A 57,671-nucleotide genomic window follows, 5' to 3' on the forward strand; every position below is an offset into this window, starting at 1 on the left:
TCGAGAGGTAGTGAGGGGCGATGGCCGGGGCGTCATCGGGCTTCGCCGAGCGCAGTTTGATTTCGCCGCGCGATGTGGGCTGCAGATTGCAGGCAGCAATGGTGATCGCCGGAAAGCGATGCAGTGGATCGCCGAATTTGTCGAGTGAAAGCGGCTGCACGTGGAACTGGATATTGGCGCGTTCGCGATGGGCGTCGGAGCGCGTGAAGATGCCAAGCTGCGATGGCGCCATCGTCAAAGGCCCGCGGCGGCGGAACAGGTAGTCGATGCCCATCCAGCCACGGCGGAACAGATTGTAGTAGGTCTCATTCAGTGTGCGCACGCCGGAGACCTTGTAGATCGCACGCTGCTGCAGGTGGTCCTGCAGGTTGCGACCGACGCCCTGACGGTCAAGCGTGACGTCGACGCCAGCGGCGGACAGCCACTCCGCGGGTCCGATGCCGGAGCGCTGTAACAGATGCGGTGAGCCGACCGCGCCAGCACACAGGATGACTTCGCCCTTGGCACGTGCCTCCATCTCCTGGCCGTTCTGGATGAAACGCACGCCGACCGCGCGGCCGTTTTCGACGATCAGGCGATCGACCATCACCTTGGTTTCAAGCCGCAGGTTCGGGCGGTGCAGTGCGGGCTTGAGAAAGCCGCGAGCCGACGACCAGCGCCGACCGCGCTTCTGGTTGACGTGAAAATAGCCGATGCCTTCGTTGTCGCCGGTGTTGAAATCGGCGGTCTTGCGAATGCCCATTTCGGCCGCAGCATTGCCGACGGCGTCGAGCACTTCCCACGACAGCCGTGGTTCTTCGATGCGCCAGCCGCCGCCTGCGCCGTGATGTTCGCTGGCCCCAAGGAAATGATCTTCCAATGTCTTGAACGCCGGGAGCACATCGTCATAGCCCCAGCCATTGAGGCCGAGCTGGCGCCAGTGATCGTAGTCGGCCGCCTGGCCGCGCATCGAGATCATGGCATTGATCGCGGAGGAGCCACCGATCACCTTGCCGCGCGGATAGGCCAGCGCGCGGCCATTGAGGCCGGGCTCCGGCTCGGTGCGAAACATCCAGTCGGAGCGGGGATTGCCGATGGCAAAGAGGTAGCCCACCGGAATGTGAAACCAGATCCAGTTGTCGTTGCCGCCGGCCTCCAGGATGAGGACGCGCTTGCTGGGATCTGCCGAAAGGCGATTGGCGACGATGCAACCGGCGGTACCCGCACCAACTACGATATAATCGAAATCACCCTCGAACCGTGTCGTCATCGTTTCCCTGCCGCATCCGTTTCACGGTCTCACCTGCCGTGCCGAAAGGGATTAACGAGGCGGCGGGCGTCTGTACAGCGTGTGATGGGGCCGGTGGGGTGGGCCGTTGGCACGCGACATGCTAGACAAGGATATCGCCGTTCCACCGCATCGAGACCTTGACCCATGCCCATCATCAATCGTGTCGCCGATCTGCAACCGGAAATCATGGCCTGGCGCCGTGACCTGCATGCCCATCCCGAGCTGATGTATGACGTGCACCGGACCGCGGGTTTCGTGGCGGAGCGGTTGAAGGAGTTCGGTTGCGACGAAGTTGTGACGGGCTTGGGACGGACCGGTGTTGTCGGCGTCATCAGGGGCCGCAAGCCGGCCTCGGGCGAGCACAAGGTCATCGGGCTGCGCGCCGACATGGACGCGCTGCCGATCGAGGAAGAGACCAATCTGCCTTACGCCTCGAAGACCCCCGGCAAGATGCATGCCTGCGGTCACGATGGTCACACGTCCATGCTGCTGGGCGCGGCGCAATATCTCGCCGAAACACGCAATTTCGCCGGCGATGCCGTCGTCATCTTCCAGCCGGCCGAAGAGGGCGGTGCGGGCGCGGCGGCGATGATCAAGGACGGCCTGATGGACCGTTTCAAGATCGATCAGGTCTATGGCATGCACAACAATCCCGGCATGCCGGTCGGCTCCTTCGCGCTGCGTCCGGGTCCGATCATGGCGGCGATGGACCGCATCTCGATCCAGATCGAGGGCAAGGGCGGCCATGCCGCCTATCCACACAAGACCATCGATTCCGTGCTGGTCGGCTCGCAGCTCGTGATGGCGCTGCAGACGATCGTTTCCCGTACCGTCAATCCCCTGGAATCCGCGGTGCTGTCGATCTGTGAATTCCATGCCGGGCATGCCAGCAACGTCATCCCGGCGACCGCTGAACTGCGCGGCACCGTGCGAACGTTGAACGCCGAAGTGCGCGATCTCATGGAGAAGCGCATGAACGAGGTGGTCAACGGCGTCGCGCTGCAGACCGGCGCGAAGATCGTGCTCGACTATGACCGCGGCTATCCCGTCGTGGTCAACCATCGCGCAGAGACCGACATGGCGGTGCGGGTCGCCAGCGAAATCTCCGGGGCCGAGAAGGTCAATATCGACATGCCGCCGGTGATGGGCGCCGAAGACTTCGCCTATATGCTGGAAGCGCGCCCCGGCGCCTTCATCTTCTGCGGTAACGGCGATAGCGCCGGGCTGCATCACCCCGCCTATAATTTCAACGACGATGCCATCGTCTACGGCACGTCCTATTGGGTGAAGCTGGTCGAGACCACCCTGGCGGCCTGACAGCGGGCGTCCACGCAACGATTTTTGATAGTTGCATCACGACCTCAGGAACAAGACACATCAGGTGACGTTGAGCCGCGGGAAACAACCCCTGGCTTAACGGAGTGCGCGTCATGGCGACCAAAGACAAAGACCTCAACGATCTCTTTCTCGATACGCTCAAGGATATCTACTTCGCCGAGAAGCAGATTCTGAAAGCCCTGCCGAAGATGGCCAAGGCCGCAACTTCAGACAAACTGCGCGCCGCTTTCGAAAAGCACCACGACGAGACCGAAGGCCAGGTCGAGCGGCTGGAACAAATCTTCGAACTGCTCGACAAGCCGGCCCGCGGCAAGACCTGCGACGCCATCATGGGCATCCTCGAAGAAGGCAAGGAAATCATGGACGAGTACAAGGGCACGAGTTCGCTCGATGCTGGCCTGCTTGCTGCGGCGCAGGCTGTCGAACACTATGAGATCTCGCGCTATGGCACCTTGAAGGCCTGGGCCACGGAACTCGGCATGAAGGACGCGGTGCGGCTGCTCGACGAGACGCTCAATCAGGAAAAGAAGACTGATGAGTCATTGTCAGTGCTGGCGAAATCGGCAGTCAATCTGGCCGCTGCCGCATAACTGAAAAGCGCCACCCGCTCATTGCGGGTGGCGCCTCTATTTTACTCTGCGGCCTGTGCGTAGTCTTCCATCGGCGGACACGAACAGACGAGGTTGCGATCACCATAGACGTTGTCGACGCGGCCGACCGGGCACCAGTATTTGTCGGTGCGTGAGGTCCCAGCCGGGAAGCAGCCTTCGGCGCGTGTATAAACGCGCTTCCAGTCGTCATCCGCGATATCGTGCACTGTATGCGGTGCATGACGCAGCGGCGACGCCTCGACGTTCCAGCGGCCACTCTCGATATCCGTGATCTCCTTGCGGATCGCGATCATCGCGTCACAGAACCGATCGAGTTCGAGTTTCGATTCCGATTCCGTCGGCTCGATCATCAGCGTTCCCACGACAGGAAAGCTCATGGTCGGCGCGTGGAAACCGTAGTCGATCAGGCGCTTGGCGATGTCGTCGACGGTGACGCCCGCGGACGTCTTGAATGCGCGCGGATCGATGATGCATTCATGCGCCACGCGTCCCTTTTCGTTGCGATACAGCACCGGGAAATGCGGATGCAGCCGTGTGGCAATGTAGTTCGCATTGAGGATCGCAAGCTCGGTGGCCGAGGTGAGACCCGCGCCGCCCATCATCAGGATGTAAATGTAGGAGATGGTCAGGATCGACGCCGAACCGTAGGGCGCGGCCGAGACCGGCCCCACCGGCACATCGCCGTTGGCCGAGGGATGACCGGGCAGGTAGGGCGCCAGATGCGCCTTGACGCCGATCGGGCCCATGCCGGGGCCGCCGCCGCCATGCGGGATGCAGAACGTCTTGTGCAGGTTGAGATGGCTCACGTCTGCGCCGTAGTCACCGGGCCGCGACAGGCCGACCTGCGCATTCATGTTGGCGCCGTCGAGATAGACCTGACCGCCATTGGCGTGGACGATCTCGCAGATCTCCCGAATATGCTCCTCGAACACGCCGTGGGTCGACGGATAGGTGATCATGATTGCCGCGAGATTGGCAGCGTGTTTCTCGGCCTTGATGCGCAGGTCGTTGACGTCCACGTCACCGCGCTTGTCGCAGGCGACGACAACCACATCCATATTGACCATGCTGGCCGAGGCAGGATTGGTGCCGTGTGCCGATGACGGGATCAGGCAGATATTGCGATGGCTGTCGCCGCGCGCCGCGTGATAGGCGCGGATGGCGAGCAGGCCGGCATATTCGCCCTGCGCGCCGGAATTGGGCTGCAGCGATACAGCGTCGTAGCCGGTGATGTCGCACAGCCACTTTTCCAGTGTTGCGAAAAGCTGGTGATAGCCGGCGGCCTGTTCGCGGGGCACGAATGGATGCAGCGAGCCCCAAGCGGGCCAGGTCAACGGCATCATCTCGGTGGTGGCGTTCAGCTTCATGGTGCAGGAGCCGAGCGGGATCATCGCGCGGTCGAGCGCCAGGTCGCGGTCCGAGAGCTTGCGCATATAGCGCAGCAGCTCGGTTTCCGAACGATGGCTGTGGAACACGGGATGCGTCAGGAACGCCGAGTTGCGCTTGAGCGAGGCGGGCAGGGCGTCGCTGACGACATGCTCGACGTCTGAATAGCCAAGTTTGCCACCGAAGGCGCGCCAGAGGGCTTCGACGGTTTCCGGCGTCGTGGTCTCGTCGAGCGCGATGCCGATCGTGCCGTCACCGATGCGCAGGTTGATCTTCTCGGCCTGGGCTGCGGCAATGATGCCGTCGCGCTTGTCGCCGACGGTCACCGTAATGGTGTCGAAGAACGCTTCGCTCTCCGGCGCGAAGCCGAGCTTCTTCAGGCCAGCGGCCAGCACCAGTGTGCGGCGATGGACCGTGCGGGCGATGTGTTTGAGGCCCTCGGGGCCATGATAGACCGCATACATCGAGGCAATGACGGCGAGCAGTACCTGCGCGGTGCAGATATTCGACGTCGCCTTCTCCCGGCGGATATGCTGTTCGCGGGTCTGCAGCGCGAGGCGATAGGCGGGTTCGCCGCGGGAATCGATGGAGAGGCCGACAAGGCGGCCCGGGATCGAGCGCTTGATCGCGTCGCGCACCGACATGTAGCCGGCATGCGGACCGCCATAGCCCATCGGCACGCCGAAGCGCTGCGCCGAGCCGATCGCGATGTCCGCGCCGAGTTCGCCCGGCGAGGCCAAAAGCGTCAGCGCCAGTAGGTCGGCGGCGACGACGGCGAGCGCGCCCTTCGCTTTAAGGGCGGCGATGGCCGGCTTGAAATCGCGCACGATGCCCGTCGTGCCGGGATATTGCAGGATCGCGCCGAACACATCGGCCTTGTCGAGGTCAGTGAGCGGATCGCCGATCTGAAGCTTCCAGCCGAGCGGCTCGGCGCGGGTGCGCAGCACCGCGAGGGTCTGCGGATGAACTTCATGATCGACGAAGAAGGTTTTGGTCTGAATGTTTGAGGCGCGCTCGGCCAGCGCCATGGCTTCCGCAGCAGCGGTCGCTTCATCGAGCAGCGATGCATTGGCGACGTCGAGACCGGTGAGATCGCAGATCATGGTCTGGAAGTTGAACAGCGCCTCGAGTCGGCCCTGACTGATCTCCGGCTGATACGGCGTATAGGCCGTGTACCAGGCCGGGTTCTCCAGGATGTTGCGCTGGATCACCGTCGGCAGAACCGTGCCGGAATAGCCCTGGCCGATCAGCGACGTTAACACCGCGTTCTTGGCCGCCATCTCGGTCATATGCGCCAGCGCCTCGGTTTCGCTGAGCGCGCGGCCGAGATCGAGCGGCGTCTTCTGGCGAATCGAGGCAGGGAGCGTCTCGCCCATCAGTGCGGACAGGCTTTTCGCGCCGACCGCTTCAAGCATCACACGAATATCGGCTTGCGAAGGGCCGATATGGCGGCGGACGAAATCGGTGGCGACGTCGCCGGAAGATTTGTTCAGGGTCATCTGTTGTTCCTCGAACGAATTTCAGAAGTCGTCATGCCCGGCATTCGCCGGGCATGACGACTAGGCGGTGTGGGCTTTGTAGGCGTCCGCGTCCATCAGGCCTTCGAGCTCGCTCTTGTCGGCGAGTTTGATCTTGAAGAACCATGCCTTGCCGTCGGCATCGGAATTCACCAGCGCAGGCTCGGCGGCGAGCGCGTCATTGATCTCGACGACCTCGCCGGTGATCGGCGCATAGACGTCGGAGGCGGCCTTGACCGATTCGACCACGGCGGCGGCTTCGGCCTTCTTCAGTGCGCGGCCGACTTTGGGCAGTTCGACGAACACGACGTCGCCGAGCTGTGACTGCGCGTAGTCGGTGATGCCGACAGTGACGACGTCGCCGTCAATCAGGAGCCATTCGTGGTCTTCGGTGTACAGGGTGGTCATGGATCAGTTCCTCAACGCTTGTAGCTGTGGGGGACGAAGGGCATGGGTGACACTTTCATCGGCATGCGCTGGCCGCGAAGCTCGGCATAGACGGTGGTGCCGTCGGCTGCCTGCGCGCTGGGCAGATAGCCCATTGCAATTGGCGCGCCGAGACTGGGGCCGAAACCGCCCGAGGTGACGCTGCCGATCGATTCGGTGGAGGTGGCGTCCGCAAACAGCAGCACACCTTCGCGCACGGGCGCGCGGCCTTCCGGCAGCAGGCCGATGCGCTTGCGCGGCGCGCCGCCATCGAGCTGCGCCAGGATCTTGTCGCTGCCGAGAAAACCGCCGGCGCGGGCGCCGCCGGTGCGGCGGCTCTTCTGGATCGACCAGTTCAACCCGCCTTCGATGGGCGTGGTCGTCGTGTCGATGTCATGGCCGTAGAGGCACAGCCCGGCTTCGAGACGCAGGCTGTCGCGGGCGCCGAGGCCGATCGGCAGAACGTCGGGACGATCGAGCAAGGAGGAGGTAAGGGCCTCGGCCTGATCGTTCGGGATCGAGATCTCGTAGCCGTCTTCGCCGGTGTAGCCGGAGCGCGAGACGAAACAGGCAATGCCGTTCACCTGATGCGGGCCCGCGTCCATGAACATCATCGCCGGCGCTTCCGGGCAGAATTTTGCCAGCACATCCGCGGCCTTTGGCCCTTGCAGGGCGATCAGTGCACGGTCGGGCAGGGCCTCGATGATGCAGGCGTCGGAGAGATGCGCGCGCAGATGCGCCTCGTCTTCATCCTTGCAGGCAGCGTTCACCACCAGAAACAGGTGATCGCCGAAATTCGCCACCATCAGGTCGTCGAGAATGCCGCCGGCCTCATTGGTGAACTGGGCATAACGCTGACGCCCCGGTGCCAGCGCCAGAATGTCCATCGGCACCAGCTTCTCGAGCGCCAAGGCCGCATCTTCGAGTTTGCCGGACTTCGCCCGCAAGGCGAGCTGGCCCATATGGGAAACATCGAACAGTCCCGCGGCCGCGCGGGTGTGGAGATGCTCCTTCAGCACGCCGGTGGCGAATTGCACTGGCATGTCATAACCGGCGAAGGGCACCATCTTGCCGCCACGGGCGATGTGGAGGGCGTGCAGCGGCGTTTGTTTTAAAGTTGAGGGTTTATCAGTCGCTAGCATGGTGACGGGTCCTCGCGGTTCCCCGGGACCATTCCCGGAGTGCCTGTACGAGCCCCATCTGTCGCTGTGCCTGAGAGTATTATCCCGTCGGCGGACGCCATCGGCCCATTTGGGCTCAAAGGCATCTCTTTCCAGATGCTAACCTGTCACGCGGTCCTTTTGCCTGAGAGTTTCCGGGGCGGTTGCTCCTTCGGCGCCGGCCCAAACGGGGGCCGGTCTCTCCCGACGTGACGTCTTTCAACGCCGGCACAAGAGCATGCGTTCCCTGAATCTGTCAACGCGGTTCCGGCACCTATCAACGGCCCTGTGCTGCTGCGGCAAGCCCCTGATCCGCTTGAATGATCCCTTGTCATCCCCTTGCACAGTTTCTGGACAGCCCTAGTGCCGTCGGTCTAAAAGCAACCGATTGTGGCATTGGCCGGCGGCAAATCTTCAAACAATTTGGCTGTGGGCGATTTTTAGGCGCCAAGTCTTGAACGTAACAAGTCTTGGGCGCAATGGGACTGATATGAGCGGCGTTAACGAGATCAGGTCGGCATTTCTGAATTACTTCGCGGCGAATGGTCACGACATCGTGTCGTCGTCGCCGCTGGTGCCGCGCAACGACCCCACGCTGATGTTCACCAATGCCGGCATGGTGCAGTTCAAGAACGTCTTTACCGGCGTCGAGAAGCGGCCCTATCAGCGCGCGACGACGTCGCAGAAATGCGTCCGCGCCGGCGGCAAGCATAACGACCTCGACAATGTCGGCTATACCGCGCGCCATCACACGTTCTTCGAGATGCTCGGCAACTTCTCGTTTGGCGATTATTTCAAGGAACGCGCGATCGAGCTGGCCTGGAACCTGATCACCAAGGAGTACGGCCTCGCCAAGGACCGCCTGCTGGTCACCGTCTATTCCGAGGACGATGAAGCCTTCGCGCTGTGGAAGAAGATCGGCCTGCCGGATTCCAAGATCATCCGCATCCCGACCTCGGACAATTTCTGGCAGATGGGTGATACCGGCCCGTGCGGTCCGTGTTCGGAAATCTTCTTCGACCATGGCGACAAGATTCCCGGTGGTCCTCCCGGCTCGCCAGATGAAGACGGCGACCGTTTCATCGAGATCTGGAATCTCGTTTTCATGCAGTTCGACCAGCTGGCGCCGGGCAACCGCATCTCGCTGCCGAAGCCGTCAATCGACACCGGCATGGGCCTCGAGCGCATCGCTGCGGTGCTGCAGGGCAAGCACGACAATTACGACATCGATCTGTTCGTCGCGCTGATCCGTGCCATCGCCGATCTCACCGGCGCCGATCCACAGGGGCCGATGAAGGCCTCGCTGCGCGTCATCGCCGACCATCTACGCGCCTCGTCGTTCCTGATTGCCGATGGCGTGCTGCCGTCGAATGAAGGCCGCGGCTATGTGCTGCGCCGGATCATGCGCCGCGCCATGCGTCACGGCCAGTTGCTCGGCGCCAAGGAGCCGCTGATGTGGCGCCTGGTGTGGGCGCTGGTGCGCGAGATGGGCCAGGCTTATCCTGAGTTGGTGCGCGCCGAGAGCCTGATCGAGGAAACGCTGCGGCTCGAAGAGACGCGCTTCCGCAAGACGCTGGACCGCGGCCTCGGCATTCTCGACGACAAGAGCGCGTCGCTGAAGAAGGGCGACATGTTCGACGGCGAGACTGCGTTCACGCTGTACGACACCTACGGTTTCCCGCTCGATCTGACCCAGGATGCGCTGCGCAACCGCGGCATCTCGGTCGATATCGCGTCCTTCACCGATGCGATGGAGAAGCAGAAACAGAAGGCCCGCGCGTCGCGCTTTTCCTCCGGCGAGACCGCGACTGAGGCCATCTGGTTCGAGTTGCGTGAAAAACTCGGTGCGACGGAATTTCTCGGCTACGAGACCGAGTCTGCGGAAGGTGCGGTTACGGCACTGGTGAAGGATGGCAAGGAAGTTGACAGCCTCAAGGCAGGTGACACCGGCGCCATCGTTCTCAACCAGACGCCGTTCTATGCAGAGTCCGGTGGCCAGGTCGGCGACACTGGTGTGATTACCGGCGAGGGCGTGACCTTCCGTGTCACAGAAACCCAGAAGCGCGCAGGCGATCTGTTCGTGCATGTCGGCACGCTCGAGCAGGGCACGCTGAAAGTCGGCGCTGCGCTGGCGCTCGACGTCGATCACACCCGTCGCTCGTCGATTCGCGCCAATCACTCGGCGACGCATCTGCTGCATGAAGCGCTGCGTCAGGTGCTCGGCGATCACATCGCGCAGCGCGGCTCGCTCGTGGCGCCGGACCGGCTGCGTTTCGATTTCGTGCATCAGAAGCCGATCACGGCCGACGAGCTCCGCCGGGTCGAAGACATCGCCAACAATGTCGTGCTGGAAAACGACGCAGTCACCACGCGCCTGATGGCGGTGGACGATGCGCGCGAGGCGGGCGCACGCGCACTGTTCGGTGAGAAATACGGCGACGAAGTTCGCGTTGTCTCCATGGGCAAGATGCCGCGCGATAGCGGCAGCAATGCGCTCGGCTGGTCGGTCGAACTTTGCGGCGGCACCCATGTGCGGCGCACTGGCGACATCGGCATGATCTCGGTCACCGGCGAAAGCGCAGTGTCTTCCGGCGTGCGCCGCATCGAGGCGCTGACCGGTAATCATGCGCGTCATCACGCCAACGAGACGATGCAGCTCGCCAAGACCGCTGCGAACGAGCTCCGCACGACGCTCGACGACATGCCAGCGCGCATCGCTGCGCTGATGGACGAGCGCAAGAAGCTGGAGCGTGAGCTCTCCGAGGCGAAGAAGACCATCGCCATGGGCGGCGGTGCTGCCGCTGGCGCATCGGCTGCGGCCGGCGCAGGCGCGGACGTCAAGACGGTCGGCGACGTCAAGCTTATGGCCAAGAGTGTGTCGGGCATCGAGATGAAGGATCTCAAGAGCCTCGCCGATGCCGGCAAGAAGCAGCTCGGCTCCGGCGTGGTCGCGATCATCAATGTCGGTGAAGACGGCAAGGCCGGCGTCGTGGTCGGTGTGACCGAGGATCTGACCAAGCGTTTCAGCGCTGTCGATCTGGTGAAGCTCGCCTCTGAAGCCTTGGGCGGCAAAGGCGGCGGTGGGCGGGCGGACATGGCGCAGGCCGGCGGTCCGGACGGCGCCAAGGCCGATGTGGCGCTGAAGGCGATCGAAGCGGCGATCGGCAACTAATCTCGTCATTCCGGTGTCGCGAACGCCGCCAGGCGGGCGCGAACCCGGAATCCCGTAGTGTTTTACTATGTCGAGATTCCCCGCCATTCCAACTGGAATGGCTGAGGTTCACGCTCTCAGCTTCGCTGAGATCGCGCCCCGGAATGGCAGTGTGGGTCACACAACCCCATCTCGCGATGACGTGACCGCTCGCGCCTGCGACCATGAGTAGCCCTCGTTAAGGGTGGCATCCCACGCGCCCATGCGGCAAAAAGCGGCATGGAGCATAACACCCCGCTGATTTCCACCGTCGTCGTCGGCCTCGTACTGGCATTCATCCTTGGCCTGATCGCACAGCGCATTCGCGTGTCGCCGCTGGTCGGCTATCTGCTCGCCGGCGTCTTCATGGGCCCATTTACGCCCGGCTATGTGGCGGACCAGAATATCGCCAATGAACTCGCGGAGATCGGCATTATCCTGCTGATGTTTGGCGTCGGCCTGCATTTCTCGCTGAAGGATCTGCTCTCGGTCAAGAATATCGCGATCCCCGGCGCCATCGTGCAAATCGCCGTGGCGACGCTGCTCGGCATCGGCCTTGGCGAGGCACTCGGCTGGTCGTTCGGTGGTGGCCTTGTGTTTGGCCTTGCGCTCTCCGTCGCATCGACGGTCGTGCTGCTCCGCGCGTTGCAGGAACGACGGCTGGTGGACAGCGAGCGCGGCCGCATCGCCATCGGCTGGCTGATCGTCGAGGACCTCGCGATGGTGCTGACGCTGGTGCTGCTTCCGGCGATCGCTGGCCTGCTTAAAGGCGAGGGCAATGGTGCCAGCATGTCGTCGCTGGCTATGCCGGTGCTGATCACGCTCGGTAAGGTCGCGGGCTTCGTCATCTTCATGCTGGTGGTAGGCCGCCGCGTCATCCCGATGTTGCTGCACTATGTGGCGCATACCGGGTCGCGCGAGTTGTTTCGTCTTGCGGTGTTCGCCATCTCGCTCGGCGTCGCCTTCGGCGCAGCCCTCGTCTTTGACGTGTCGTTCGCGCTCGGTGCGTTCTTTGCGGGCATGATCCTCAGCGAGTCCGAACTCAGCCAGCGCGCTGCCAATGAGACGCTGCCGCTACGCGACGCGTTTGCGGTGCTGTTCTTTGTCTCGGTCGGCATGCTGGTCGATCCGGCGATCATCCTGCGCGAACCGCTGCCGCTGCTCGCCACCGTCTTCATCATCCTGTTCGGCAAATCGGCGGCTGCCTTCGGCATCGTCCGGCTGTTCGGCTATCCGACCTCGACGGCGCTGACGATCTCCGCCTCGCTGGCGCAGATCGGCGAGTTCTCCTTCATTCTCGTCAGCCTCGGCGTGGGCCTCGGTCTGCTGCCGGATCGCGGTCGCGATCTCGTGCTCGCAGGCGCGATTATCTCGATCATGCTCAATCCGCTGTTCTTCGCGTTGCTCGATCGTTTGTTGGCTGACAAGGACGCGAAAGCAGCGGCAGCGAGCGAAGCCGCTGCTGCGGACAGCAAGGAGAAGGCGGTCCCGCGCGTCCCGTTGCCGGAGACCCAGCTCAAGGACCACGTCGTGCTGGTCGGCCATGGTCGTGTCGGCAGCGTGGTCAGCAGGGCGCTGCGCCTGAACAACACGCCGCTGCTGGTGATCGAGGACACGCCGGGTGTCGTCGAGCGCCTGCAGAGCCTCGGTGTCGAAGTGATCACCGGCAATGCCGCGGCGCCGGACATGTTGCAGGCTGCAAATGTGATGGGCGCCAGGGGATTGCTCGTCGCCATCCCGGACGCCTTCGAAGGCGGTCAGATCGTCGCCAAGGCCCGTGCGCTCAACCCTACGCTTCCAATCATCGCCCGCGCCCATTCCGAAGAAGAGATCGCGCATCTCAAGCATCACGGCGCCAATGTCGTGATCATGGGCGAGCAGGAAATCGCCAAGGCGATGCTGCTGCAGATCGGCGCGACGGCGGCCGTTTAGTCGCGCCGTTGCGATCAGGTCATCACACCGACCGCGTCATGCCGCCATCGACGCGAATGTTCTGGCCGGTGATATAGCCAGCGCCATCCGATGCGAGGAATGCGACCGTGGCTGCGATCTCGTCGCTCTTGCCATAGCGTTGCATCGGGACGCTCTGGCGCCGCTCTTCGGTAGCGGGCAGGCTGTCGATCCAGCCGGGCAGCACATTGTTCATCCGTACATTGTCGGCGGCAAAACTATCCGCGAACAATTTTGTGTAAGAGGCGAGACCGGCGCGGAACACGGCGGAAGTCGGAAACATCGCTGAGGGCTCGAATGCCCATGCGGTGGAGATGTTGATGATCGCGCCGGACTTCTGCTTCTGCATGATCGGCGTCACCAGTCGCGTTGGCCGGATCACGTTCATCAGGTAGACATCCATGCCGGTGTGCCACTGCTCGTCGGTGATATCGAGCAGCGGCGCACGCGGGCCGTGACCGGCGCTGTTTACCAGCGTGTCGATCCGGCCCCATTTCTCCAGCGTGTCGTCGACCAGTCGCTTCAAATCGTCGCTCGACTGGTTGGAGCCGGTGACGCCAATGCCGCCGAGTTCTTGCGCCAACGCTTCACCTTTCCCCGATGAAGACAGGATCGCGACCTTGAAGCCGTCGGCAGCAAGGCGGCGCGCAGATGCGGCGCCCATGCCGCTTCCACCGGCCGTGATGATGGCGACTTTGCTAGATGACATGAGGCGGTCTCCCTGAATGTTTTTCTGGTCTTCTCTGCTCTAGCGGCAAATCGTTCGGCGTAGAAACGCAAACCTCGCGCCTGGCTCTGTGCCTGCTCGGTATTCTCTACCGCGCCGGAGTGTCCGCCGGCGAAATGTCCTTAGCCTTTGCGCAGGAACACGTAGTCGGCCGAATAGGGCTCGCTCTGTAAAGTGCCGGCGCCGCTGCAGGTGCCGCCGAGCGTGCCGCCAACGGTGTTGATGCGCTGTACCGTGGTCACGCCGCTCAACATGCCGCTGCCGCGATGCGAGGCGGCTTCGAGGCGAAGCCACGGAATGTCCTTGGCAGCGGTGCCTGGTGCGTTGCCGGTCACCTTACCGACCACCGCGCTGCCATCGCTGTATTCCCAGTTCGGTCCGACATAGTGCCGCCCCACGGTCTTACCATCGGCCATCAGCGTGGCGATCGGCTCGCGGAACGTCCATGTCAGCTTTCCTGAAGCGTCGACCTTGCACTCATAGACCTGCGCGCCTTCAGCATGCAGCTTGGCGATCTGCGTCTCGCCGGGGGCTGCAATCGCATCCGGCACCTGCGCCAAAGCAGAGAATGCGCCCGCGACACTGAGCAAGAGCGTGACAATCGTGGTCAGGATCGGGCGTTTGAAAACATGTGGCGTATTGCAGGTCATGTGAACCCTCTCTTGCTCTGGTTGGTAGTTGCTCTGTCGTTTCGTCTTACGCAGCTCCAATCGTCCGCCGTAGAAACGCAAATCCCAGAGCCTGGCTCTGTGCTTGCTTGGTATTGTCCACGGCGCCGGAGTGTCCGCCCGCCACTGTCTCGTTGAACCAGACGGGATAGCCGAGCTCTTCGAGCTTCGCCGCCATCTTGCGGGCGTGGCCGGGATGGACGCGGTCGTCGGTGCGGTTGGTAGTGATGAAGATCGGCGGATAGGTCTTGCCGGGCGCGATCAGGTGATAGGGCGAGTATTTCTGCAGATAGACCCACTCGTCGGGAATTTCCGGATCACCATATTCGGCGATCCAGCTCGCGCCGGCGAGCAGCTTGGTATAGCGCGCCATATCGAGCAGCGGCACGCTGCACCAGATGGCGCCGAACAGTTCCGGATAGCGCGTCAGCATGTTGCCGACGAGCAGGCCGCCATTGCTGCCGCCGTGGCAGGCGAGTTTCTGCGCCGTCGTGATACCAGACGCTGCGAGATCTCGCGCTACAGTCGCGAAGTCATCATGGGCCACATGCTTGGTGATCTTGCGCGAAGCCAGATGCCACGCCGGGCCGAACTCACCACCACCGCGGATATTGGCGATGGCGTAGAGATGACCTTCTTCGAGCCACAACTTGCCGGCGATGCCCATATAGGCGGGTGTCAGCGATATCTCGAAGCCGCCATAGCCATAGAGAATCGTCGGCCGGGGCGGGGCGTCGGCAGAAAGATTCTTGCCGATCAGGAAGTAGGGAATCCTGGTGCCGTCCGCAGCTACCGCATGGCGTTGTTGCACCTCGATGCCCTCGGGATCGAAATTGCGCGGCGAGCTCTTCAGCGGCTCTGGCGCGCCGTGGCCGTTCCACAGCGCCGTCGTGGTCGGCCTGTCGAAGCCGGTGACGGTGAGCAGCATGTCGGTGCCGAGATTAGGATCGTCTTCGCCGCCGAAATTCTGCGCCGAGATCGTGGCGTTATCGGGCAATCCCGGAAGTGCCGTTTCGTGCCAGCCAGCTTCGCTCCGCTGCAGCAGAGCGAGGCGACCGCGGACGTTGTCGAGGATTTCCAGCACGATGCCGTGCCGGGTCTCCGACCATGATTGTAGCGCGCGGGTCGGTGTCGGCATGAAGACGATCTCGAAATCGCGTGCGCCAGACAGGAAGCGATCGAGGTCGATGACGGCGAGTGCGCCGGTCGGGATCGTCTGGTCGCCGACGGTCCAGTCCTGTTTCGGGCTGACCAGAAGATCATTGGCTTCGGCCGAGACCGAGATCTCCTCCGGCAGTTCGAGGCGCAGGCGCTTCCCGGCATGCGGGCCATGCTTGCGCTCGACTGATATATGCGAGCGCGTGAAATCCAGCGCGCGCCAGTACATCACGCCTTCATGGCTCGGTCGGCGGTTGACGCCGAACCAGGCGGCCACGTCCTGCTTCTCGACCTCGAAGACGGTTTCAGCCGCAGCCAACGGTGTGCCGCGCATCCATTTGCGTACGCTGCGGGTATAGCCGGCCTCGGTGCTGTCCTCGGGCGTCTGCGCGCTGCCGAGCAGCAGCGTGTCCTGATCGACCCAGCTCACCTGCGTCTTGGCTTTCGGGATGATGAAGCCGTCGGCAACGAAGCTCTTGCTGGGAATATCGAACTCACGCACTTCGATGGCGTCAGTGCCGTTGAACGACAGGCTGATCAACGCGCGCGTCTTGTCCGGGGAACGCGCAGCACCTGCGAAGGCCCAGGAGATGCCTTCCGCTTTGTTTAGCGCATCGATGTCGAGCAGCACGTCCCATTCAGGCGTATCGGTCTTGTAGCTCTCCAGCGTCGTGCGGCGCCAAAGCCCGCGCGGATGAGCGGCGTCTTTCCAGAAATTATAGAGATAGTCGCCAGACTTGCCGACGAAGGGAATGCGATCGTCGGCGTCGAGGATCTTCATGACCGCGTCGAAGTCGCGCTTGTAGCTATCGTTGCAGAGAAAGCCATCGGTCCGCGCATTCTGTGCCTCGACCCATGCCACGGCTTTCTCGCCCTCGATTTCTTCGAGCCAGACATATGGATCATTGCTGCCGTCGGCGGGATTTGGCGCAGTCATGGGTCACCTCGAAAACGGAACGTCTAAAAAAGAAAGTCCGGGGTGCCTGAGGCAACCCGGACTTTCGGATGGTGCAGTCAGGAGAGGGCGGAAATCAGGCCGCCAGTTCCTTGGTCAGGTTTTCCGCGACCTTGTCGAGGAAGCCCGTGGTCGAGAGCCAGCGCTGATCGGCGCCGACCAGCAGCGCCAGATCCTTGGTCATGTAGCCGGCCTCGACGGTGTCGACGCAGACCTTTTCGAGGGTCTTGGCGAACTTCGCCAGTTCGGCATTGTTGTCGAGCTTGGCGCGGTGGGCGAGGCCTTGGGTCCAGGCGAAGATCGACGCGATCGAGTTGGTCGAGGTTTCCTTGCCCTTCTGGTGCTCGCGGTAGTGACGGGTCACGGTGCCGTGGGCAGCTTCGGCTTCTACCACCGAACCATCCGGCGTCAGCAGTACCGAGGTCATCAGGCCGAGCGAACCGTAGCCCTGGGCCACGGTGTCGGACTGCACGTCCCCGTCGTAGTTCTTACAGGCCCAGACGTAACCGCCCGACCACTTCATCGCCGCGGCGACCATGTCATCGATCAGGCGATGCTCATAGGTGATCTTCGCGGCTTCGAACTTGGTCTTGAATTCGGCGTCGAAGATTTCCTGGAAGATGTCCTTGAAGCGACCGTCATAGACCTTGAGGATGGTGTTCTTGGTCGACAGATAGACCGGAACGCCGCGCGACAGGCCGTAGTTCAGCGATGCGCGGGCGAAGTCACGGATCGAGTCGTCGAGGTTGTACATGGCCAGTGCGACGCCGGCGCCGGGGGACTGGAACACTTCGCGCTCGATCACGGCGCCGTCTTCGCCGACGAACTTCATGGTCAGCGTGCCCTTGCCGGGGAACTTGAAGTCGGTGGCGCGGTACTGATCGCCGAAAGCGTGGCGGCCGATGATGATCGGCTTGGTCCAGCCGGGCACCAGGCGCGGCACGTTGCTGCAGATGATCGGTTCGCGGAAGATCACGCCGCCGAGGATGTTGCGGATGGTGCCGTTCGGCGACTTCCACATCTGCTTGAGGCCGAATTCCTTCACGCGCGCTTCATCGGGAGTGATGGTGGCGCACTTTACGCCGACGCCGTATTTCTTGATCGCATGGGCCGCGTCGATGGTGACCTGATCGTCGGTCTTGTCGCGGTATTCCATCCCGAGGTCGAAATACATCAGGTTGACGTCAAGGAAGGGGTTGATCAGCTTGTCCTTGATGTACTGCCAGATGATTCGGGTCATCTCGTCGCCGTCGAGTTCGACGACGGGGTTGGCTACCTTGATTTTTGCCATGGTGGTTCGGGCCTTTAGCGCGTTGCGGGAGGGATGATTTGTAGGGGGGCTATAGCACCGCGCAGGACCCGGCGAAAGCCGGGGCGTCATGCAGTTCCGGCGCAATTTTCAGCCCAAAACGCAGGCTGTTTTTGCTCAAAATGCAGCCTGCGCCGCGGTGCCCGCCACCACGTACCAGCTCGCCGGCGGGCTGCCGTGCCGCGCCGTTACGCCGCGTCGCGCCGGTACAGGCCGCCTGTGGTCACCAGGAAATCGATCCGCCCGTCGAGCAGCGCCCGCAGCGCTTCGTCCGGGCTGTTGACGATGGGCTCCTCGTGGACGTTGAAGCTGGTGTTGACCAGCACCGGCAATCCGCTGGCCTCTGCAAACCCCTCGACAATGTCATAATAGAGCGGATTGTCCGGACGCGCGATCACCTGCGGCCGCGCGGATCCATCGACATGAACCACGGCGGGGATGCGGTCCCGCCATTCCGGCCTCACGTCGCAGGCTATGGTCATGTAGCGGCAGGCGCGCGCATTGACGGGATTGACGTCGAACACGTCCGCGGCACGCTCAGTGGTGATGACGGGGGCGAACGGCATGAATTCGGAACGGCTCAGCCGTTCGTTCAAGAGGTCGTGGGTGCCGCGCCGCGCCGGATTGGCGAGGATGGTCCGGGCGCCCAATGCGCGGGGGCCGTATTCCATCCGGCCATTGTAGATCGCGCCGATCTCGCCCGCCACCAACCGCTTCACCGCGCCATCGATCGGTGCCTCGTCGACACGGTGAATCCCCGGCGTGGCTGCGATGCCGTCGTCCAGCCCGGCCTGAAAATCGCGGCCGAGATAGACAGTCCCGAGATCGCGGCGGCGGCCCAGCCATGGTGCCAGGCCGTCGCGCTGCATCAGGTAGGACAGCGCCCCGCCGATCGGCAGGCCGTCGTCGCCCATCGCCGGGAAAATGAACAGTTCATCGATCGGCAATTGCTCCGCGAGCAGGCGGTTGAGCTTGACGTTGGCGAACACGCCGCCGGACAGGCCGAGATGTCGCGCCGGATGCCGCTGCAAAAGGCGCTGCAGCGACAGCAGCATGGTGTCTTCCAGCACCTTCTGGATCGACGCCGCAAAATCCTCCCGGCCGGCCTGTTTCGCCAGCCGGCGCATCAACGCGTTCATCTGGTGATAGCTGCGAAAGCTGGACTGGATACGTCCGTCCGGGGCCACCGAAAAATACCCGGCGATCGTATCGGCCGCTGTCGGTTTGCCCATGGCCGCGAGCCCGGTCAGCTTGCCCTCGTGCCGGTTGGGGCGAAATCCGAGCGACTTGGTCGCCGCGCTGTAGGCGCGGCCGAGGCTGTCGACCGGATTTGGCAGGAACAGACAAGCGTCGTCGCCATAGAGCGTCGTCAGGCGGCGGTCGGCGAAGTGCCGGTAGCTGTAATTGACATTGTCGCCGCCGCCATCGGCCGTCACCAGCAGGGCATCCGGCCACGGGCTGTAGAACAAAGTGGGAAGCGCATGCGCTTCGTGGTGGTTGTAAAAATGGACCGCGGCGTCGTCGCGGAAACCGCCGTCGCGCCGCCACGCCGCGGCATCGAAGACGTCCTCTGCCCGCGGCGCGCGGTAGCGATGCTGCTCGGCGCCGAGCAGCAGGCGGTCCTTGCCGACCCGGCTGCGATACTGCTCGCGCAGCCAGCGGAGGCCACCGAGGCGGGGGAAGTAGGCCTTGGGAAACATCGCGCGGCTAGTGGCGACGACGTCGACATCGCGCCGGGTGGCGCCGGCGATCGACAGCACTTCGTCGATGGCCGCATCGGGGTGAGTGCTGCCATCGCTCTTGCGCCGGGTCAGTCGCTCCAGCGCGATGGCAGCCTTCAGATCGTAATCTTCGAAAATGGCGACGGCGGCGTCATGGACGCCGGAGTGAACGCTGAGGATAAGCTGGGGCATGAAGGCTGCAAGGTCGTTCCCGGGGGTGGCACATTACCCACCCCCTGCCACGACCGGCAAATCACGAGCGCTTGGCCGGGAACTCGCCTTCATCCGGATTGTCAGGGCAGGCAGGCCGCGAACACGGCAAGGCATCGTCGCCGCATGAGAGCGGCACGGTCCGCGGCCTCGCACGCCTGCCCCGGCGAAAGCCGGGGCGTTATGCGGTTTCAGCCCAATTTTGAACCCAAAACGCAGGTTGTTCGTGCTTAAAATGCAGCCTGCGTCGCTGTGCCCGCCACCACGTACCAGGTCACCAGCAAGCTGCAGATCAGGGCGCCCGGCAGGCTCGATCCGGTGCGCCGCCAGGTGAAGGTGGCAATCACGGCCACAATCGCCATCAGCGGCACGAACTGGATCGCCACGATGGTGTTCAGCGGGACCGAGGTGATCACCGCGGGTGCCGGGTCGATCAACTGGCCGTTCAGGAACAGGGCGCCGTACTGGATGCCCAGCAAGAGAGCGAAGCCAAAGGCCAGCGCGGTCATGTTGGTGAGGTAGACGGCGGACCGGCTGGCGCTGAGCGTCGAGAAATTCCGGTGCATCACGTGCAGGGCGATGACGAAGAACAGGGTGATCGGGGCGAGGTAGATCAGGGCCATCAGCGCCTGCTTGCCGTTGAGCAGCTTCAGCGCCACGATCCAGAAGCGGAAGTCGACGGTGAAGATCAGGTCGGCCAGCCACAGCGCCAGGTAGCCTGACGCGACGGTGGCGAGCGCGATGGCGATCGACAGGCCGATGATCCCGCGGCGGCTGGCGCGTTTTGGCGCGAACGGCATCAGCACCAGCGCGATGGCGGCGTTGATCAGGGCCCAGACCGCGATCTGGTTGGTGATCCCCTGCGGCAGCCAGGGCGATGCCTTGACCCAATTCCCGGCCAGCGTGAAGGCCGGATAATAGGTCAAAGCCGGGATCAGAACCGAGAGGACCAGAGCGCCGAGCCAGCGGCTGCGGTCGACTGGGGTCTGCAAAGGCTTCGAGCCATCCGCCGGCTCCGGCAGGATCAGCCGGGCAAACATGCGGGCCTCCAGCAACCCGTCGAAGATGCCGATCAGGAAGGCGACGAAACCGAGCAGCGCGATGCCGTGCCGATCTCCTTGCGGAACCAGATCTGGTCGGATGCCGGCAGTGGGGTGCCGCCGGTCAGGGTCTTGCCGAACCAGTCGAGGGCATAGCCGATCGCCTCATGGGAGATGTGCTCGGCGGGATGGGTGATGGCCGGGGTGTAGAGCACCCGGGCGGTGCCCCCTTGGAGGTCGCCGTAGACCTTGCCGGGCTCGACCGCCGACGAGGTGCCGAACAGCGCCCACAGCTTCGGGCTGCTGACGGTGTCGCGGGCCTTCGGCACGCCCCACATCAGGGTCGAGAATTCCTCGTATTGGGCGAACACCAGCGCGAGGTTGCGCGGCCAGGTGGAGGTGCCGTCGGCGGCGAACGGTTTGCCGGTGGAAGAGCCTTCGAGGACCATGGCCTTGTAATCGTTGGGCATGGCGGTGGCCGCCGACAGGATGGTCCAGCCGCCCATCGAGTGACCCTCGAGACCGATGTTATTCTTGTCGACATTGGCGAGACCGCGCAGATGCGCCAGTCCGTCGGGACCGCCGAAGCCATTCGAGAACGCGGGGCCGTCGCTATAGCCGTGGCCGGTCTGGTCCAGCGCCAGCACCACATAGCCGCGGCGTGCGAATTCGATGGCGAAGCCGTCCTGGGTCTCGCGGGAATTGATGTAGCCATGGACCGCGAGGATGCCCGGCGCCGGGGTCTGCGGCGTGGCGTTTGGCGGGGTGTAGAGCAGGGCGCTCATGGTGTTGCCCTTGGCACCCTTGAAGCGAATGTCCTCGATCTTGATGCCGCCCGAGGTTTGCGTCAGATGGGCGAGCAGGCTGCCTGCAACCATCATTGCGGCGCCAACTATCGCCAATGTCCATCTTGCGCGCATTGCATTCCTCCCATAATCCCGCGCCAGTGATACTGGTGACCGGGTTCGTTTGCAGTTTCGTTTGAACGTTACTGCTACCGGTAACCGAAACCAGACCCAAAGCAAACGGAGCGCGCGACCACGCGGGCCGGTTTTAGGGGAAATCTACCAAATCCCGGCAAGCCGCTCATCCGGCTGGCAAAAACCGTCCAGCTTCATGTGACTTGCAGCGCCCGGATGAGGTGTTGAATCAAAACCTTCACGGGTTGATTCAAGACCTTCAGAGATTGAATCAGAAAGTGAAGTGCATGTCCGGTTCAGGCACCGACTCTACCAAGGCGCATACCGACCTGGTCGGCCCCGTCGTCATCCTCGTCGAACCGCAACTCGGCGAGAACATCGGCATGTGCGCGCGGGCCATGGGCAATTTCGGCCTGACCCGGCTGCGCATCGTCAATCCGCGCGATGGCTGGCCGAACGTCCATGCCCGCCGCGCCGCCTCCGGCGCCGACCACATTCTCGACAAGGTCGAGCTGTTCGACACCGTCGAGCAGGCAGTGGCCGACTGTACGCTGCTGTTCGCCACCACCGCCCGGGCGCACGATCAGGCCAAGCCGGTGGTCGCCCCCGAAGCCGCCGCCGCCGAGACCATCGCCCATGTCGCCGGAGGTGCCACCGCCGGCATCCTGTTCGGCCGGGAGCGCTACGGGCTCCAGAACGAGGAGGTCGCGCTGGCCAACCGGATCATCACCTTCCCGGTCAACCCGGCCTTCGCCTCGCTCAACCTCGCCCAGGCGGTTCTTCTCTGCGGTTATGAATGGTTCAAGCAAGCGACTTCCAACGCGCTGCCCTATGCCATGCCGGAGCGGTCCGAACCGGCGTCGCAGCACCAGATGACGGCGTTCTTCGACAATCTCGTCGGCGAGCTCGACAAGGTCGAGTTCCTGCGCCCGCCGGAAAAGCGCGACACCATGCTGGTCAACCTGCGCAACATCTTCACCCGGATGGAGCCGACCAAGCAGGACATGCACACGCTGCACGGGGTGGTCATGGCCATCGCCGAGGGCCGCAAGGGCCCGGCCAAGGGCGGCGTCCTCGACGGCGAACAGGCGACCCGTTTGCGGGCGCTTTTGGCGGAACACGGGCAGGGCGCGCAGGCGCATGAGAGCGGCACGGTCCGCGGCCTGGCGCGTATGCTCCGCCGCAACCCGACCGATGCCGAGCGGCTCTTGTGGGACCAGCTCCGCGCCGACCGCCGCTTCGCCGGCCAGTTCAAGCGCCAGACCCCGGTCGGCCGCCACATCCCGGATTTCGTCTCCTTCCCGGAGCGGATCGCCATCGAGCTGGTCAATGCCGGCGAGACCGAGGTGATTGTCAGCGACCGCGCCGCCCGGCAGACCTGGCTGCAGGAGCGCGGCTACCGCGTGATCGCGATGCGGGCGGACGATGTTATCAGCGACATTGCGGCGGAGCTGGACCGGCTGGAGGCGTTGCTGGCGAGCGGGATGCCGGGGCAGGGCGATAATTAGAACTGTCATTCCGGGGCGCTCGCTACTTGGCGAGCGAACCCGGAATCTCTGAGTGGCTTGGCTCCCCGGAGACTCCCATGCCGGGATTCCGGGTTCGCGCCAAGAGGCGCGCCCCGGAATGACAGCGTGAAGCGACGCGAGTCCCACGCTACAATGTAAGGACCAGCCGCGATCAACGCGGCACTAAGACCGGGAGGCTCCATGACCATCTCCACCGCCGAGAAGCGCGCCAACTTCCGCAAGCTCCACGAGTCCGGCTGCTTCGTGCTGCCCAATCCCTGGGATGTCGGCAGCGCCCGCTATCTCGCGCATCTCGGCTTCAAGGCGCTGGCCTCGACGTCAGCCGGCTATGCCTGGTCCACCGGCCGTCCCGACAACAAGGTCACCGCCGACGATGTCATCGAACATCTCGCGCTGCTCTCCGCCGCCACCGACCTGCCGGTCAACGCCGACTTCGAGGCCGGCTTCGCCGATGACCCCGCAGGCGTTGCCGTCAATGTCGCCCGCGCGGTGAAGAGCGGCATCAGTGGCCTCTCCATCGAGAACTCCACCGGAAAGTCCGACAAGCCGCTCTATGACGACGCGCTCGCCGTGGAGCGCATCAAGGCCGCCCGCGCCGCCATCGACAGCGTCGATCCCACGGTGATGCTGGTCGCGCGCTGCGAAGGTTTTCTGCATGGCGAGCGCGACCTCAAGAAGACCACGGCACGGCTCATAGCCTTTGCGGAGGCCGGCGCCGATTGCCTCTATGCGCCGGGCGTCGCCTCGGACGAGGAGATCACCACGCTGGTGAAGGCGCTCAATGGCAAGCCGCTCAACGTCCTCACCGTGCAGCTGACCATGACCGTGGCGCATCTCGCCAGCCTCGGCGTCCGCCGCATCAGCGTCGGCGGTGCGCTGGCGCGCGTGGCGTGGGCCGGGTTCATGGGCGCGGCGCAGGAGATTGCGGGGCAGGGGACGTTCACGGCCTTTGCGCAGGGCGCGAAGGGCGGCGAGCTGAATAAGCTGTTTGGCTAGGAAGTCTGGCCCGCATGAGCGAAGCGCTATGCGGGACGATTGTAGGTATCGAAACGCTTAAGCGATGTACCTTTAATTTAGTGCAGGTCTCATTCGGCGGCTTCTGAGTCCTCAGATTGTTCTTCATCTTCGGCCTTTACTAAGCCAAAGGGGAGATCAGCAATTTTTGCGGCGTCAACCTCGGCCTTTTGAATTGATTGCACCATCTGCTGATGATGCTTGTGCGCCGACCTAAGTGCGTCGCCAACCATCTTTTGCAACTTAGCATTCGGCGGCTGAGGAAGCGGAAGAGCCATGAGCACCTCAGGGCTTTCGACGCGCGTTCGGTTTGATGTTCCTGTGATTGTGCCTTCGACTATTCGTCTCATCGCGCCTGTTCGTAGCAAAGAGACGAGCCAGTGCGGGTCATTCCCGTTTTTCGCAGCGAGTATGAAGTACTCTTTGGATACGATCATCCCGTCGCAGTCTTGTCCTACGACGCCAACAGCGCCGTGTACTAAGTCGATGCCTGAGACCAAAATATCTCCGGTCTTAACTTGCTGCAGGTTGTCGGTGGAATACTGAGTTGTTGTCTCGCCTTTGAATCTGACTCTGCCCTCATTTCGAGCGACCGACGCAAAAGCATAAATGTCTTGCTCAGGAGGAATTCGGCCTTCTGAAATCAGATCGGCGACATCGCTAAGCGGGACAGGAGTTGGGATCTTCGAGACAAGATCCTGCATGCACCAGAATGCCTCGTCGAGACGCTGGCTCTGTTGATTCACATCTAGATATCGGAGTGCAACTTGTCCAACGCCTAATGAGGCGGCGGCTAGTTTCAGCTGAGCTTTACCTACCTCCGTCTTCGTCGGTACTGGCTGGCCAGATTTTGCGCAATGCGCAAAAGCCGTCGTTCGCCAAAGATCGAAAGCTTGGCAGATCGCAATCAAATCGTTTGGCTTCTTCAGATCGTTTCCTGAGGCGCCCGTTTGATCCGCCCGAGCAAAGAAAATGGGCTCACGCTGAAGGACTGATGGGTCGTCCTTCCTAATCAGGATCATTATCGAAGTCTTAGCAGTTGTTTTTGCTAAGTCTTCGAACGCGTCGCGAGGAAGAGACACTATTGCCTTCAGGAAATACTGCTGACGAATAAAAGCACGAGCAGTGGCGTATTCTCTGGTGTTGAGAACTGCTTCGTCAATAATCAATCCAAGGACCCCGCCTCGCCATTCAACGGGCAGTGATGCATCGCGTACTCTCTTCAGGCAGCGGCCGATGGCACTCAAGAAGAGTGCGCCGCCTTTGGCCGTATTTCCTGCTGGCTTATATGTTATGTTCCCCGCGCCGATCGACTTGTTCGCTTCTTTTCGCTTCGAGTCCCACTGCTCGACGTACTTTCGTGCGTGTGCTTCCGCTGAGACGTCGCCAGAAATTTTAGCGATTGCTGCTTTGTCGCGCCATTCGTCTGCTTTTTTGGCTGCTCGTTTTTCTGCCTCTTCTTCCAGTGCAATGTGCGGTACTACATCCAGATTGGAACTCGACCACTCTGACGCTCTGCGCGCGACATCCGCCGCATCACCGCTAGTTCCGGCGATCATCGCCTGAAATTTGCCGACGCCTTCGGCTACCGCGACGAAGTTAATGTCACCAAGCGGGGGATTGGTCACAACTACGTCCAAGGCCTCAGCTAGTGGCTTCTTTCGTTGAGGTGCGAACGCCGGTGCTGTTGCGAGGGTTAATCCATTTGCTTGCCGAATGTTGGATTTGCCATCGCCATGAATATACATATTCATCTTTGCGATAACTGCTATCCACGGGTCTATGTCGCAGCCAAGGATCAGCTTTTGTTTGATTTGGCGAGTAACTTCTTCCTGGGATTTCCCGGTAACATTTCCTGCCTGCTCGCACATATCAGCCATCGCGCGGATCAAGAAACGCCCTGTTCCGCAAGCAGGATCGGCAACCAAGTCCGTCGGCTTTAGACTTGCCAATTGACAAGTGGCCGCCACGATGGTTTCCGGAGTGAAAAATTGGCCGATTCTGTTGTCTTTTTCGGCGCGGCGCGCGAGTGCTTCAAACACTGCTCCGATCGCGTCGATGGCGGCATCCGCGAATGAGTAGTTCTCGAAAATTGGAATGACTTGCTTAAGTACAAAGTCGTCAGAAAGGTCAATTTTTTCGTATTGGCTAGGTATGCCCGGCCTCGATCACGTGAGAATCTTCGAGAATTTCTTGTGAGAGCAAATGGTGGACGGTTCTGTCGCGATACTCGGCGTTGTTCTTAGCTGCATTAGATAAGCTGTCGCGATAAGCAAGAAACCCCTCTTTTGTAGCGCGGGTCTTCTTGCCTCGTTTGTCTTCATAGAGGGCCATGAAGAATAGATATATTAAGAACTTGTGGCCCCTCGGTCCAGTGATGCCGTTCTCACGCAGACGGTTTTCGAGTTTCTGAATATCTTTCTTCAGGCGTTCCTGCTGCGATGCCAATCGCTCAATGGCTTCAGTGCTCAGCTCTTTCTTTTTCTCCACCCATTCAGGGAAGATGCTCTGCCGAAAAATCTCGGCTGAACTTAGATCGTCGATGCACTCCCTAAAACGATTAAAGAGCTCTGACAGAGCTTTCGCTGGAGCTTCTTCGGCTGGCAGCCCTTTCCAGCGGGTCAAGAACGATTCCAAATCGTCTAACTTGATGAAGATAATTCGCCCGGGAATCTTGAGTGACTTACGTCTATCATTTTCGTTCCGCACAAGGCGTGCCATTCGAGCGGAAGTAGAACGGCCGGAATAGAGCAGATCTACTTCGCTACCCCGATTCTCAAGCCAGCTATCGAGATGAGCTATTAGGGATTGAAGCTCAGACGCATCAACACGCTGAGCGACTTCAACCATGATCGTACGGCGGGCCGTTTTGGGCCCATATTCCACGGATAGGTCGCACGGTGCGCTAGCGGGCGCCGGAGAGGCGGGGGTCCCGTAGTGTGTAACGCTGCATCCTCGCTTTTCGAGAGCCGCCTTAAAGTCTGCCGTGACCGTCTGCTCGAGTTCGGTTCTCGGATCTAGGGTGCGATAGGCCACTTTTCGACGCTCCATTCCGAATCAAGTGAGCTGACTTCTAGAGGGAGGCAGCATTCAGAGGCAAGCATAATGAGGGTCTATGTGCCCAATGGTTGGGTGAGCTCCGATCGCGATCTTTTACAAGCGAGCACTTAGAAATGGTTGGTTCCAATGATTTTGCTGCGATGTTGAACAGCAATGCCAATCAAGACGCAGCATCCCGTCATGCTACGTGCCCCGAATGAACACGCTTCGGCCAAAACCGCTTAATCTCTTATCCCCTACACTCTCCGCCGCGGTCCCCTCGGCCGTAGTGCCGGGTGGTCGCGCTCCGGTGGCGTATGGGCGTCTTCCAGCAGGGCCATGGCTTCATCGGGGATGCGGTCGATAGTGACGCCGCCGCGGCGCATCTCCTTCAGCGCATTGCGGATCGCGGTGTCGCGGTCGATCCAGTCCTGCCCGGTGCGCGCCGGCGCATCGGGGCGGCGGCGCGGGCGGCGGTTGCCCATGGCTTCCAGCCGCGCCATCTTCACCACCTGCATGGCCTGGATCAGCCGGTCGAGATCGACCGTGGGGCTGTTCCACAGCTCAGTGACACAGCGCTCGGCCAGCGCCTGCAGCTTCTCTCTCAGCACGCGCAGCTTCAGCCGGCGGCCGGCGCGGGCGCCTCGCAACGTATCGCTGGCCACAGGCGCAAACGGGTGACGCTGCCAGCCGCCCTCGCGGGCCCAGCGCCCGACAGTGCCGTGGGTTGCGCCAGTCCTCGCCGCGATCTGCTTGTAGGTCAGCGTCGTCTCCTCGATCAGGCGGCGCGCCGCGGCCACCGTGGCATTGGTGTGCAGCTTCTTGCAGCCCTTCGGGCGGCCGCCCGGAACCGGCGGCGGTCCGGGATCGGCATCGACCCGAACGCGCGCCACCGCGTCCGCGGAGGAGTCGATGACGCGGATGTTGGAGGGAAACAGAGGATAGGCAGGATAGCGCATGCTGACTCCCTTTAGAGCGCGGTCAATCGGGATTGGAATATATGCCTATTACAGGAGAGCGCAAGCGGGCGCTGCAGCGGTATTGCTGCGGCCGCTGCCGTCACGGCTGCGGCGGCGAGCTGAGCGCGCTGTTTTCGCAAAACTAGACTCGTCATTCCGGGGCGTGGACGGCGTCAGCCGGACGCGAACCCGGAATCTCTGGGTGTTTTGCAATCGGAGTTTCAACTATCTCGGGATTCCGGGTTCGCGCGGCTTTGCCTCGCGCCCCGGAATGACGCGTGTGTGGCGGCTTACGCGCCCATCCGTCCGCGCGCACCTTCGATCCCCAACGCCTTCATCCGCGACGCCAGCGTCGTCGGCCTGACGTCCAGCAGCTCCGCCGCGCCGCCGGGACCGAACACCTTGCCGGATGTCGCCTGCAGTGCCGCGAGGATGTTGCTGCGCTCGTGATCGCGCAGTTCGGCTGATGTCATCACCGCCGGCCGGGCGTCGGACTTCACGCGATGCGCGCCTGTAGCGTGATGCGGGCCGGGCGCATCGGGCAGGTCGATCCGCAAGCGGCCGTTCTGCGCCAGGATCACCGCGCGCTCGATGACGTTCTGCAGCTCGCGCACATTGCCCGGCCAGTCGTAACGCGATAGCCGCCGTGCATCGCCCTCGGACAGGCGCAGATCCGATTTCAGTTTCTCGCTGAGCAGGAAGTGCTGCGCCAGCAGGGGGATGTCCTCGCGGCGGTCGCGCAGCGGCACCGACTCCACGGGAAACACGTTGAGCCGGAAATACAGGTCCTCGCGAAACCGGCCGCGCGCCACTTCCTGTTTCAGGTTGCGGTTGGTGGCGGCGATGACGCGGACATCGACGGAGCGGGTGCGCTCCTCGCCGACGCGCTCGAAATTGCCTTCCTGCAGCACGCGCAGCAACTTGCCCTGCAGCTCCAGCGGGATTTCCCCGACCTCGTCGAGAAACAGCGTGCCGCCATCGGCCAGCTCAAAACGGCCGATGCGGTCGCGCACCGCGCCGGTGAAGGCGCCGCGCACATGGCCGAAGAATTCGCTTTCGAACAATTCACGCGGAATGGCCGCGCAATTGACGCGGATCAGCGGCCGGTCGCGGCGACCTGACGCTTCATGGATCGCGCGTGCGATCAATTCCTTGCCGGTGCCGGACTCGCCGGTGATCATCACCGCGGCGGTGGTCGGCGCCACCAGCTTGACCTGCCGCAGCGTTTTCTGAATCGCCTCGCTCTGGCCGATGATGCCGCGCGGATTGGTCTCGATACGGATTTCCTCTTGCAGGTAAGCGTTTTCGAGTTCGAGACGCTCGCGCAGCCGATCGACTTCGGCCAGCGCGGCATGCAGCTTTTCATCGGCCTCGCGGCGCTGGCTGACGTCGCGAAACACGATGACGGCGCCGACCACCATGTGGCGGTCGCGGATTGGGGTCGACGTGTATTCGACCCAGACCGGCGAGCCGTCCTTGCGCCAGAACACCTCGTTGTCGACATTGTGCACGGCGCCGTCGCGAAACGCCGCATAGATCGGGCAGTCGTGATCCGGATAGTGGCTGCCATCGTGATGGCTGTGATGCACGATGGGGTGGATTTCCTTGCCGACGAGTTCATCGGCGGTCCAGCCCAGCATGCGCTCGGCGGCTGGATTGACGAAGGTGGTCTTGCCATCGGCATTGACGCCGTAAATGCCTTCGCCCGCGGCGCGCAGGATCAACTGGTTCTCGCGTTCGATGTCCTGAAACACGCGCTCGACCCGCTGCCAGGCGGCAATGCCGCCGCGCATGTGATCCTCGGCGGCGGCGTCCACATGACGGCGGCGACGCTGTTCGAGATCGCTCATGGTGAGCAGCAGCAAGGCGCGCTCGCCTTGCGGCACCAGCGATCCCGCATATTCGAGCTGCAACGCTTCGCCGGTGGCGTGGCGCGGCGTCAGCGTGTTGGTCCAGTAGGAGCCCTTGGCCAGCACCGCCTGGGTGAACACGATCAGCGCCGGCAACTGGCCCGCATGCAGCGCGCTGATCTTGATCTGGCGCAGCAGCGCGCGGTCATAGCCGAGCAGGGTGCAGGCGGCCGGATTGGCATCGATGATCTGGTCGGCATGGGGATCGAGCAGCAGCGTCGGCTCGACCGAATAATCGAAGGCGATGGTGCGCAAATCGGGTGGCTGGGCCGTTGCCAAATCCATCGGCGAAACTCCGAAAAATCGTAATCATGCTACGAATTTTCGTGTAGCACGAATTCTCGTAATCGCCAATGTTGGGCCGAAATGCCTGCGGCGATTGGACATTCCGGCCAACGCTGCGCTGGCACACTCCTTGCGTAAATGACCGGAGCGTCACCGAGGAGGTCACATGTCCACATTCGACAATCCGTTCGATCCCGCCCGTCGTTTGCGCGCCGGCGCCTGCAGCTGCGGCCAGCACGCCAGCCAGTCCGAGCATGAGGCAGGGCTGCAGCTTCGCTGCGACATTCCCGAGACCGAGGACAAACGCTACGAGGGCGTCGTCGCGTCGGCGGTGATGCGCGCGGTGTTTCCGAAAGAGGTCGCGCGCCGCGCCTTCCTGAAGTCGGTCGGTGCGTCCAGCGCGCTGGCGGCGCTGTCGCAGTTCTTCCCGATCAAGACGGCGACCGAAGTGTTCGCGCAGGGCGCGGGCAAGCTCGAGAAGACCGATCTCAAGGTCGGCTTCATCCCGATCACTTGCGCCACGCCGATCATCATGGCCGATCCGCTCGGCTTCTATAAGAAGCAGGGGCTCAATGTGGAAGTGGTGAAGACCGCCGGCTGGGCCGTCATTCGCGACAAGACCATCAACAAGGAATACGACGCCGCGCATATGCTGGCGCCGATGCCGATCGCGATCTCGCTGGGCCTCGGCTCGCAGCCGATCCCCTATACCGTGCCGGCGATCGAGAACATCAACGGCCAGGGCATCACGCTGGCCATGAAGCACAAGGACAAGCGCGATCCGAAGGACTGGAAAGGCTTCAAGCTCGCCATCCCGTTCGACTATTCCATGCACAACTATCTGCTGCGCTACTATCTCGCCGAACACGGCATCGATCCCGATACCGACGTGCAGCTGCGCTCGGTGCCGCCGCCGGAAATGGTCGCGAACCTGCGCGCCGACAATATCGACGGCTTCCTGGCGCCGGACAATATCTGCCAGCGCGCGATCTATGACGGCGTGGGCTTCATGCATATCCTGTCCAAGGAAATCTGGGACGGGCATCCGTGCTGTTCGTTCGCGGCGAGCAAGGAGTTCATCACGACGTCGCCGAATTCCTTCGCCGCGCTGACGCGCGCCATCGTCGATGCGACGGCCTATGCGTCGAAGGCGGAGAACCGCAAGTCGATCGCTGAAGCCATCGCGCCGGCCGCCTATCTTAACGCGCCGCCGGTGGTGCTGGAGCAGGTGCTGACCGGCACCTATGCCGACGGTCTCGGCGGCATCAAGACCGATGCGAAGCGCGTCGATTTCGATCCGTTCCCGTGGCAGTCCTTTGCGGTGTGGATGATGACCCAGATGCAGCGCTGGGGCCAGATCAAGGGCGACGTCGACTACAAGGGCGTCGCCGAGCAGATCTACCTCGCCACCGACACCGCCAAGGTGATGAAGGAGATGGGCCTGACGCCACCGACGACGAGCTACAAGTCGTTCGCGGTGATGGGCAAGACCTTCGATCCGGAAAAGCCGAAGGAGTATCTGGCGAGCTTTAAGATCAGGAAGGCGACGTGATGACAAGCGTCGCGAGCGCCGCTTCCTTACCTCGCCCCGCTTGCGGGGAGAGGTCGACTGTAACGCGCGGAGCGCGTGGAAGTCGGGTGAGGGGGCCTCTCCTCACGTTCGAAGCTTGTGGAAACTCCCCCTCATCCGGCACGGACTTCGTCCGCGCCACCTTCTCCCCGCAAGCGGGGAGAAGGCAGTGATCCAATCCCTTCGCTTCCGCGCTGCCGTCGTGTCCATCGCGATCTTCCTCGCCTTCATCGGCGTGTGGCACCTCGCCACGCGGCAGACAGCAACGGTCGGCACCATGTCGCCGGAATACGCCAAGCTGATGGGGCTCACGGCGACCTCAGGCAAATCAGCAATGCCCGGGCCGCTCGATGTCGGTGCCAAACTCTGGGAGCACCTGAAGCGGCCGTTCTATGACAACGGGCCGAACGACAAGGGGCTCGGCATCCAGCTGGCTTACTCGATCGGCCGCGTCGGGCTCGGCTATCTCATCGCTGTCATCGTCGCCATCCCGCTCGGCTTCCTGATCGGCATGTCGCCGCTGATGAACAAGGCGCTCGACCCCTTCATCCAGGTGCTGAAGCCGATCTCGCCGCTCGCCTGGATGCCGCTGGCGCTCTACACCATCAAGGATTCCAGCCTGTCGGCGATCTTCGTGATCTTCATCTGCTCGGTATGGCCGATGCTGCTCAACACCGCCTTCGGCGTCGCCGCCGTGCGCAAGGAGTGGATCAATGTCGCGCGCACGCTGGAAGTCGGCACCTTCCGCCGCGCCTTCACCGTCATTCTTCCTGCGGCCGCACCAACGATCCTCACCGGCATGCGTATTTCCATCGGCATCGCGTGGCTGGTGATCGTCGCCGCTGAAATGTTGGTCGGCGGGACGGGGATTGGTTACTTCGTCTGGAACGAATGGAATAATTTATCGATCACAAATGTGATTATCGCGATCCTGCTGATCGGGATCGTCGGCATGTTGCTCGATCAGATATTAGCGCGCTTCACCCGCATGGTCACGTTTCCGGAGTGATGCGATGCGATTTGTAATCTTGATGAATGCCGCTCCTTCCTTATCTCGCCCCGCACAGCGAAGCGAAGCTTCGCCAGGCGGGGAGAGGTCGACTGTAACGCGCGCAGCGCGTGGAAGTCGGGTGAGGGGGACTCTCGGCAGCACGACGTCGCAGCGGCTCCCCCTCATCCCGACCTTCTCCCCGCAAGCGGGGAGAAGGAGCCGCGCGTCGCTGAAAGTATCGTCATGACCTCGACCAAATTCATCTCCATCGAAGGTATCGCCAAGCGCTATCCGGCGGCGTCCGGCGGCAGCACCACGATCTTCGAGGATCTCTGGCTGTCGATGCCACCTGGCGAGTTCGGCTGCATCATCGGTCATTCCGGCTGCGGCAAGACCACGGTGCTGAACATCCTTGCCGGGCTGGATGAACCCTCCGAGGGCACCGTGATCGTCGACGGCCAGGCGATCTCAGGCACCAGCCTCGACCGCGCGGTGATCTTCCAGAGCCACGCGCTGCTGCCGTGGCTGACGGTCATGGGCAACATTGCGTACGCGGTGTCGTCGAAATGGCGCAAGTGGGACAAGGCCAAGGTCCGCGCGCATGCGCAGACCTATATCGACAAGGTCGGCCTCACGGGCTCCGAGCACAAGCGGCCGTCGGAACTGTCCGGCGGCATGAAGCAGCGCGTCGGCATCGCGCGCGCGCTGTCGATCACGCCAAAGATCATGCTGATGGACGAGCCGTTTTCGGCGCTCGACGCGCTGACACGGGGGACGCTGCAGGACGAGGTGCGGCGTGTGACGCTGGAGACCGGCCAGACCACCTTCATGATCACCCATGACGTCGACGAGGCGATGTATCTCGCCGACAAGATCTTTCTCATGACCAACGGCCCCGGCGCCGTGCTGGCGGAGATCGTCGAGAACCCGCTGCCGCGGGATCGCTCGCGCATCGATCTGCACAAGCACCCGCATTATTACGCGCTGCGCAACCACATCATCGATTTCCTGGTGACGCGCAGCAAGACCTTCACCGCCACCACGCCGCACCACGACCCGCGCCATGTGCCGGTGGTGCGGCCCGCATTCCCCGAGGCGCCAACGATGCCGTCTCTTCACAGCGCGACGCGCTAGCCGCGTCACCCGAAGCCTCAAGACCAAGGAGAAACGACCATGCTGCGATCCGACCTCACCGAAAAGCTGCTCGACATCAAGCGCGAGAAGGAATGGACCTGGAAATATATCTGCGAGCAGATCGGCGGCTATTCCGAAGTGCTGATCGTCGGCGCCATTCTCGGCAACATGAAGCTGACCAAGCCGCAGGCGGCCAATGCCGGCGAGCTGTTCGGCCTCACCAAGGCGGAGACGGCGATGCTCAACGAGATCCCGATGCGCGCCGAAAACGTGCAGATGCCGCCGCAGGATCCGCTGATCTATCGCTTCTACGAGATGGTGATGGTGAACGGCCCGGCCTGGAAGGCGCTGATCGAGGAGGAATTCGGCGACGGCATCATGTCGGCGATCGATTTCGACATGGTGATGCAGCGCATCGCTAACCCCAAGGGCGACCGCGTCCAGATCACGATGTCCGGCAAGTTTTTGCCCTACAAGTATTACGGCGCGACGGGCAATGTGCCGGAATATGGGTTCAAGGAGGGGTAGGGGGCCTTCTTACTTACGATCACCAAACGAAATGACCGGGTGTGTTCCTGGTCATTTCTTTTTCTGCGATCGCTCGTTACTGTTTTATGCTTCATGCGTTCCAGATTTTTTGCTCTCAGTCGCGACGACAATGTACGAGCCGCAACACGTAAACGCAGTCATCGCCAATTGCGTATCTGTCATTGTCTTCGCAGCGACGCATTGCTCCTTGGAGACGGCCGCGCAGTAGGCGTCGCGAACGGCTTGCATTTTCTCCGCTACTTCCGGGCCATGGAGGTAATGTGCGATCTTGTTGCGCAGCCTATTGCTTGCTTCGAGGAGATTCCAAATAGCCTCATTAATAAGGTCAGGCTTGAACTCTTTGCAGGCACTAATTTTCTGAGCGAAGCTTAAATCCTCAGAGTCCTTCCCGTAAGCGTCGAGAAGCTCAGCCATCGATTGCTCGACGGCGACGTGGTTTTTGAGCACCGTTAGAATCATGCCGTCGATTTTTGCAATGCGCTCAGTTAGTAGCTTGTGGCTCTCAATAAGCCGTGGATCGTCTGACTTCATCCTTTACTATTCCTTGGCTCCGACACATGGAGGCAGTGTTTGAGGAGTGATAGATCGGTCAGTGTCATTGTCCTATCTTTAGTGCGCCGTCTGAACGCTGGACGTTCGGAAAATTGCAGTCCCAACGACTTTTATTTGCTGGAAGCCTTGCGGGTCATGCTGGGCACCTTAAATGAATACACGCTGTAATTGTGTATCTATTTAAACCGGCAAAACAATTTCAACGACTGGCGACTGCCTCATTTGGGTGGCCGATCATAGGGGGCACTTTGCCATACGAAATCGATTTCCTGCGTGCGGGCAATAGTAACGGCGACGCGATCATCGTGAAGTGGGGGCATACTAAAGACGGCAATTTTTACCTCAATCTCATCGACGGTGGGTTCACCGACACCGGCGACCAGATCATAAGCCACATTAAGCGCTACTACTCTGCGACCGCGATAATCGCCAATGTGGTCTTAACGCATGCCGACAACGATCACGCTTGCGGCCTGATCAAGGTCTTAGAATGCGAAGATTTCACGATCCATACGCTTTGGATCAACCGACCGTGGGATTACGTAGACGACGTCTTGGACAGATTTCATGGCCTCTACACTCGCGAAGGCCTGATCAAAAAAATGCGGGAGATGCACCCGTACTTGGTCGAGATGGAGAAGATAGCCGCGCGCCGCGGCATTCAGATTCGCGCGCCGCTTCAAGGCGCACAAATTGGGGCGTTTACCGTGCTGGCGCCGAGTCGTGAGCGATACATCCGACTCATTCCGGACCTCGACAAGACCCCGCCTTCATACGCCAGCGACTCGACCACAAGTCTTGGTGGCATACTCTCTGAGGCTTTGGGGAGCGTCGTGGATAAGGTCAAAGAAACGTTTCAGATAGAAACTTTGGACGAAAACCCACCGTCGACCTCGGCCTCCAACGAGACCTCGGTCGTACAGTGGGCAACGTTTGACGATCGTCGTGTGCTTTTCACGGGAGACGTTGGTCCGGATGGTCTCGAAGAAGCTGCTACATATCTGGAGAATATTACGCTCATCACTCAGCCGACACTGGTCCAGATCCCCCACCACGGGAGTCGAAGGAACGTCAAGCCGAGCGTGTTGAATCGTTTGCTCGGCGCCTACCCGGCGGAAGGTCGCGGCCACGCCGTGGCGTCCGTTGGCAAGGATCAGGACAAGTACCCGCGCAAGAAGGTGGCGAATGCGTTCACGCGCAGAGGATTCAAAGTTTACTCCACCCAGAATTCTTGGATCAACTTTGTGAGTGGGTACGATCGCAGGGAAGGTTGCTCTGACGTCACGCCGATCCCTCTGTGTCCGGATGTCGAGGATTAATAGTGCTCAAGTTTGACAGGTATACGCTGTTTGCTCGGCTATTTCCTGCAATCATAGCGGTGGCGCCAGTTCTAGCCCTCGTGTGGGTTCTTGTGTCTGGTAGGTCGCTAGGCGTTGCCCATGCAATCGCTGGCACTGCGCTCGCAGTCCTCCTAATGGTATTTGCCGATGTCGCTAGACGTCGCGGCAAGCAGATTGAGCCAGAACTTATTGGGCGTATGGGAGGATTGCCTAGCATCACAATGCTTAGGCACCAGGACGATGCGCTTGATACTGAAACGAAAGTACGGATTCATAGGTTCTTGGCTGAGAAACTTGGTGAGCCTGCACCCACTCGGATTAGCGAAGAAGTTGACCCGTCGGTTGCGGACGGATTTTACGCCCGAGCAGGCACATGGCTTCGAGAGAACACGCGCAATAAGAAGAAGTTCGACATTCTGTTCAACGAAAACATAACATACGGCTACCGGCGCAATCTCTTTGCGTTGAAATGGCCAGCACTTGTGTTGAACTGTGCAATTGTAATCGGCTGCGCTGCAGCATATTTCTCCGGGGGCGCCGAGAAATATTCGCTCAGCGTCGCACCAGTACTCGCTATTGCATTCTTGCACGCCCTTTATCTATTGATCTTTTCTAACGAAGACGCTGTTCGAGAAGCGTCGCGCACGTATGCGCGGCAGCTGCTTCTCAGTACGGAATCGGCCCACCTCGCGTCGCCTAAACCTGCAAAGCCGCGTGTAAGCAAAAAGACCGCCGCCTAGATTGCCTCTATGAAGCGCGCTTGGTGTTGTCGGTTAATTCATTCGCCATCGGCAACGCTGATCGAGACGCTCCGGTCCCACCCATGCGACGTGCATTCCGCGCCCGTCGCGGATTCAGCGAAAAAGTCGAAAAAACGCCCCGACGCCCAGCGACACTGTTTCACGAACCAGTGTCTCGGCAGCTACTTCGGCCAGTCTGCTGCTGGAGATGGGGACACCTAGTTTCCTTCTTAGCGCGTCGAGATCGGCCCGAGCTATCCCTATGCATTCAGCGTTATGCGTAACAGCGCGAAGGAAAACCTCATCTTGTGCTTCCTTAGGGAAACGAGCTACCCGAGCTTGTAATCCTTGTATGAAGGCGTTCCATTTCTCTTGAGCTTCGGCGCCCGTGGCGTTCGACCTCAGCGCATCTCGCCAAAAATCATCTACCAAGTCTTCAATGCTCATAAGGCGAACCTTGGCGTCGCGCGCACGCTCGCGGAAACCCCCTCATGTTTGTACGAAATCACGGATTGAGCAGGATGAGCTTTTCGCCTGAGTATGGATGAGGCCCATGTTCACGTCCTTAAACGTCCGGGTGGCGCCGGCTTTAACGGCCTCGTAGATCGTCTGAGTGTTACTGTCGATCACTGTCCCGCTAGGGGCTGAATGCTCGCATTTGATCTTGAGGTCCTTTACCCCGAACGTGTTCGTGTTCTGAACCGTGAATGTTGCGAGCATCACGCTGTCGAACCCGCCTTTTTTCCACGACCACTTTGCGATCTTGATGTTCTGAGTCTGCTCTAGTCGGTCTTGAGCGGCCCAGCGGCGCTTCGCCGCCTCATTGGCGGCTGGGGAGGTGTCGGGCTTTAGAGGCCCGCTGGCGGCAGCATCATATTTATCCGACGTGTTGTAAGCCACCCAGGCCAAGAAGCCTGCTAGTACGAACAGAACGATCTTCGGCATTACACGATCTCCCCAGCGGCAGCTTAACGCAACCTTTGGGTGCGCGCCAAGGCACCGTGGCGGGAGGCTCAGCTATAGTAATTCCGAAGGCGGACGAGCTACTTCCCACATCCGCTTTCTCGCCCCCACAGCAAGACCGATCAAGACACCTCCATCCGCCCATGCGATACCCGCCGCATGAACCAGCCCATGCCGCACCGCACGCCCGATCTCGTTGCCGTCCTCGCCTGGATCGAGCAGCATCTCGACGATCCGCTCTCCGTCGACGTGATCGCCGCCCACGCCAAGCTCTCGCCCTATCATTTCTCGCGGCTGTTCTCGGCCGCGATGGGGCGGGGCGTGATGGCACATGTGCGCGGTCGCAGGCTTGTCCGCGCGGCGCAGCGGCTGACCGCCGATCCCGATCTGCGCCTGGTCGATCTCGCACTCGATTGCGGCTTCGACTCGCAGGAGGCGTTCACCCGCGCCTTTGCGCGCTTGTTCGGCGTTGCGCCCGGGCGCTTTCGCCGCGGTTTCAGTGTCACTCCCATCGAAGGACAATATCCGATGACCATGCCCGATGACGTCGCCGTCGCTGTCACCCGCTTGCCGGACCTGGTGGCGCTCGACGCCTTCACTGTTGCAGGTCCTTCGGCGCGGTTCGATGAAGAGACCAAGGCGCAGATCCCGCAACTGTGGTCGAAGCTGATGGGCGCATTGCCGTTCGAAGGGCAAACGCCGAGCTGGACCACCTATGGCGTGGTCTGGAATGTCGACCGCGCCGAAGGCAGTTTCGATTACATGGCCGGCGTCGGCGCGGACGAAGGCGCGGCGTTGCCGGCGGGCTTTGCGGCGAAGCGCATCGCGGCGTCGACCTATGCAGTGTTTCGCATCACACTGAATGGCGGCGCGGTGCATCCGCAGATCAAGCACGCGATGGCGACAATCTGGGGCGAGCTTGTGCCGGCCTCCGGGCTCACCGTCGCCGACCGGCCGGACTTCGAGCGCTATGACAGCGAGTTCGCGCCGACCAAGAAGGGCGCGGTGATCGATTTCTATCTGCCGGTGGAGGTGTGAGGTGGCGAGGTTTTCTCGGTCGTCATGGCCGGGCGGCGCGAAGCGAGCTTCGCTAGATGACCCGGCCATCCACGTTGCTTTCTGCGCTCGGCGCAAAGATGGATCCCCGGGTCAAGCCCGGGGATGACGTGGAGAGAGTGGAGGCATGACGGAGTCATGCGCATGATGGCGCGCTAATATCGCCGGCTCCCCCGTGGCCGCAGCGCCGGATGATCCCGCTCCGGCGGCGTATGCGCGGCTTCCAGCAGCGCCATCGCGTCGTCCGGAATCTGTGTCACATCGACGCCGCCGCGGCGCATTTCCTTCAGCGCGGTGCGGATCGCAGCGTCGCGCTCCATCGTCTCGCGGCCGGTGCGCGCGGGCATGTCGATGTGGCGGCGCGGGCGCCGGCGGCCCATCGCTTCCAGCCGCGCCATCTTCAGCACCTGCAGCGCCTGCATCAGGCGGTCGATGTCGACATCGGGCTGCGCTTCCAGCTCGCGCACGGCGCGCTCCGCCAGCGCGTGGAGCCGCTCGGCGAGCTTGCGCAGCTTGAGTTTCTGCGAGGCGCGGGCGGAGGGCACCGTGTCGGTGGCGCGCGGCGCGAAGAGCGGACGCTGCCAGCCGCCGTCGCGCGTCCAGCGGCAGATCGAGGCGCGGCCGACGCCGGTCTGCTTCGATATCTCGCCATAGGTCAGCGTGGTCGTCTCGATCAGGCGGCGCACCTGCGCGCATTTGGCATCCCCATGCGGCCGCTTTGAGCCGCGCACGCGCGGGCCGCCCACAAAGGCATCCGGCGCCTCGGGCTCATCGGGCGTGACGCGAAGGCGGAGGATGGGGCCGAAGAAGGGATGGGTCATGTTAAAGAATATATACCTATGTACAGGATTGCGCAAGCCGGGCGTGCGGCGTCCGGTGCATCGCCGTCCGTCGTCGCCGATATCGTGGGAGGCGCGCATCCGGTCACTTGGCTGCACCTGTGATGGCGCGATAGGCTGGCACACGTCGATCGTGCCTGGCTCACAAAGAGGGGGCGGCGCGATGCGGAGGAAACCCGGCGGGAACGGCAGGGGGATTTCATGGCAGGTGTCGATTATCTGATCACCGCGCGCGGCATTTCGGGCGCTGCCTTCAACGAGAATGTCGGCACCATCCGCTATCTGCGGGTGCCGACCAATGTGGCGATCCCGACGCCGGCGATGGCGACGTCGAGCAAGACCGATCTCGCCAAATGGGTGAAGGAGGTGCGCGATATCGCAGACGGCGATCCCAACCAGAATTCGATCAGCGTAGCCGGCGACATCCTCGTCTTCATCCACGGCTACAACAACGATCTCGACATCATCATGAAGCGCCAGCGCCAACTGGCGAAGGATCTCAAGGCCGAGGGCTGGAAGGGCCTCGTCATCGGCTTCGACTGGCCGAGCGACAACGAGACGCTGGCCTATTGGCAGGATCGCTCCAAGGGCGCCGAAGTGGCGGTGAAGCTGGTGAGCGATTGCATCACCGTGCTGGCGCAGGGGCAGGAGAAGGACTGCGTCACCAATGTCCATCTGCTCGGCCATTCCACCGGCGCCTATGTGGCCATGGAAGCCTTCGTGCAGGCGGAGAAGGACGGCGCGCTGTTCAAGAGCAACTGGCGCGTCAGCCAGGTCGCCTTCATTGCCGGCGACGTGGCGTCGTCGAGCCTGTCGGCGAATGACTCCTGGTCGGGGCCGATGTTCAAGCGCATCCTGCGCCTGACCAACTATTCCAACCCCTATGACAGCGTGCTGGCAGCCTCCAATGCCAAGCGGCTCGGCGTGGCGCCGCGCGCGGGCCGCGTCGGCCTGCCGGCGGACGCGCATTCGAAAGCCACCAATGTCAATTGCGGGGACTATTTCGCCACGCTCGATCCGAAGAAGAGCACGTTCTTCGGCGACTTCACCCATTCCTGGCACATCGGCAACCGCGTCTTCGCGCGCGACCTCGCCATGACCCTCGAAGGCGCCATCGACCGCGACGCGATCCCGACACGCGCACTGGTCGCCGGGGCGCTGGTGCTGCAGGACAGACCGCGGCCGAAATTCATGGCCGACTGGGGCATCAAGGCCGCCGCCACCCGCGGCGGCGCGCCGCGCGACGGGACGGGCGTGCTGAGCTAGCGCCGGGCGCGGGGGGGGCTCCGGCGTGTTGCCCCGCTCAGCGTTTCGACTTGGCTTTTGATTTCTTGGTCTTTGACGTCTTGGTCTTGGCTTTCTTCGCCTTGGTCGGTTTGGTCTTTGCTTTTTTGACCTTTGCCTTCGCGACCTTCTTGGATTTGGTTGTCTTGGCTTTTGCCTTTTTGGCCGACGCGGCCTTTGCCGTCTTCTTCGTTGTTTTCTTCTTGGCTGTCTTCGTCTTCGCCTTCTTCGCTACAGCCTTCGCCGCTTTCTTCTTTTTCGGCGGACGCACCGGTTCGTCATCGCTGTGGGTTGCGGCATTGACGGTCCAGTTGGACGCCGGGATCGTGAAGAACATCTCGCGGCGCCGCGACTTGAATCCGCCGGGCTTGAAATAGCTCTGCGTCCATCTGTCGTCCGGATCGAGGAACACCTTTTCCGGCTTCTCGCCTTTTTTGCGTTTGCTGGCCACGTCATTGGCGACATCGCGGAAATAGAAATGCCGGAACAGGCGGTCGAACTCGGTCATGTAGATGTCCGCCACGCGGGTCGAGCCGCGGATCAGGATCATGTTTTCGTCATTGGTGGTCAGCGACCCCTCCGAGAAATTCGCCGAGCCGGTGCAGATGAGGGGATCGTCGCTGAGGGGATCGATCAGCAGATATTTCGTGTGAACGAAGAAGATATTGCCTTCGTCGCGGGTGAGCTCCTCCTTGAGAAACCAGCGGTCCAGCGGAAATTCCTTCACCTTGCGCTTGGCGACCAGCTTGCCGTCGACCACCTTGAACTCGGCGCCCAGCACGGCGCCGAACGAGATCTGCAGGTCGCGGTCGCCCTTGAGCGCCTTGCGCTCGTCGGCGGTGGGCGGCTTTTCCTTGAGCACGAAGCGCAGGAAGTCGCGGTCGCGCGCCAGCGGCTCGATGAAATCGGCGGCGACGTTGAAGGCCGCCGTGAACATGATCGATGAGGTGGCGTCGCTCATCCGGTCGGCATACCAGTTCAGCATCGACGCCGTCTGGCGGGGCGAGAAGATGCAGGTCTGCGATCCCGGCTTCACCAGGGCAGGCGGGTAGGGCGAAATCTCCGCGACGCCTTCCTTCGCCGGCTTGCCGGTCGGGTTGTCGCTCAGGATCGTCCAGTATTTCAGGTATTGTTCGGCAACGTCGCTGTCATGGACGAGGTGGCCGACATTCGACTGGCCGAGGAAGCCGGACGGCGTGATGTTGGTCGAGCCGGTCCACACTTCTTGCGGCGCGTCGCCGTCGAGCTTGATGATGAACTTGTTGTGCGGGATCGGCGGCCGCGTGCGCCAGATCACCACCGGCTCGCCGTTATGCTTCGCCTTGACGTCGAGGCCGGCGGCCTTCATCGCCTTGCGGTTCTTGCCCTTCTTGTCGTCATGCACGATCAGCCGGACGTCGAAGCCGTCATCGATCTTGGCCTTCAACGCTTCGATGATGGGGGCGTAGGTGAATTCGTAGATACAGGCGCGCAGCGCCTCGCTCTTCTTCGTCGTGTCGATATAGTCCAGGCAGGCCTCCAGCAGGCCGCGCGAGAGCCAGACCGTGTGCTTGTCCTTCGGATTGTCCATCTCCGCTTCGGTCGGCTTGTGGTTCTTGAACTTGCGCGCATAGGCCTGGCTGGCGATGGCGCCGCGGTTGAACCAGATGCCGTGTTGACCATCGTCCTCCTTCTCCGTCGTGACGGTGAAGGCGAGCTTTTCGGCGTCGCGCAGTTCGGGGGCGGTCGGGTCGCCAAATACGGGGATGACCTCGAAGTGATAGGTCGTGCCGGGCTCCGCGGTATAGTCGCTCCAGAGGAAACTCTGGATCGGAAATTTGTCGGTGAAATACTCGCCATGCTCGGTGTCGGGCTCTGGCTCGACCTCTTCGAACACTTTCAGCGAGCGCAGGAATTCCGGCTTGCCGGCGCCCTTGGCGCGCTGGAACGCAAATCCCAGCAGCCCCTTGCACGCTGCCTCGTCGCAATTGAGGGCGATCATGATGGCGCGCGTGCCCGCGATCGCGCTCGCTTCGAAAGCTCCGGCAGACGTCGTGACGCGCATGGCCCTGTCCCCCCGTTTTTCGATGTGACGCTGATGCTCGCCCAACGCCGTATTTGGGTCAACCTATAGAAGATTTGTGACAGGATGCACGCTTAAGGGGTGCGGGCGAGGGGTTGTGTGACGTCGTGCCGAGCTGCGCGAACGTGGACACGGATCTGCAGTCTACGAGCGTGATCGCCTCATCGGAAACGATGCGTTTCCATCGTTTCCCTTTTCTTGCTCCCATTCACGCCTAAATAGGGGTTCAGCAAACCCACCCTGAGTACCCGTCCCATGAAGAACATCGGCTTTCTTTCCTTCGGCCACTGGACCCCGTCGGCCTCATCGCAGACGCGCTCGGCGGGCGATGCGCTGCTGCAATCCATCGATCTCGCCGTCGCCGCCGAGGAGCTCGGCGCCGACGGCGCCTATTTCCGGGTGCATCATTTCGCGCGGCAGCTCGCGGCACCGTTTCCGCTACTGGCCGCTGTCGGCGCGCGCACCAAAAAGATCGAGATCGGCACGGCCGTGATCGACATGCGCTACGAGAACCCGCTCTATATGGCGGAGGACGCCGGCAGCGCGGATCTCATCGCAAGCGGGCGGCTGCAGCTCGGCATCTCCAGAGGCTCGCCGGAGCAGGTGATCGACGGCTACCGCTATTTCGGTTACGCGCCCCCTGATGGTTCGAGCGACGCCGACATGGCGCGGCGGCATACCGAGGTGTTTCTCGACGTCCTTCAAGGCAAGGGCTTTGCGCAGCCGAATCCCAACCCAATGTTTCCGAACCCGCCGGGCCTGCTGCGGCTCGAGCCGCATAGCGAAGGCCTGCGCGAGCGCATCTGGTGGGGCGCCTCCACCAATGCGACGGCGGAATGGGCGGCCAAGCAGGGCATGAACCTGCAGTCATCGACGCTGAAGATCGACGAATCAGGCAAGCCGTTTCATGTGCAGCAGGCCGAACAGATCCGGCTCTATCGTGACGCCTGGAAGGCGGCAGGGCACACGCGTGACCCGCGCGTCTCGGTCAGCCGCAGCATCTTCGCGCTGGTCGACGACCGCGACCGCGCTTATTTCGGCCGGGGCAACGAGGGCGAGGACAAGGTCGGCTACCTGCACGGCACCGAGCGGGCCATCTTCGGCCGCAGCTTTGCAGCAGAGCCGGATGCACTGATCAAGCAGCTGAAGGGCGACGAGGCGATCGCCGAGGCCGATACGCTGCTGCTGACGGTGCCCAATCAGCTGGGCGTCGATTACAACGCGCATGTGATCGAGGCGATCTTGAAACACGTGGCGCCGGGCATGGGCTGGCGGTGATCTTTCTTACCCTCCCCCCGCGCGAAGCGAAGCTTCGCTAGGCGGGGAGGGTCGGCGAACGAAGTGAGCCGGGGTGGGGGTGCCCACATTAGGGCGGAGTTTGTGGCACCCCCACCCGACCGGCCCAATAAGAAAGAATTGGGCCGGCCACCCTCCCCGCAAGGGGGAGGGTAAGATCACGGCACGCTTTGGCCTTACTTCTCAAACCCAACCTTCTTGATCAGTGCAATCGCCGCCTTCTGGTTCGCAGCAATCGCATCGATATCAAGCGAGTCGCTCGGAAACGCTCCCATCGCCGCCACCAGCGGCGCGCTCTCGGCGTCTGATGTGACCGGATATTCCAGTTCAGCCGCGGCGTAGATTTTCTGCGCGGCCGGTGTCACCAGAAATTCCAGGAACTTCAGCGCGGCGGCGCGATGCGGCGCGTGTTTTGCCAGCGCCGCGCCCGTAAGATTTACATGTGTGCCGCCGCCCGCGAATGTCGTCGGCACCGTCTTCACTTTATTCGCCCATGTCGTCCACTCCGCGCCTTCGCGGCCGTCGCGCAATTGTGCCAGCGCCACGGTATTGGCGATGCCGATGCCGCAGCGACCTTCCGCGAGCTGACGGATGACGTCGTTGTCCTTGCCTTCCGGCGCATGCGCGAGATTGGCCTTGATACCCTTGAGCCACGTCTCCGTGGCATCGGCACCGTGATGCACGAGATAGGCCGATATCAGCGCGACATTGTTCTGATGCAAGGGCGAGCGGATGCAGAGCTGGCCGCGAAAGCGGGGATCGGCGAGATCCTCATAGCGGATCGCGCCTTGTGTGGAATCATTGCGCACCACCACTACGCGCGGGCGCACCGACAGGCTGATCCACTCCCTGCCGCGCAGTTGCGGCGGGATTGCCTTCTCGAGCAGCGGAGAGGTGGTCGGTTGCGACAGATCATTCGCGGCGAATTGCGAGGTCTTGTCGAGACCGATGGTCATCAGCACGTCGGCGGGGGAGGCGTCGCCCTCGGCCTTCATGCGCTTGACGAGATTGTCCTCGATGTAAGTGAGCTTGACCGTGATCCCGGTCGTCGCCGTGAAGGATGCGATGACCGGCTCGATCAGCTGCGGTTCGCGGGTCGAATAGAGATTGATTTCTTCGGCGTGGCTTGTGGCCGTGCCGAAGAGGAGGAGCGACGACGCAAGCGTCAGAGCCAGCGGTAGTGCCCGAACGTTGCGTCGTCGCGATGGTCGCATTCTGTTGCCTTAGAACTTTACCGTCGCTGCCAGCGAGAAGCGCCGCGCATCGCCAAGGGCAACGTTGGGAAGGCTCACTGCCGACGGATAGTAGACCTTGTCGAAGATGTTCTTGATGTTGAACTGATAGATCACGGGCAGAGTCTGGTATTTCGTCTCGTAGGTCGCAAAGGCGTCGGCCACCGTGTAAGACGGCAACACGAAGCTGTTTGCAGCATCGCCGGGACGATCGCCGACATAATGTGCACCGGCGCCGACGCGCAGACGACCCGGCAGCATCGTGCCGAAATCATAGACGAGATAGAGCGACCCGGTGTTCAGGGCGACATTCTGCAGGTGGTTTCCGGTGTACTGCGAGTCCTGCGTCAAGATCGCATCGGTATAGGCATAGCTGGCGATCATGCTCCAGCTGTCAGTTAGCTTGCCGGTAACGTCGACTTCGACACCGCGTGAGCGCGCTGCAGCCGCGGTGCGTGCCTCGTTGGTCGTGGTGACCGTATTGTATTGCGACAGCATCACGTTCTTTTTGTCGATGTCGTACAGCGCGACCGTGCCTGACAGGCGCTTGTTGATATCGAACTTGATGCCGGTCTCCCACGACACGCCTTCCTCGGGCTTCGTCTGCGAGTCGAAGACCGCGCCGTTGGGAGCGATGGTCGAATTCGGCTTCAGCGATTCCGTGTAGCTGGCATAGAGCGAGACTTCGTCGGTGACCTTCAGGATCACGCCGCCGAGCGGTAATGCCTTGTTGCCGGACAGGTCCGTATTGGCGATGAACGGATTGCGCCCGCGCCCCGCCAGCTGGTCGAACGTCATATAACGCACGCCGCCGACCACGGCGACCCGATTGGTCAGATGCAGCGTGTCCTGGAAGAACAAAGACTGCGTGCTGAGCTTGTCGGTCTGGTCGCTGTCGTCGGCGCTGACCGTGGTGCCGGGCAACTGCCGGCCGTAAACCGGGTTGAAGATGTTGAAATTTGCGGCCCCCTGCCGGACCAGATCTTTGCGATAGATCACGCGATACTGGGCATCGCCGCCGAACAGCACTTCGTTACGCATACCGCCGATCCAGAATCCGCCCTGGATATAACCGGTGCCGAAGCTGGAGGACGTCAGTGCGCCGTAGGTGCCGTCATTGCTGCGTGTCGCGATGCCGGTGGTCGGGTTGACCACCGTATTGCGCAACTGCGCGGCATTATAGGTTTCGACGTTGTAGCTGTAGCCCGCATAGACCTTCCAGTCCTCATTGATCTTTTGATCTACCGAGGCCTGGATGAGATCTGACGTGCCCCACATGCTGTTATATGGCTCGTCGATGCGGCGTGTCGCCGGAATGGCGAAGGGCGCCTTCGTCACGCTGTTGAAGGCCGTGCCGCGATCGAATGGCGAATAAAAGTCGCGATGCTCGTAGTTGATCTGAACCGTGGTCGTGTCGCCATACCAGGCCAGCGACGGCGCGTAGAGCGTCTCCTTGCGGGTGCCGAAGTTGCGCCAGTAGTCTTCGTTGATTCCATAACCGACGAAGCGATAGGCGAGTCCGTCCTTGCCGAGCGGTCCGGTGATATCGACGGTCGCATTGGCTCCGCTGCGCGAACCATAGGTCGCGCCTTCCAGCGTCACCTCGCCGTGCTGGTACAGCTCCGGCCGCTTGCTGATGGTGTTGACGATGCCGCCGGGATCCATGATGCCGTAGAGCAGCGACGCCGGTCCCTTCAGCACTTCGATGCTTTCAACAGCCGGATTGAACGAGCGGCCCTGCACGATCGGCATGCCGTTGCGCATGATCGAACCGTCGCGGTTGTCGCCGAAGCCGCGCCGGATTACGGCGTCCTGGGTGCCGGCCAGCGTGTTGGTCTGGGTGATGCCGGAGATGTTGATCAGCGCGTCATCGAGATTGCGCGGACGCTGATCGCTGATCACCTGCTGCGGCACGACGTTGACGACCTGCGACGTGTTGAGCGGCGACGTCGCGCCGCGCAGGGTTGTCGCATCGGGCATCGCACGATAGCCGAGGATCTGTTCATATTTGGCGGCAGCAGCGGCGATCGTGCGCTCGGTCGGTGTCGGCGGGGCGGGCGGCGGCGTGGCATTGCGGCGGGCGGCGGCAGTGCGCGCCCGGCTCGGCGTGGTGCTCGCAGCACGTGCGGGCCGGCGTGCCTGTGTCGGCGATTCGACGGTGACAGGCGGCAGTGCCGTGCTCGATTGTGCGTTGGCGACCGACATATCGGTGGAGAGATCGCCCAGCAGGAACGTCGCGCCGATCAACCAATACGCGCGGCGCACCCTGAAGATGCTGCGTGCGTTGCTGTCGAGATTGCAATGGTTGTCCGTCGTCACTTTGTGTCGCCTTCGCGTTTGAGAAACATGCGCAGGCGATCTAGCAGTAGCTTTGAATGAAAACTTCGAATGGGAGGTTGAATCGCTCTAAAGCGACGAGATTCGCGAGCCTGTGTGTCTTCGGTGATGCAGTCGCAAGGTGAGCCGCGACACGATTGAACAATCAACGTGCATTTTGAGCAATTTGTAGCACGCGCCTGCGAGCCGCCATCGGCACGCTGTGCGACTCCGTTTCAGAATTTGCAGATCGCAATTCGGAAGCTTCAGCGAGACCCTGCGAGTCTGGAACGTTTCAAAAGACAAGAGCCGCGCCATCATACGATGCGCGGCTCTATGAAACGTTGTGAGTTGCAGCGAGATGTCTCGCTGCAACTCGAAGCTGTTGACCTCAGATACCCGCCTTCACCTGCGCGACGGCCTCAGCGGTCAGCTGATCCATCTTCACGCGCAGCTGCGGCTCGGTGATCGCGATGCCCTTGGCGGTGAGATCGGCGAGCACCTTGCGCACCACGTCGCCGTCGCCGGCTTCCTCGAAATCGGCTGCGACGACTTCCTTGGCATAGGCGGCGGCCTCGTCGCCGGACTTGCCGAGCTGCTCGGCGACCCACAGGCCCAGCAGCTTGTTGCGGCGGGCCTCGGCCTTGAACTTCTGGCTTTCATCGAGCGCATACTTGTTCTCGAAGGCTTCGCCGCGCTTGTCGAATGATGACATGGTTAAAGTTCCCGTCGGGGTTGTTGGGCGGTCAGGACGACGTTGTAAACGCCGGTTCGGAGCTTAAATAAGGTCGAGATACCGTTGGAACAATCGGCCGCAAGGTCGCAGGCAAGACGGTATCGGGCGAGGCTTATCGGACCAGGCTTGCGCGAGGTTGGGGTAAACCCCCGCTGGGCGGGCCGGGTCGATTGTACTGGCAGGGCCGATCGGGTAGGTTGCCTGCAGGCCCGGTTCTCGTTCTGTTTCTTCCCGTTCCTGGCCTTCACGGCAGCTCCGTCGTGGGTCGATCCCGTTATTCGGAGCACACCACATCCATGGATTTCAACAACACCCGGTACATCCCCATGAGCCGTCGACGTCGCATTTATGAAGGCAAGGGCAAGGTCCTGTATGAAGGCCCCGAGCCCGGTACTCTGATTCAGCACTTCAAGGACGACGCGACCGCGTTCAATGCCAAGAAACACCAGGTGATCGAGGGCAAGGGCGTCCTCAATAACCGGATTTCGGAATACCTGTTCCAGCATCTGAACGACATCGGCGTGCCGACCCATTTCATCCGCCGGCTCAACATGCGCGAGCAGCTGATTCGCGAAGTCGAGATCGTGCCGCTGGAAGTCGTGGTGCGTAACGTGGCGGCAGGCTCGCTGTCGCAGCGTCTCGGCATCGAGGAAGGCACCCAGCTGCCGCGCTCGATCATCGAGTTCTATTACAAGAACGACCAGCTCAACGACCCGATGGTCTCGGAAGAGCACATCACGGCGTTCGGCTGGGCCACCCCGCAGGAAATCGATGACATCATGGCGCTCGCCATCCGCGTCAACGACTTCCTCACGGGTCTTTTCCTGGGCATCGGCATCCGTCTCGTCGATTTCAAGATGGAATGCGGCCGCCTGTTCGAAAACGACATGATGCGCATCATCGTCGCCGACGAGATCTCGCCCGACTCATGCCGGCTGTGGGATATCAAGTCGAACGAGAAGCTGGACAAGGATCGTTTCCGCAGGGATCTCGGCGGCGTGCTGGAGGCCTATACCGAGGTCGCCAAGCGTCTCGGCATTCTCTCCGAAAACGAACGCCCGATGGGCACCGGCCCGGTACTGGTCAAGAGCTGAGGATATCACGTGAAAGCCCGCGTAACTGTTACCCTGAAGAACGGCATCCTTGACCCGCAGGGCAAGGCCATCGAAGGCGCGCTGAAATCGCTCGGCGTCGATGGCATTGCCTCTGTGCGGCAGGGCAAGGTGTTCGACATCGAACTGAACGGCGCCGACAAGGCGAAAGCCGAAGAGGCGCTGAAGGCCGCGGCCGACAAGCTGCTGGCGAATACGGTGATCGAAAACTATCGCGTCGAAGTGCTCTGAGCCAGGTTATCGCTATGAAATCCGCCGTTCTCGTCTTCCCCGGAATCAACCGCGAACGCGACATGGCGCGGGCGCTCAGACTGGCGTCGGGCAATGACTCGACGATGGTCTGGCACGCCGAGACCGCGCTGCCCAAGGGCACCGATCTCGTCGTCGTCCCCGGCGGCTTCTCCTATGGTGACTATCTGCGCTGCGGCGCCATCGCGGCACGCTCGCCGGTGATGGACGCCGTCCGGAAGTTTGCGGCCGATGGCGGCCTGGTGATGGGCGTCTGCAATGGCTTCCAGATCCTGTGCGAGTCCGGCCTGCTGCCGGGCATCCTGATGCGCAATGCCAAGCTGAAATTCCTCTGCCACGACGTGCATCTGCGTGTCGAACGGTCCGACACGGCGTTTACCCGTGGCTATAATGCCGGTCAGGTGATCCGCGTGCCGATTGCCCACGGCGAGGGTAACTACACCGCCGATGCCGAAACGCTGAACCGCCTCGAAGGCGATGGCCGCGTGCTCTATCGCTATTGCTCGCCGACAGGTGAAGTTGGCGATCTGCACAACATCAATGGTGCCGCCGCATCGATTGCCGGCATCGTCAGCGAGAAGGGCAACGTGCTCGGCATGATGCCGCATCCGGAAAATCACGTCGAAGACATCATGGGCTGCACCGACGGCCGCGGGTTGTTCGCGGGTCTTGTCGAGCATCTGGAGCGCGCTGCGTGATCGCCGCTGTGGCGCGGCTGTCGAAGCTCGCCGCAACGCTTGCGCTCGTGCTGGGGACGAGCGTCTCGGCATCTGCCGATGATTATCCCAAACGCCCCATCACCATGATCGTGCCTTTCGCGGCGGGCGGCACGTCGGACGTCATCGCGCGTGCGGTGGCCGAGCAGATGGCGGCGACGCTGGGCCAGACCATCATCATCGAAAACGTCGTCGGCGCCGGTGGCTCCACGGCGCTGGCCCGCGCGGCGCGGTCTGCGCCCGATGGCTACACCATCGCCATCGGCAATGCCGGCACCAGTGCGGCGACCTACACGATCTACCCAAAACTGTCCTTCACGCCGGACTCCTTTGCCTCCATCGGCATGGTGGCCAAGACCTTCGGCGTCGTGGCGCTGCGCAAGGATTTCCCGGCGAGTGATCTCAAGGGCTTCATCGCCTATGCCAAAGCCAATCCGGGCAAGGTCAATCTCGGCCATGCCGGGATTGGCTCCTCGAATTACCTGATCTGCAAGAGCTTCGTGCAGGCCGCCGGCATCGACGTCACGCTGGTCGGCTATCGCGGCGCGGCGCCCGCGCTCACTGATGCCATCGGTGGCCAGATCGACGGCGTTTGCGATTCAGCGGCCTCCGTCTCGCAGGCCATCGACGACAAGCTGGTGAAGGGCATCGTGGTCGGCTCCACCGTGCGGCTGGCGACGCTGCCCGATCTGCCGACCTCGGCAGAAGCAGGGCTGCCCGACTTCGAGGCGCAGGGCTGGAATGGCCTGTTCGCGCCGAAGGGGACACCGCCAGAGATCATCGCCAAGCTGAATGCCGCTGCTCGCGCGTCGGTTGAGAGTGATCTGGTGAAAAAGCGTTTCCAGGATCTGTCGACTGTGGCGCCCGACGCCAATGAGCATGCACCGGAGGTGCTGCAGCAGCTGGTGACGCGCGATGTGGCGAAGTACAACAAGCTCCTGACGCCGTAATCATCCTTTGCTCGAAGCTGTGCCATCTCGGTACGGCTCAAATTTTCAGCGCCGCCCATTGCCTCATTCACGGAGCGTCGGCCTGGTATTTGCCTCTGCCAAGGTCCTTCTGCAGGTCGCCGCGTGCGATTGTCGGGTCCAGTACGATGTTTCTGGCCAGGCCCCGGCAGGTTGCTTTTGGCGCGAGGTGGGCATCAAATAGCACGCAGAGGTCGCAGGGCTCGGTCGAAGACGACCTGAAGCAGACTTTCCAAGTCTATTATGGCCACGCCTATTCGGCGCGTGGTTTCTGAAGTGCTCGACGGTTGGCTACCAGCGTGTCTCTCGGCAGTTGGAGAAGCTGCATGATGAACCGAAGGCAGGTACTCGTGGATTTGGCGCTCCAGGGCGGAGGCTCGCATGGCGCATTCACGTGGGGTGTCCTCGATCGGCTGCTTGAGGAGCCGTGGCTGCAAATTGCCGGCATATCCGGAACATCGGCAGGAGCGATGAACGCTGCCGTTCTGGCGGACGGTTGGACCGCCGGCGGTGCCGACGGAGCACGCGAGGCTCTGGACGAATACTGGCGGCGCGTCTCGCGTGCCGCGGCCTTCAGTCCGTTTCAACGCTCACCCCTCGACCGCCTCATGGGACGCTGGTCGCTCGACACTTCTCCGGCCTATCTCTTCGCCGATCTGATGTCGCGAGTCCTGTCGCCTTATGATCTCAATCCGCTCGGTTACAATCCGTTGCGCGAGATACTGGCCGAGAGCATCGATTTCGAACGTCTCGCCGGTGCGCCGATCAAACTCTTCGTAACGGCCACGCGGGTACGAACAGGTCGCGGGCGAATTTTCCGTAACGCCGAGATCACCGCGGATGTGCTGCTTGCGTCGGCATGCCTGCCAACGATGTTCCGCGCGATCGAGATTGAAGGCGAAGCCTATTGGGACGGGGGCTATGCGGGCAATCCCACGATCACGCCGCTTGTTCGCGAGACAGATGCGCAGGACACGATCGTCGTGCAGATCAATCCGACCGAGCGACTGGAGGAGCCGCGCACGGCTGCAGACATCCTCAATCGTCTCAATGAAATTTCATTCAACTCGCCGCTGGCAAAGGAGCTGCGGATGATTGCGCTGCTTCGTCAGGTGGCGGATCCCGGCACCGGGGAGGGCGCCCGCTGGGCTCAAATGAAGACGCACCGGATCAAGAGCGATCTGCTCGCGACTTTCGCTGCGTCATCCAAGCTCAACGCCGAATGGGCCTTCCTATCCAAGCTGCGCGACGAGGGGCGGCAAGCGGCCGGTGACTTTCTCGACGCGCATGGCGCCGATCTTGGCGAGCGTTCGACGGCCGATCTCGACATCCTGTTGGCGGAGTGCTGACGTCATGGGGCTTCTCGGCATTCTCGTCGGGCTTGGTCTTCTCATCTGGCTGGCTTTCCGGGGGTGGAGTGTTCTGCTGCTTGCGCCGCTCTCCGCACTGGTTGCGGCGGCTTTCGGCAGAGAGCCATTGCTTGCCAATTGGACGCAGACCTTCATGGGCAGCGCAGCCCAGTTTCTTGCTCAGTTCTTTCCCATCTTTCTGCTCGGCGCCGTATTCGGGAAGCTGATGGACGACAGCGGCGCGGTCACTGCGGTCGCGAACTTCATCACCCGCCGCCTTGGCGAGCGCCGGGTCATCCTCGCCGTGGTGCTCTCGGGGGCATTGGTCACCTATGGTGGCGTCAGCCTTTTCGTCGCATTTTTTGTGATCGTTCCGATGGCCCAGTCGCTGTTTCGCGCCGCGGGGATTCCGCGCCGCCTCGTGCCAGCGACTGTAATTCTCGGAACATCCACTTTCACCATGTCAGCCTTGCCGGGCACGCCATCGATTCAGAATGCGATACCCATGCCCTTCTTTGGCACCACGCCCTTCGCGGCGCCGGGCCTCGGCATGATCGCGTCATTGATCATGCTGGGTATTGGACTGTGGTGGTTGCTTCGCGCCGAGAAAGCGGCACGACAGGCGAATGAAGGTTATGGCGAAGAATTGTCGATCGCGACCAGCGCCGCTGCCGATGACGAGCGCTTGCGCGGGCGTGCTACGACGGCGCGCGAATTCGACCCGGCCGAAATATCCCATGGGCATCGCAGCGAAGCGGAAGTGCCTGTCGTCAATGCCGTTCTTCCCCTGGTTGTCGTCGTCGTCGTCAATCTCGTGATGTCGCTCGTTGTGCTGCCCCGGCTTGATGTCTCCTTCCTGGCCGAGCAGCGCTGGGGCAGCACGTCTCTATCTGCCGTTGCCGGCGTGTGGTCCGTTGTCGTCGCGCTCGCAGGAGCGACCGCGACAGTCGTCATCTGTAACTGGACGCGATTGCCTGCACTGCGGCAAACGATGGATGCCGGGGCCAACGCGTCCGTACTGCCAGCGCTGACTGTCGCGAGCCTCGTTGGCTTTGGCGCTGTCATCGCAGCGCTGCCTGCATTTGACATGGTGCGGGACTGGGCGCTGGGCATTAAAGGTGGCCCGCTGGTGTCGTTGGCCGTTTCCACGAACCTGCTCGCCGCGTTGACAGGTTCGGCATCCGGCGGACTGACAATCGCGCTGGATGCACTCGGTCAGACCTATATGGACGTTGCTACGCGGGAAGGGATCGATCCCGGGTTGCTACACCGCGTAGCTGTGATCGGCTCCGGCACTCTGGATATTCTCCCTCACAATGGTGCGGTCGTCAGCCTGCTCGCGATCTGCGGCCTGACGCATCGCCAAAGTTATCTCGACATTGTGATGGTCGGCATCGTGGGCTCGGTTGTCGCTCTTGCCGCCGTGATTGCCATGGGCTCCGCATTCGGCTCATTTTGAACTCCGGCCCCAACCGCCGTTTTGTCCAGATTTCGCAGTCGACCGCGTGCCGGGTGTGGCAGTGAGCCACCTTTGTCTGGCGCCGTTTGTCGGCTACGAATGAACTTTCGCCGCGCTCGCCGCGTCAACGAGACATCGGGCAAGCGAAGCGGCGGCGAATTGATACAATCGCAATCAGACGCCTGTACGATTCGCGATCGGAAGGCATTTGACCGGGGCACTGAATGGCAAATCGATTGGCGACGGCGCAACCCAACGTCGGGATGCGGCACTGGATATCTCCCGTCGTGGTGTTGGCAGCAATGATTGCGGTAGCCGCTCCGGCGGCCGGAGCCGCCGCAAAGCAGCCGCGTGCCGCCCGCGTCGTCGAGGCGACTGCGCCGCGCGAAGCAGGCGAGCCGATGATGGCGATCGTGTCGATCAAGAGCCAGCAGGTCACATTCTACGACGCCGATGGCTGGATCACGCGCGCGCCGGTCTCGACCGGGGTGTCCGGCCGCGAGACGCCGGCAGGCGTCTTTGCCGTTCTCGAGAAGAACAAGGACCATCGCTCCAACATGTATGACGATGCTGCCATGCCGAACATGCAGCGGATCACATGGAACGGCGTCGCACTGCATGGCGGGCCGCTGCCCGGCTATGCCGCATCGCACGGCTGCGTGCGGATGCCGTACGGCTTCGCGGACAGGTTGTTCGACAAGACGCGGATCGGGATGCGGGTGATCATCTCGCCGAATGACGCGGCGCCCGTCGAGTTCTCCCATCCGGCGCTTCTGATGCCGAAAGCGGAAGCCATCGCCGCTGCTCCGGGCCGTGTCGAGGTGCTCGCCCGCGAGGCTGCGGAGGCCGCTGCTGCCGCGGACGCGACGAAGAAACTCGCAGCGACCTCGGCGCGCGAGACGAAGCCGCTGCCGGCAGCCCTGCGCAAGCTGCAATCGCTGAAGGCGCGCGCGGATGTCGAGCTCGTATCCGCAGACAAGGCCGTCGTTGCGGCAAAGACCGATGAGGCCAAGGCACGGGCGGAGGACGTAAAGCAGAAGGCCGCCGCCAGGGCCGCGGAGCTTGGGGCGCAATTCGAAACCGCAAAGGCCGATACGGCGTCGAAGCTCGATGCCGCGGCCGCCGCGAAGGACGCCGCCAAGGCGGCCGAGACCAAAAAGGTTGCCACTGCCAAGGCAGCGAGCGATGCGAAACTCGCGCTCGAGCCGGTCTCGATCTATATCAGCCGCGAGACGCAGATGCTTTACGTCCGGCGCAACACGCACAAGCCGGCGCCGGATGGCGGCGGCGAAGTATTCGATTCAAGCATCGAAGTTCCCATCACCATCCGCGACCCCGGCAGGCCGATCGGCACGCATGTGTTTACGGCAATGGCCCGGAACGACGCAGGCCTGCGCTGGAGCGCCGTCACGATCGACGAAGGCGATAGCGCGAAGGCCGCCCTCGACCGCATCACCATTCCGCAGGAAGTGCTCGACCGGATCGCCGCGACTGCGCTGCCGCGGTCGTCGATCGTTATTTCCGACGAGCCGCTCAGCACCGAGACCAACTATCGCACCGAATTCGTCGTGGTGCTCAGCAACCAGCCGCAAGGTGGCTTCATCACGCGCAAACCGACGCCACCCCCGGATCTCATGGCGAGCAGCGACGACAACGACGACGGGTTCGGTTCCTTTTTCTCGCGTATCGGGATGGGGCAACCCGACGTACCGCGGCAGGCTGGTCCACGAACCATACGTCCGGCGCAGCGGAGCTTCTGGTAAGACGCAGGCGAGGGCACGCGTCACACACACACATCTTGTTCGGTTGCCGCTGGATTTTGGCAGCCCAGCGGCAACCTGTCGCGAACTACAGCGTCAGTTCGTGGCGGCCGACGACCATCCAGTGAACCTCGTCCGGGCCGTCAGCAAATCGCAAATGGCGCACGTCGGTGTACATTTCGGCCAGCGGCGTCCATTGCGAGATGCCGGTGGCGCCGTGCATCTGGATCGCCTGGTCGATGATCTTGCAGGCGCGTTCGGGGATCATGGCCTTGACCATGCTGACCCAGATACGGGCGTCCTTGTTGCCGAGCACGTCCATCGCCTTGGCAGCCTTCAAGACCATCAGCCGCATCGCCTCGATCTCGCATCGCGCCTGGGCGATGATCTGCAGATTGCCGCCGAGATGCGCGATCTTCTTGCCGAAAGCCTCGCGGGTCAGGCCGCGGGCAACCATCATGTCGAGGGCCTTCTCGGCCTTGCCGATGGTGCGCATGCAGTGATGGATGCGACCCGGGCCGAGTCGCACCTGCGAAATCTCGAAGCCGCGGCCCTCGCCGAGCAGGATATTATCCTTCGGCACCCGCACATCGTTGAAGCGCATATGCATGTGACCGCGTGGCGCGTGATCATGGCCGAACACATGCATGGGGCCGATGATCTCGACACCGGGCGTGTCGACCGGCACCAGGATTTGCGATTGCTGCTTGCTGGGCGCTGCATCCGGGTTGGTCTTGACCATCACGATCATGATCTTGCACCGCGGATCGCCGAGGCCGGAAATATAGTATTTCTCGCCATTGATGACCCATTCGTCGCCGACGAGCTTCGCTGACGTCGAGATGTTCTTCGCATCCGACGACGCTACATTGGGCTCGGTCATGGCGTAGGCGGAGCGGATCTCGCCAGCCAGCAGCGGCTTCAGCCACTTCTCTTTCTGGGCGGGCGTGCCGACGCGTTCGAGCACTTCCATATTGCCGGTGTCCGGCGCGGAGCAATTCATGCTTTCCGACGCCAGCGGATTCTTGCCGAGCTCGGCGGCGATATAGGCATAATCGAGATTCTTCAGGCCCTCGCCGGTGTCGGCATCGGGAAGAAAGAAATTC

The 57,671-nt window shown here is 62.1% G+C and carries 46 protein-coding genes and 1 riboswitch (2 of these 47 only partly in view); of the genes, 22 read left to right on the plus strand and 24 right to left on the minus strand.

What is annotated here, in order from left to right; all coding sequences use genetic code 11:
• On the minus strand, positions 1-1,249 hold the 5' portion of the coding sequence (locus AC1DUY_RS14285; RefSeq protein WP_441230178.1) for a GMC family oxidoreductase. The gene continues 371 nt to the left of window position 1, outside the view; only the first 1,249 of its 1,620 coding nucleotides appear in the window; its start codon is at positions 1,247-1,249; its stop codon lies off the left edge, out of view.
• Between the two features lie 165 nt (positions 1,250-1,414).
• Here AC1DUY_RS14285 and AC1DUY_RS14290 point away from each other — a divergent pair, with 165 nt between their 5' ends.
• Together AC1DUY_RS14290 and AC1DUY_RS14295 are read left to right on the plus strand one after the other, a co-directional pair.
• Positions 1,415-2,587 (plus strand): M20 aminoacylase family protein, encoded by a 1,173-nt coding sequence (locus AC1DUY_RS14290; protein WP_093756520.1) that lies wholly within the window; start codon positions 1,415-1,417, stop codon positions 2,585-2,587.
• A gap of 113 nt (positions 2,588-2,700) precedes the next feature.
• On the plus strand, positions 2,701-3,198 hold the full coding sequence (locus AC1DUY_RS14295; RefSeq protein ID WP_478115030.1) for a YciE/YciF ferroxidase family protein: 498 nt from the start codon (positions 2,701-2,703) through the stop codon (positions 3,196-3,198).
• Positions 3,199-3,239: 41 nt separating this feature from the next.
• Here the strand turns inward: AC1DUY_RS14295 and gcvP are convergent, their stop codons facing one another.
• From gcvP to gcvT, 3 genes are read right to left on the minus strand one after another with little or no spacing between them, the layout of a single operon-like run.
• Positions 3,240-6,104: an aminomethyl-transferring glycine dehydrogenase gene (gcvP, locus tag AC1DUY_RS14300; RefSeq protein ID WP_478115032.1), complete on the minus strand. Its 2,865-nt coding sequence runs from the start codon at positions 6,102-6,104 to the stop codon at positions 3,240-3,242.
• 60 nt (positions 6,105-6,164) lie between these two features.
• On the minus strand, positions 6,165-6,530 hold the full coding sequence (gene gcvH / locus AC1DUY_RS14305) for a glycine cleavage system protein GcvH (RefSeq protein WP_478115034.1): 366 nt from the start codon (positions 6,528-6,530) through the stop codon (positions 6,165-6,167).
• Between the two features lie 11 nt (positions 6,531-6,541).
• Positions 6,542-7,690, minus strand: coding sequence for a glycine cleavage system aminomethyltransferase GcvT (gcvT, locus tag AC1DUY_RS14310; RefSeq protein WP_478115036.1), 1,149 nt, complete (start codon positions 7,688-7,690; stop codon positions 6,542-6,544).
• Between the two features lie 141 nt (positions 7,691-7,831).
• Positions 7,832-7,926, minus strand: a riboswitch (glycine riboswitch).
• 272 nt (positions 7,927-8,198) lie between these two features.
• On the opposite strand from gcvT, the gene alaS reads away from it, so the two are divergent.
• Together alaS and ybaL are read left to right on the plus strand one after the other, a co-directional pair.
• The gene (alaS, locus tag AC1DUY_RS14315; RefSeq protein ID WP_478115038.1) at positions 8,199-10,880 is read left to right on the plus strand and encodes an alanine--tRNA ligase; all 2,682 of its coding nucleotides are present in this window, start codon (positions 8,199-8,201) and stop codon (positions 10,878-10,880) included.
• A 258-nt stretch (positions 10,881-11,138) separates the two neighbouring features.
• Positions 11,139-12,830 (plus strand): YbaL family putative K(+) efflux transporter, encoded by a 1,692-nt coding sequence (ybaL, locus tag AC1DUY_RS14320; protein ID WP_478115040.1) that lies wholly within the window; start codon positions 11,139-11,141, stop codon positions 12,828-12,830.
• 22 nt (positions 12,831-12,852) lie between these two features.
• Here the strand turns inward: ybaL and AC1DUY_RS14325 are convergent, their stop codons facing one another.
• The 7 genes from AC1DUY_RS14325 to AC1DUY_RS14355 form a co-directional block, all read right to left on the minus strand.
• Positions 12,853-13,557: an SDR family oxidoreductase gene (locus AC1DUY_RS14325; RefSeq protein ID WP_478115042.1), complete on the minus strand. Its 705-nt coding sequence runs from the start codon at positions 13,555-13,557 to the stop codon at positions 12,853-12,855.
• 140 nt (positions 13,558-13,697) lie between these two features.
• Positions 13,698-14,225, minus strand: coding sequence for a DUF3455 domain-containing protein (locus tag AC1DUY_RS14330; protein WP_478115044.1), 528 nt, complete (start codon positions 14,223-14,225; stop codon positions 13,698-13,700).
• A 46-nt stretch (positions 14,226-14,271) separates the two neighbouring features.
• Positions 14,272-16,338 (minus strand): prolyl oligopeptidase family serine peptidase, encoded by a 2,067-nt coding sequence (locus tag AC1DUY_RS14335; protein WP_478115046.1) that lies wholly within the window; start codon positions 16,336-16,338, stop codon positions 14,272-14,274.
• A gap of 94 nt (positions 16,339-16,432) precedes the next feature.
• The gene (locus AC1DUY_RS14340) at positions 16,433-17,647 is read right to left on the minus strand and encodes an NADP-dependent isocitrate dehydrogenase (RefSeq protein WP_068735892.1); all 1,215 of its coding nucleotides are present in this window, start codon (positions 17,645-17,647) and stop codon (positions 16,433-16,435) included.
• 206 nt (positions 17,648-17,853) lie between these two features.
• Positions 17,854-19,578, minus strand: coding sequence for a carbamoyltransferase C-terminal domain-containing protein (locus AC1DUY_RS14345; protein ID WP_478115048.1), 1,725 nt, complete (start codon positions 19,576-19,578; stop codon positions 17,854-17,856).
• Between the two features lie 248 nt (positions 19,579-19,826).
• Entirely contained in the window at positions 19,827-20,636 is an 810-nt protein-coding gene (locus AC1DUY_RS14350) for a hypothetical protein (protein WP_478115050.1), read from the minus strand.
• 32 nt (positions 20,637-20,668) lie between these two features.
• Positions 20,669-21,556, minus strand: a complete 888-nt coding sequence (locus AC1DUY_RS14355; protein WP_478115052.1) for an alpha/beta hydrolase family protein — start codon at positions 21,554-21,556, stop codon at positions 20,669-20,671.
• A gap of 287 nt (positions 21,557-21,843) precedes the next feature.
• On the opposite strand from AC1DUY_RS14355, the gene AC1DUY_RS14360 reads away from it, so the two are divergent.
• Both AC1DUY_RS14360 and AC1DUY_RS14365 read left to right on the plus strand, forming a co-directional pair.
• Positions 21,844-23,064, plus strand: coding sequence for a TrmJ/YjtD family RNA methyltransferase (locus AC1DUY_RS14360; RefSeq protein WP_478115284.1), 1,221 nt, complete (start codon positions 21,844-21,846; stop codon positions 23,062-23,064).
• 201 nt (positions 23,065-23,265) lie between these two features.
• Positions 23,266-24,081, plus strand: a complete 816-nt coding sequence (locus AC1DUY_RS14365) for an isocitrate lyase/PEP mutase family protein (RefSeq protein WP_478115054.1) — start codon at positions 23,266-23,268, stop codon at positions 24,079-24,081.
• Positions 24,082-24,170: 89 nt separating this feature from the next.
• On the opposite strand, the gene AC1DUY_RS14370 is transcribed toward AC1DUY_RS14365, so the two are convergent.
• From AC1DUY_RS14370 to AC1DUY_RS14385, 4 genes are all read right to left on the minus strand, one after another.
• Positions 24,171-26,255, minus strand: a complete 2,085-nt coding sequence (locus tag AC1DUY_RS14370; protein WP_478115286.1) for an N-6 DNA methylase — start codon at positions 26,253-26,255, stop codon at positions 24,171-24,173.
• On the minus strand, positions 26,248-27,135 hold the full coding sequence (locus tag AC1DUY_RS14375; RefSeq protein WP_478115056.1) for a hypothetical protein: 888 nt from the start codon (positions 27,133-27,135) through the stop codon (positions 26,248-26,250). The genes AC1DUY_RS14370 and AC1DUY_RS14375 overlap by 8 nt, the downstream gene beginning before the upstream one ends.
• A 260-nt stretch (positions 27,136-27,395) precedes the next feature.
• Entirely contained in the window at positions 27,396-28,097 is a 702-nt protein-coding gene (locus AC1DUY_RS14380) for a hypothetical protein (protein WP_478115058.1), read from the minus strand.
• Positions 28,098-28,387: 290 nt separating this feature from the next.
• Positions 28,388-30,292 (minus strand): sigma 54-interacting transcriptional regulator, encoded by a 1,905-nt coding sequence (locus tag AC1DUY_RS14385; protein ID WP_478115060.1) that lies wholly within the window; start codon positions 30,290-30,292, stop codon positions 28,388-28,390.
• Between the two features lie 166 nt (positions 30,293-30,458).
• Between AC1DUY_RS14385 and AC1DUY_RS14390 the strand changes: the two genes are divergently transcribed.
• The 4 genes from AC1DUY_RS14390 to cynS all read left to right on the plus strand — a co-directional run bounded on the left by AC1DUY_RS14390 (position 30,459) and on the right by cynS (position 34,515).
• On the plus strand, positions 30,459-31,844 hold the full coding sequence (locus AC1DUY_RS14390) for a CmpA/NrtA family ABC transporter substrate-binding protein (RefSeq protein WP_175367928.1): 1,386 nt from the start codon (positions 30,459-30,461) through the stop codon (positions 31,842-31,844).
• Between the two features lie 187 nt (positions 31,845-32,031).
• Positions 32,032-32,871, plus strand: coding sequence for a nitrate ABC transporter permease (ntrB, locus tag AC1DUY_RS14395; protein WP_093756500.1), 840 nt, complete (start codon positions 32,032-32,034; stop codon positions 32,869-32,871).
• Between the two features lie 225 nt (positions 32,872-33,096).
• Entirely contained in the window at positions 33,097-33,987 is an 891-nt protein-coding gene (locus tag AC1DUY_RS14400; protein WP_478115063.1) for an ABC transporter ATP-binding protein, read from the plus strand.
• Positions 33,988-34,026: 39 nt separating this feature from the next.
• Positions 34,027-34,515: a cyanase gene (cynS, locus tag AC1DUY_RS14405; RefSeq protein WP_231080026.1), complete on the plus strand. Its 489-nt coding sequence runs from the start codon at positions 34,027-34,029 to the stop codon at positions 34,513-34,515.
• A gap of 84 nt (positions 34,516-34,599) precedes the next feature.
• On the opposite strand, the gene AC1DUY_RS14410 is transcribed toward cynS, so the two are convergent.
• Complete coding sequence (locus tag AC1DUY_RS14410) at positions 34,600-35,067, minus strand: hypothetical protein (protein WP_478115066.1); 468 nt, start codon at positions 35,065-35,067, stop codon at positions 34,600-34,602.
• A gap of 269 nt (positions 35,068-35,336) precedes the next feature.
• Between AC1DUY_RS14410 and AC1DUY_RS14415 the strand changes: the two genes are divergently transcribed.
• Together AC1DUY_RS14415 and AC1DUY_RS14420 are read left to right on the plus strand one after the other, a co-directional pair.
• The gene (locus tag AC1DUY_RS14415) at positions 35,337-36,407 is read left to right on the plus strand and encodes a ComEC/Rec2 family competence protein (RefSeq protein ID WP_478115068.1); all 1,071 of its coding nucleotides are present in this window, start codon (positions 35,337-35,339) and stop codon (positions 36,405-36,407) included.
• Positions 36,408-36,562: 155 nt separating this feature from the next.
• Positions 36,563-37,168 (plus strand): hypothetical protein, encoded by a 606-nt coding sequence (locus tag AC1DUY_RS14420; protein ID WP_478115070.1) that lies wholly within the window; start codon positions 36,563-36,565, stop codon positions 37,166-37,168.
• 114 nt (positions 37,169-37,282) lie between these two features.
• Here AC1DUY_RS14420 and AC1DUY_RS14425 read toward each other — a convergent pair whose 3' ends face one another.
• Both AC1DUY_RS14425 and AC1DUY_RS14430 read right to left on the minus strand, forming a co-directional pair.
• Positions 37,283-37,615 carry a hypothetical protein gene (locus AC1DUY_RS14425; protein WP_478115071.1) on the minus strand — a complete coding sequence of 111 codons (333 nt, stop codon included), beginning with the start codon at positions 37,613-37,615 and terminating at the stop codon, positions 37,283-37,285.
• A gap of 42 nt (positions 37,616-37,657) precedes the next feature.
• On the minus strand, positions 37,658-38,113 hold the full coding sequence (locus AC1DUY_RS14430; RefSeq protein WP_478115073.1) for a hypothetical protein: 456 nt from the start codon (positions 38,111-38,113) through the stop codon (positions 37,658-37,660).
• Positions 38,114-38,290: 177 nt separating this feature from the next.
• On the opposite strand from AC1DUY_RS14430, the gene AC1DUY_RS14435 reads away from it, so the two are divergent.
• Complete coding sequence (locus AC1DUY_RS14435; protein ID WP_478115075.1) at positions 38,291-39,169, plus strand: effector binding domain-containing protein; 879 nt, start codon at positions 38,291-38,293, stop codon at positions 39,167-39,169.
• Between the two features lie 173 nt (positions 39,170-39,342).
• Here AC1DUY_RS14435 and AC1DUY_RS14440 read toward each other — a convergent pair whose 3' ends face one another.
• On the minus strand, positions 39,343-40,107 hold the full coding sequence (locus AC1DUY_RS14440; RefSeq protein WP_478115077.1) for a hypothetical protein: 765 nt from the start codon (positions 40,105-40,107) through the stop codon (positions 39,343-39,345).
• Between the two features lie 120 nt (positions 40,108-40,227).
• Between AC1DUY_RS14440 and AC1DUY_RS14445 the strand changes: the two genes are divergently transcribed.
• Positions 40,228-41,292 carry an alpha/beta fold hydrolase gene (locus AC1DUY_RS14445; RefSeq protein ID WP_089265039.1) on the plus strand — a complete coding sequence of 355 codons (1,065 nt, stop codon included), beginning with the start codon at positions 40,228-40,230 and terminating at the stop codon, positions 41,290-41,292.
• Between the two features lie 37 nt (positions 41,293-41,329).
• On the opposite strand, the gene AC1DUY_RS14450 is transcribed toward AC1DUY_RS14445, so the two are convergent.
• Entirely contained in the window at positions 41,330-43,354 is a 2,025-nt protein-coding gene (locus tag AC1DUY_RS14450) for a phospholipase D-like domain-containing protein (RefSeq protein ID WP_478115079.1), read from the minus strand.
• A gap of 273 nt (positions 43,355-43,627) precedes the next feature.
• Between AC1DUY_RS14450 and AC1DUY_RS14455 the strand changes: the two genes are divergently transcribed.
• Complete coding sequence (locus tag AC1DUY_RS14455) at positions 43,628-44,650, plus strand: LLM class flavin-dependent oxidoreductase (RefSeq protein WP_478115081.1); 1,023 nt, start codon at positions 43,628-43,630, stop codon at positions 44,648-44,650.
• A gap of 194 nt (positions 44,651-44,844) precedes the next feature.
• Here AC1DUY_RS14455 and AC1DUY_RS14460 read toward each other — a convergent pair whose 3' ends face one another.
• From AC1DUY_RS14460 to AC1DUY_RS14470, 3 genes are all read right to left on the minus strand, one after another.
• Positions 44,845-45,882 (minus strand): extracellular solute-binding protein, encoded by a 1,038-nt coding sequence (locus tag AC1DUY_RS14460; protein WP_478115083.1) that lies wholly within the window; start codon positions 45,880-45,882, stop codon positions 44,845-44,847.
• A 9-nt stretch (positions 45,883-45,891) separates the two neighbouring features.
• Positions 45,892-48,105, minus strand: a complete 2,214-nt coding sequence (locus tag AC1DUY_RS14465) for a TonB-dependent siderophore receptor (RefSeq protein ID WP_478115288.1) — start codon at positions 48,103-48,105, stop codon at positions 45,892-45,894.
• Between the two features lie 502 nt (positions 48,106-48,607).
• A complete protein-coding gene (locus tag AC1DUY_RS14470) occupies positions 48,608-48,931 on the minus strand; it encodes a DUF1476 domain-containing protein (RefSeq protein ID WP_089265035.1) in 324 nt (107 codons plus the stop codon).
• 347 nt (positions 48,932-49,278) lie between these two features.
• Between AC1DUY_RS14470 and purC the strand changes: the two genes are divergently transcribed.
• From purC to AC1DUY_RS14505, 7 genes are all read left to right on the plus strand, one after another.
• Positions 49,279-50,046, plus strand: coding sequence for a phosphoribosylaminoimidazolesuccinocarboxamide synthase (gene purC / locus AC1DUY_RS14475; RefSeq protein ID WP_170849540.1), 768 nt, complete (start codon positions 49,279-49,281; stop codon positions 50,044-50,046).
• Positions 50,047-50,055: 9 nt separating this feature from the next.
• Positions 50,056-50,295, plus strand: a complete 240-nt coding sequence (gene purS, locus AC1DUY_RS14480) for a phosphoribosylformylglycinamidine synthase subunit PurS (protein ID WP_089265033.1) — start codon at positions 50,056-50,058, stop codon at positions 50,293-50,295.
• Between the two features lie 14 nt (positions 50,296-50,309).
• Positions 50,310-51,011, plus strand: a complete 702-nt coding sequence (purQ, locus tag AC1DUY_RS14485) for a phosphoribosylformylglycinamidine synthase subunit PurQ (RefSeq protein WP_478115086.1) — start codon at positions 50,310-50,312, stop codon at positions 51,009-51,011.
• The gene (locus tag AC1DUY_RS14490; protein ID WP_478115088.1) at positions 51,008-51,979 is read left to right on the plus strand and encodes a tripartite tricarboxylate transporter substrate-binding protein; all 972 of its coding nucleotides are present in this window, start codon (positions 51,008-51,010) and stop codon (positions 51,977-51,979) included. Before purQ ends, AC1DUY_RS14490 begins: the two co-directional genes overlap by 4 nt.
• A 347-nt stretch (positions 51,980-52,326) precedes the next feature.
• Positions 52,327-53,346 (plus strand): patatin-like phospholipase family protein, encoded by a 1,020-nt coding sequence (locus AC1DUY_RS14495; RefSeq protein WP_478115290.1) that lies wholly within the window; start codon positions 52,327-52,329, stop codon positions 53,344-53,346.
• A gap of 4 nt (positions 53,347-53,350) precedes the next feature.
• Positions 53,351-54,805, plus strand: coding sequence for a GntP family permease (locus AC1DUY_RS14500; protein WP_478115090.1), 1,455 nt, complete (start codon positions 53,351-53,353; stop codon positions 54,803-54,805).
• 224 nt (positions 54,806-55,029) lie between these two features.
• A complete protein-coding gene (locus AC1DUY_RS14505; RefSeq protein ID WP_478115092.1) occupies positions 55,030-56,568 on the plus strand; it encodes a L,D-transpeptidase family protein in 1,539 nt (512 codons plus the stop codon).
• A gap of 85 nt (positions 56,569-56,653) precedes the next feature.
• Here the strand turns inward: AC1DUY_RS14505 and AC1DUY_RS14510 are convergent, their stop codons facing one another.
• Positions 56,654-57,671, minus strand: the 3' portion of a protein-coding gene (locus AC1DUY_RS14510) for an acyl-CoA dehydrogenase family protein (RefSeq protein ID WP_478115094.1). Its footprint extends 254 nt past the window's final position; 1,018 of the gene's 1,272 nt are visible here — the last part of the coding sequence; the start codon falls outside the window, past its right edge; its stop codon occupies positions 56,654-56,656.

This window comes from Tardiphaga sp. P4_G1 (assembly GCF_056401215.1).

Bases quoted from the DNA above. Each gene is read 5' to 3' on its own strand.
- AC1DUY_RS14290 (WP_093756520.1), top strand. From the start codon at position 1,415: ATGCCCATCATCAATCGTGTCGCCGATCTGCAACCGGAAATCATGGCC.
- AC1DUY_RS14295 (WP_478115030.1), top strand. From the start codon at position 2,701: ATGGCGACCAAAGACAAAGACCTCAACGATCTCTTTCTCGATACGCTC.
- gcvP (WP_478115032.1), bottom strand. From the start codon at position 6,104: ATGACCCTGAACAAATCTTCCGGCGACGTCGCCACCGATTTCGTCCGC.
- gcvH (WP_478115034.1), bottom strand. From the start codon at position 6,530: ATGACCACCCTGTACACCGAAGACCACGAATGGCTCCTGATTGACGGC.
- gcvT (WP_478115036.1), bottom strand. From the start codon at position 7,690: ATGCTAGCGACTGATAAACCCTCAACTTTAAAACAAACGCCGCTGCAC.
- alaS (WP_478115038.1), top strand. From the start codon at position 8,199: ATGAGCGGCGTTAACGAGATCAGGTCGGCATTTCTGAATTACTTCGCG.
- ybaL (WP_478115040.1), top strand. From the start codon at position 11,139: ATGGAGCATAACACCCCGCTGATTTCCACCGTCGTCGTCGGCCTCGTA.
- AC1DUY_RS14325 (WP_478115042.1), bottom strand. From the start codon at position 13,557: ATGTCATCTAGCAAAGTCGCCATCATCACGGCCGGTGGAAGCGGCATG.
- AC1DUY_RS14330 (WP_478115044.1), bottom strand. From the start codon at position 14,225: ATGACCTGCAATACGCCACATGTTTTCAAACGCCCGATCCTGACCACG.
- AC1DUY_RS14335 (WP_478115046.1), bottom strand. From the start codon at position 16,338: ATGACTGCGCCAAATCCCGCCGACGGCAGCAATGATCCATATGTCTGG.
- AC1DUY_RS14340 (WP_068735892.1), bottom strand. From the start codon at position 17,647: ATGGCAAAAATCAAGGTAGCCAACCCCGTCGTCGAACTCGACGGCGAC.
- AC1DUY_RS14345 (WP_478115048.1), bottom strand. From the start codon at position 19,578: ATGCCCCAGCTTATCCTCAGCGTTCACTCCGGCGTCCATGACGCCGCC.
- AC1DUY_RS14350 (WP_478115050.1), bottom strand. From the start codon at position 20,636: ATGTTTGCCCGGCTGATCCTGCCGGAGCCGGCGGATGGCTCGAAGCCT.
- AC1DUY_RS14355 (WP_478115052.1), bottom strand. From the start codon at position 21,556: ATGCGCGCAAGATGGACATTGGCGATAGTTGGCGCCGCAATGATGGTT.
- AC1DUY_RS14360 (WP_478115284.1), top strand. From the start codon at position 21,844: ATGTCCGGTTCAGGCACCGACTCTACCAAGGCGCATACCGACCTGGTC.
- AC1DUY_RS14365 (WP_478115054.1), top strand. From the start codon at position 23,266: ATGACCATCTCCACCGCCGAGAAGCGCGCCAACTTCCGCAAGCTCCAC.
- AC1DUY_RS14380 (WP_478115058.1), bottom strand. From the start codon at position 28,097: ATGCGCTATCCTGCCTATCCTCTGTTTCCCTCCAACATCCGCGTCATC.
- AC1DUY_RS14385 (WP_478115060.1), bottom strand. From the start codon at position 30,292: ATGGATTTGGCAACGGCCCAGCCACCCGATTTGCGCACCATCGCCTTC.
- AC1DUY_RS14390 (WP_175367928.1), top strand. From the start codon at position 30,459: ATGTCCACATTCGACAATCCGTTCGATCCCGCCCGTCGTTTGCGCGCC.
- AC1DUY_RS14400 (WP_478115063.1), top strand. From the start codon at position 33,097: ATGACCTCGACCAAATTCATCTCCATCGAAGGTATCGCCAAGCGCTAT.
- cynS (WP_231080026.1), top strand. From the start codon at position 34,027: ATGCTGCGATCCGACCTCACCGAAAAGCTGCTCGACATCAAGCGCGAG.
- AC1DUY_RS14410 (WP_478115066.1), bottom strand. From the start codon at position 35,067: ATGAAGTCAGACGATCCACGGCTTATTGAGAGCCACAAGCTACTAACT.
- AC1DUY_RS14420 (WP_478115070.1), top strand. From the start codon at position 36,563: ATGGTATTTGCCGATGTCGCTAGACGTCGCGGCAAGCAGATTGAGCCA.
- AC1DUY_RS14425 (WP_478115071.1), bottom strand. From the start codon at position 37,615: ATGAGCATTGAAGACTTGGTAGATGATTTTTGGCGAGATGCGCTGAGG.
- AC1DUY_RS14430 (WP_478115073.1), bottom strand. From the start codon at position 38,113: ATGCCGAAGATCGTTCTGTTCGTACTAGCAGGCTTCTTGGCCTGGGTG.
- AC1DUY_RS14435 (WP_478115075.1), top strand. From the start codon at position 38,291: ATGAACCAGCCCATGCCGCACCGCACGCCCGATCTCGTTGCCGTCCTC.
- AC1DUY_RS14440 (WP_478115077.1), bottom strand. From the start codon at position 40,107: ATGCGCGCCTCCCACGATATCGGCGACGACGGACGGCGATGCACCGGA.
- AC1DUY_RS14445 (WP_089265039.1), top strand. From the start codon at position 40,228: ATGGCAGGTGTCGATTATCTGATCACCGCGCGCGGCATTTCGGGCGCT.
- AC1DUY_RS14450 (WP_478115079.1), bottom strand. From the start codon at position 43,354: ATGCGCGTCACGACGTCTGCCGGAGCTTTCGAAGCGAGCGCGATCGCG.
- AC1DUY_RS14455 (WP_478115081.1), top strand. From the start codon at position 43,628: ATGAAGAACATCGGCTTTCTTTCCTTCGGCCACTGGACCCCGTCGGCC.
- AC1DUY_RS14460 (WP_478115083.1), bottom strand. From the start codon at position 45,882: ATGCGACCATCGCGACGACGCAACGTTCGGGCACTACCGCTGGCTCTG.
- AC1DUY_RS14465 (WP_478115288.1), bottom strand. From the start codon at position 48,105: ATGTCGGTCGCCAACGCACAATCGAGCACGGCACTGCCGCCTGTCACC.
- AC1DUY_RS14470 (WP_089265035.1), bottom strand. From the start codon at position 48,931: ATGTCATCATTCGACAAGCGCGGCGAAGCCTTCGAGAACAAGTATGCG.
- purC (WP_170849540.1), top strand. From the start codon at position 49,279: ATGAGCCGTCGACGTCGCATTTATGAAGGCAAGGGCAAGGTCCTGTAT.
- purQ (WP_478115086.1), top strand. From the start codon at position 50,310: ATGAAATCCGCCGTTCTCGTCTTCCCCGGAATCAACCGCGAACGCGAC.
- AC1DUY_RS14495 (WP_478115290.1), top strand. From the start codon at position 52,327: ATGAACCGAAGGCAGGTACTCGTGGATTTGGCGCTCCAGGGCGGAGGC.
- AC1DUY_RS14500 (WP_478115090.1), top strand. From the start codon at position 53,351: ATGGGGCTTCTCGGCATTCTCGTCGGGCTTGGTCTTCTCATCTGGCTG.
- AC1DUY_RS14505 (WP_478115092.1), top strand. From the start codon at position 55,030: ATGGCAAATCGATTGGCGACGGCGCAACCCAACGTCGGGATGCGGCAC.